We start from the raw sequence: 57,671 nt of genomic DNA, 5'->3' as shown, positions 1-57,671 counted from the left end.
GTCACGGGGTCGGCATCGTGTCGTGTCAGGACGCGTCGGTGACGGTGACCATCGCGGTCCGCAACAGGCGCTCGCCGAGGCGATAGCCCTGGCGGTACACCTGCCCGATGACCGGCTCGGCACCCTCGCCGTCGTGCTGGACGGCCTCATGCAGCGCCGGGTCGAACGCGTCGCCCTCGGCGCCGAAGGCGGTGAGGCCCTGGCCCTTCAGGGTGTCGGCGATCTTGTCGGCCACACCCTTCAGCGGTCCGGCCTCGAGGTCGCCGTGCGCACGGGCCCGGTCGAGGTCGTCGAGGACGGGGAGCAGGGCGTTCATCAGGTTCGCCTTGCCCGTCTCGACGGCACCCTGCCGCTCGCGGTCGGCGCGACGCCGGTAGTTGGCGTACTCGGCCTGCAGTCGCTGCAGGTCGGCCAACAGCTCGGCCTCCTTCTCCGACTGCGCGGCGGCAGGATCCGGCGCAGCCTCGGCGGCGGGATCCGCCTGTGCCGCCCCGTCGGTGTCGAGACCGTCGGGATCGACGGTCACGTCACCGTCGGCGACGTCCGCGGCCTGATCCGGGTCCACGTCCGACGCGGTGTCGGTGGTGGCCGACTCGGCCCGCACCTCCCCCGTCTCGGGATCGATGCGGCGCCGATCGGTCACGGTCACCGGCTCCTCGGGCGTGCCCGGTCCCTGTGCGGTCACTTCTTCTCACCGGAGTCGTCGGTCTCGTCGACGACCTCGGCATCGACGACGTCGTCGGCACCGCCGGCACTCGGGCCACCCTGCGCCGCATCGGCATCCGCCGACGCGTTCGCGTAGATCGCCTGGCCGAGGGCCTGCGACTCGGTGGACAGCTTCTCCACCGCCGACTTGATGGCGGCGAGGTCGGTGCCCTTGAGCGCCTCGTTCGCCTCGGAGATGGCGGACTCCACCTTCTCCTTCGCCTCCGCCGGGACCTTGTCCTCGTTCTCCTTGAGGAACTTCTCCGTCTGGTTGACCAGCGACTCCGCCTGGTTGCGGGTCTCGGCCTCCTCGCGGCGCTTGCGGTCCTCGTCGGCGTGGGCCTCGGCGTCCTTGACCATCCGGTCGATCTCGTCCTTGCTCAGGCCCGAACCGTCCTGGATGCGGATGGTGTTCTCCTTGCCGGTGCCCTTGTCCTTCGCGGTGACGTGCACGATGCCGTTGGCGTCGATGTCGAACGTCACCTCGATCTGCGGGACACCCTGCGGCGCAGGGGCGATGCCGGCCAGCTCGAACGAACCGAGCAGCTTGTTGTGCGAGGCGATCTCGCGCTCACCCTGATAGACCTGGATCTGCACCGACGGCTGGTTGTCCTCGGCCGTCGTGTAGGTCTCGCTGCGCTTGGTCGGGATCGTCGTGTTGCGCTCGATCAGCTTGTGCATCACGCCGCCCTTGGTCTCGATGCCCAGGCTCAGCGGGGTCACGTCGAGCAGGAGCACGTCCTTGACCTCGCCGCGCAGGACACCGGCCTGCAGGGCCGCGCCGACCGCGACGACCTCGTCGGGGTTCACGCCCTTGTTGGGCTCGCGACCACCGGTCAGCTCCTTCACCAGGTCGGAGACGGCCGGCATACGGGTCGAACCACCGACGAGAACCACGTGGTCGATGTCGCCGACGGAGATGCCGGCGTCCTTGATGACCGCCTGGAACGGCGCACGGGTGCGCTCCAGCAGATCGGAGGTGATCTTCTGGAACTCGCTGCGCGACAGCTGCTCGTCGAGGAAGAGCGGGTTCTTCTCGGAGTCGACCGTGATGTAGGGCAGGTTGATCGAAGTGCTCTGTCCGCTGGACAGCTCGATCTTCGCCTTCTCCGCGGCCTCACGCAGGCGCTGCAGGGCCATCTTGTCCTTGGTCAGGTCGATGCCGTTCTGCGCCTTGAACTTGTCGACGAGCCAGTCGACGATGCGCTGGTCCCAGTCGTCGCCACCGAGGTTGTTGTCACCCGAGGTCGCGCGGACCTCGACGACACCGTCGCCGATCTCGAGCAGCGAGACGTCGAACGTGCCGCCACCGAGGTCGAAGACGAGGATGGTCTGTTCCTTCTCGCCCTTGTCGAGCCCGTAGGCGAGCGCGGCCGCGGTCGGCTCGTTGACGATGCGCAGGACGTCGAGGCCCGCGATCTGGCCGGCCTCCTTGGTGGCCTGGCGCTGCGAGTCGTTGAAGTACGCGGGGACGGTGATGACCGCCTCGGTCACCTCGTCGCCCAGGTACGCCTCCGCGTCGCGCTTGAGCTTCATCAGCGTGCGGGCGCTGATCTCCTGCGGGGTGTACTTCTTGTCGTCGATCGATGTCGTCCAGTCGCTCTCGCCCATGTGGCGCTTGACCGAGCGGATGGTCCGGTCGACGTTGGTGACGGCCTGGTTCTTCGCGGGTTGCCCGACCAGCACCTCGCCGTTGCGGGCGAACGCCACCACCGACGGGGTGGTGCGCGAGCCCTCGGCGTTGGCGATCACGGTGGGGTCGCCGCCCTCGAGCACTGCCACCACCGAGTTCGTGGTGCCGAGGTCGATACCGACAGCACGTGCCATTCCTGTTGCCTCCTGTGTTGCGTGTCGCCGGGTCATGTCCGACGACCTGTCTGCGATGGTCGTGTGGAACCTCAGCGTGGACGACTCAAGTAGTACCCGCGGATTCGCAGGGCGTCAACTTCTCTTGAGTCTTTGTCGCTCAGGTTTCATGCTTGCCAACGGGGTCGCCCGTGGGTTTGTTCCCCGAGCTCTCGGCGGTCGGCACCCCGGCGGGTCCGCGCGTATCGTCGTCGCCGCCATGCGTCGCGTGTCCCGCTTCCTCCGTCCGGTCCTCAGATGGGGTTCCCGCCTACCCGTGGTCGCCGCCGTCGCCGGGCTCCTGGCCGTCGTGTGCGTGACGTCCGTCGTGGTCGTGGCGCTCCGTCACGGGGACTCGACGTCGCGTCCCGCCGCCCACACCGCGGTCGGCGCGACCACCGGGCCACTCCCGCCGGTGATCGTGAAGCGCTACGACTACCTCTCCGCGCCGGTGGCCGAGAGCGGCGCCGACATCCCTCGGGCGCCCGCGGACGAACCCCCTCCCCCGGACCCCCGCCAGAACTACGGGGATCTGTACCTGCCCGCGGGTGCGCACGCCCGCGACTCGCTGCCCCTGGTGGTGCTGATCCACGGCGGTGGGTGGACGTCGCGGTACAGCGCGGCCACGTTCGACCCGCTGGCGCGCGCCCTCGCCGTGAAGGGGCTCGCCGTCTTCAACATCGAGTACCGCCGTCTCGGGTCCGGCGGTGGGTGGCCGACCACCTTCACCGATGTCGCCGCGGCCACCGACTTCGTCCCCACCCTCGACCGCGAGAACCCCGACATCGACGCGTCGTCGTCGACGGTCGTCGGGCACTCCGCGGGTGCCCAGCTCGCGGTGTGGGTCGGTACGCGCGGCCGCCTGCGCACCCAGCAGGTGGGCTCCGAGCCGCTGTGGCAGCCGAACCGCATCGTCTCGCTCGCCGGGCCGCTGAACATGCGGCTGGCGGCGCAGCGCGGCGACACGCGGGTGACCCGCATCCTCGGCGGCACCCCGGCCCAGGTGCCCGACCGCTACCGCACCGTCGACCCCATCGAGAACATCGACCCGACGGTCCCCGTGCTCGTCGTGCACGGCACCGCGGACACCGTCGTCTCCCCGACGCAGTCGCTCACCTATGTCGACGCCGTGAAACGCGCCGGGGGCCACGCCACGCTGCGCCTGCTGCCCGGTCAGACGCACTCGGCCCTGGTCACGAAGGGATCCCCTGCGTTCCCGACCGTCGTCGACCTCATCGCACGGACGGCGCGCTCGACGTCCTGACCGGCGCTGCCCAGGCGGCGTCCAGGCTTCTCACAGGTTCGGGCGTCAGGGTGGCCACCATGTCCGCGTCGCCCGAGTCCCGCCGTCGTCCGGGATGCCTGTGGCGCAGGTCACGGGAATGGGTCATCGGGTCCGGCGTTGGTAGCTTCGACCGCACCCCGCCCCCGACGACGTCTCGAGCAGCACGATGACCACGGCCCTGCGCACCACCGCGCCGACCGCGACCACCGCGCCGGCGACGTCGACGCGCGCTCGACGGGCTCATCTGCACCAACTCGACCTGGTCCGGGGTTCGACGTTCCTGCTGGTGATCTTCTGTCACGTGCTGACCAACACCAACGCCACCGACGGTGTGGTCACCAACGGCCTCGGCATGGCCGGGCACTTCACCCGCAACTCGTTCTTCTTCCTCACCGGCTTCGTCCTCATGTACGGCAACTACGCCAAGGAGGACTTCTCGACCTGGCAGTTCTGGTCGCGTCGCCTGAAGCTGGTGGCGATCCCCTACCTCATCTGGTCGATCGTCTACTGGGCCTTCGGCGTGGTGCAGACCTCGGGATGGAGCGAGCTGCCGTTCTCGCTGCCGGATCTCGCGAAGGGACTGGCCTGGGGGACGTCGGGCTTCCACCTCTACTTCATCTTCGTGATCATCCAGTTCTATCTGCTCTTCCCGCTGATCCTGTGGGTCGTGCGGGCCACGCGGAACCACCATCGACTGCTGCTGGCGGCGAGTTTCGCGGTGCAGATGGGTGTCCTCCTCGCGATCCGACACCTGGCGCCGCACCTGCCGCCCGGCAGTTGGATCGCACAGAACTGGTGGCACGCCTACTCGACGTTCCTGCCGTACCAGTTCTTCGTGTTCCTGGGTGCGGTGTGCGCCGTCCACCGCGATCGGGTCGACGCGTTCCTCCGCGGCCGGGGCTGGTGGATCCTCGGGGCGCTGACCCTGTCGGCGGTGTTCGGGCTCGTCACCTACGTGATGCGTCTCGACGGTGGGGAGACCCCGGCCGACGCGAGCTTCGCGCTCCAGCCGACCCTGCAGCCGTTCATCCTGTGCGCGATCGCCGCCCTCTACGCGGCGGCCGTGTGGTGGTCCGACCGTCGCGACAGGACGCCGCGGTTCAACCGCGTGGTCGCGTACGCCTCCAACCGTTCGTTCGCGATCTTCCTGTCGCACGTGTTCGTGCTGCAGCTGCTGATCCTGCCGCGGGGCAACCCGAACACCCCGGTCGGATGGTTCGAACAGCATCTCGGGTCACCGTGGGCCACGGCCGTCGTCTACGTCCTCACGGTCTCGATCACCCTCGTCGTCGCCGAGGGTCTCCGCCGGGCACCGGGTGCGCTGTATCTCACAGGTCGTCCCCGCGTGGCGTTTCGGCGCTCTGCGCAGGCAACTTAGGCTGACCTTCACTGCGCGGTGACGCGTCCGGGTCGTACCGTTTACTGACAGGTAACCCGGGCATTCTCTCGTGAGGGGCCCAGGCCAGCGAGCCCTGACCAGAGAGGCCGACTGCCGTGAATGCCACGACAATCACCATCGGGACCGTCGCCGCCGCGCTCAGCATCGTGTGCTGGGCGTACTTCGTGCAGGGCGTGACGCACACCGTGCGTCAGATCCTGATCGGACAGAAGGCGCCGAACCGGTTCACACCTGTCGTCCCGCGCTTCCTGACGATGGTCAAGGAGTTCGCCGGGCACACCCGGATGGTGAAGTTCCGCACCGTCGGCTGGGCGCACTGGCTGGTCATGGTCGGCTTCCTGCTCGGCTCGGTCCTCTGGTTCGAGGCCTACGGGCAGACGTTCGACCCCGAGTTCCACTGGCCGGTCGTCGGCGCCTGGGACATCTACATCTTCGCCGACGAGGTGCTCGGGCTCGGCACCGTCATCGGCATCGTCGTGCTGATGGTGATCCGCCAGCTCAACCACCCGCGCCGCGCGGAGCGGCTGTCGCGGTTCTCCGGCTCCGGGTTCGGTGCCGCCTACTTCGTCGAGGCGGTCGTCCTCCTCGAGGGCCTGGGCATGATCTTCGTGAAGACCTTCAAGATCGCCTCCGGTGTCGAGGACCCGCCGATCTGGACCTCGTTCTTCACGCACTACCTCGCGATGGCCTTCCAGGGCATCGACCCGTTCTGGGTCTGCATCGCCGCCGTCATCAAGCTCATGTCCGGCATGGTGTGGCTGGCCGTCGTCGGCCGCAACATCACCTGGGGCGTCGCGTGGCACCGGTTCTCGGCGTTCTTCAACATCTACTTCAAGCGTGAGGCCGACGGCTCCGTCGCCCTGGGCGCCGCCAAGCCGATGACGTCGCGCGGCAAGGTCCTCGACATGGAGGAGGCCGACCCCGACGTCGACCTCTTCGGCGCCGGCAAGATCGAGGACTTCAGCTGGAAGGGCTGGCTGGACTTCTCCACCTGCACCGAGTGCGGTCGCTGCCAGAGCCAGTGCCCGGCCTGGAACACCGGAAAGCCGCTGTCGCCCAAGCTGCTCATCACGTCCCTGCGTGACCACGCGAACGCCAAGGCCCCGTACCTGCTGGCCGGCGGCAAGACCGACATGGGCGGCGACGAGGTCGGTCTCGTCGACGCCGACGGCAACCCCGACGAGGCGCGGATCGCGAAGATCCCCGAGAAGGCCCGTGTCGAGGCGGAACGCCCGCTCGTCGGCCCGAGCGAGGGCATCACCGGCGGCGGCGTCATCGACCCCGACACCCTGTGGAGCTGCACCAACTGCGGTGCGTGCGTGGAGCAGTGCCCGGTCGACATCGAGCACGTCGACCACATCATCGACATGCGCCGCTACCAGGTGCTCATCGAGTCCGACTTCCCCAGCGAGCTCGCCGGCCTGTTCAAGAACCTCGAGAACAAGGGCAACCCGTGGGGCCAGAACGCGTCGACCCGCAACAACTGGATCGACGAGATGGACATCGAGATCCCGGTCTTCGGTGAGACCGTCGACACCTTCGAGGGCTTCGAGTACCTCTTCTGGGTCGGCTGCGCCGGCGCGTTCGAGGACCGTGCGAAGAAGACCACCAAGGCCGTCGCCGAACTCCTCGACATCGCCGCGGTGAATTTCCTGGTCCTCGGCCAGGGCGAGACCTGCACCGGCGACTCGGCGCGCCGCGCGGGCAACGAGTTCCTGTTCCAGATGCTCGCCCAGCAGAACATCGAGACCATCGGCGAGGTGTTCGCGACCGCTCCCGAGCAGAAGCGCAAGATCGTCGTCACCTGTGCGCACTGCTTCAACGCGCTCGGCAACGAGTATCCGCAGCTCGGCGCGAAGTACGAGGTCGTGCACCACACCCAGCTGCTCAACCGGCTGGTGCGCGACAAGCGACTCATCCCGGTCGCCCCGGTCGCCGAGGACGTCACCTACCACGACCCCTGCTTCCTGGGCCGCCACAACAAGGTCTACAGCGAGCCGCGCGCCCTGATGGCCGCGTCCGGGTCCGCGTTGCGCGAGATGCCCCGTCACGGTGAGCGTTCCATGTGCTGTGGCGCCGGCGGCGCGCGCATGTGGATGGAGGAGTCCATCGGCAAGCGCATCAACCTCGACCGGGTCGACGAGGCCCTGTCGACGCTGCCCGCGAACGGTGGCGACGAGGACAAGAAGCAGAAGATCGCGACCGGCTGCCCGTTCTGCCGGGTGATGCTCAGCGACGGGACCACCGCCAAGACCAGCGGGACCGACCGCGAGGACAAGGTCGAGGTCGTCGACGTCTCGCAGCTGCTGCTCGAGTCCGTCACCCGCGGTGCCCCCGAGATCCGCCGCGGCGGACGCTATCTCGGACCGGTGGTCACCTCCGACGGCCAGGTCTCCGAGGAGACGCAGAAGGACGAGGCCGCGCATGCGGTCACCGCGACGACCACCGCGGCGGAGCCCGCGGAGGCCGCGGCCGAGGCGACCGGGACCGCCCCCGCGGCACCGAAGCCGACCGTCGGTCTCGGCATGGGCAAGGGCATGAAGCGGCCCGGACAGAAGGCCCCGGCCGGCGACGCGGAGAAGCCCGCCGGAACAGGTGGCACCCCGGCGAAGACCGCCTCGGGCGACACGGCAGACACCACCGCGACAGCCGCGGCACCGGCCGAGCCGAAGTCCGCGGGCTTCGGTATGGCCAAGGGCCTGAAGCGGCCCGGGCAGAAGGCTGCCGCACCCGCGGCCGCTCCGGCCGAGAAGGCAGAGCCCGCAGAGTCGACGGGATCCGCCGAGACCACCGCAGCCGCACCGGCACCCGAGCCGAAGGCCAAGGGCTTCGGCATGGGCGCCGCCAAACGGCCGGGGCAGAAGGCCGCCTCCGGCGACGGGCAGAAGGCCACCGCACCCGCGGCCGCTCCGGCCGAGAAGGCGGAGCCCTCGGAGCCGGAGTCCGAGCCTGCCTCACAGACCACCGATTCCGCGCAGAAGTCCGAGCCGACCGCGGAGGCGAGTTCTGAGTCGGTGGCCGAGAAGCCCGCTCCGGCAGCGAAATCGGCTGGGTTCGGCATGGGTGCCGCCAAGCGACCGGGGCAGCGATCGGCGGCGGCGTCGAACGGCACCGGGTCCGCCCCGTCGTCGAACGGCTCGTCGTCGAACGGCTCATCCGCGAACGGCTCGTCCGCGAACGGGACGTCGTCCACCGAGGACACGTCGGACGCATCCGAGTCGTCTGCACATGCGAACGGGGACAACGCCACCGAGGCCTCCGACGGCGAGACGAACGACTCCTCGGACTCGACCACGCCTGCGACGTCGAACGGCTCGGACGACGGCGACCGGGTGGTCTCCGAGACCGGGCCCGCGAAATCCGCGGGATTCGGGATCGCCGCAGGGAAGAAGCGTCCAGGCCGGGGCTGACCCGACTGTCACAGAGCACCGTCCGACACCACGTTGCGGGGCAGATGCAGGTCCACGTGGTTATGATCCACGCTGACGTACCGCCGTCGGGTCCGACGACGGGCGCAGCGACGGGAGGCGCGGGGTGGTCACTCGACCCGAGACACCGGGTTCGCTGCTCTCCGCCCTGTCCGACGCCGACGTAGCGCGGGTCGTCGGCGACATCGCCCCCGGCAAGCTCGCGGCAGTGGCCGTGAAGATGGAGGCGTCCGATCGGATCGCGGCCGCATTCGGCCGCGCCACCGGCCTCGCCGCACGGCAGGCGACACTCGTGGCCGTCGCCGACCTCGTCGGGGACCAGGGCATCGTGTTCGCGGGTGCCGCAGACCTCGGGGTGGTGGTCGTCGACGTCGACCTGGTCGACCCGCAGCGCATCGTCGCCGACGTGGCGCGCCGCCTCGCCTCCACCATCGCCGTCGACGGCGTCGACTACTTCGTGCAGACCCACATGGGCGTGGCCTTGCCGGGCGACGCCCACGGCCGCGACGTCCGCGACGTCCTGCAGGCGGCGATCGCGGCGGTCCACCACGCCACGACCTCCGGGTCCCATCTCGCCTGGGCCTCGGACATCTCCATCAGCCACCTGCGCGAGGAGATCGAACTCGCCGCCGAACTCGCCAACGCCGTCGGCGAGGCGTTCACGCTGCACTACCAACCGATTGTGCGGATGGACACGCTCGAGGTGGTCGGCTACGAGTCGCTGCTGCGCTGGACCGTCGACGATCGCGTCCGGTTGCCCGGCGAGTTCCTCGACGCCGCCGAGGAGACCTCCCTCATCGTCCCCATCGGGCGGTGGGGTGTGGTCGAGGCGATCCGTCAGCTCGGGGCGTGGCAACGGCTCGTCGGCGACGACGAGCTGTTCGTGTCGGTGAACTTCTCGTCGCAACAACTGGTCGACCACGCGCTCACGGGCCACATCGCCGACGCCCTGACCCGTGCGGGCGTCCTCGCCGCGTCTCTGTGGATCGAGGTCACCGAGCGCGACCTCATCACCTCTGATTCTCCTGCGGCACAAACGATTCGCGAGCTCGCCGACCTGGGCTGCGTCATCGCCGTCGACGACCTCGGCACCGGTTACGCCGCGCTGCGCTACATGGTCGACCAGCCCGTCAGCGTCGCCAAGATCGACCGGTCACTCATCCAGGGCGTCGACGGCGGCGTCAGCCGCAGCATCGTCGAGACCGTCTGTCGACTCGCCGACGACCTCGGCATCCGCTCGGTCGCCGAGGGCGTCGAGGACGGTGCCGTCGTCGACGTGCTCCGCGAGATCGGGTTCACCCACGCCCAGGGGTACCTGTTCGGGCGGCCCCAACCCGCGGCGGACATCGTTCCACCCGGCGCCTGAGGCGTTCCCCCGCCGCCTGACAATCCGATTGCGCACCGGTGCGATCATGGGGGACGTGAGCAGACCGCACGTGTCCCATACCTCGACACCCCTCAAGCCCCTCGAGCAGTCCGCCAAGCTGCGCGACGTGTGCTACGAGATCCGCGGGCCGGTCCACGCACACGCCGCCCGCCTGGAGGCCGAGGGCCACCGCATCCTCAAGCTCAACATCGGCAACCCCGCCCTCTTCGGGTTCGAGGCGCCCGACGTGATCATGCGCGACATGATCCACGCGCTCCCCTACTCGCAGGGCTACTCGGAGTCCGCGGGTGTGCTCTCCGCACGGCGCGCGGTGGTGACGCGCTACGAGACCATCGACTTCCCGTACTTCGACGTCGACGACGTCATCCTCGGCAACGGCGTCTCCGAGCTCATCACCATGACGATGCAGGCGCTCCTCGACGACGGCGACGAGGTCCTCATCCCCGCACCCGACTACCCGCTGTGGACGGCGATGACGGCCCTGTCCGGCGGGAAGCCGGTGCACTACCTCTGCGACGAGGACAACGACTGGAACCCGTCCATCGCGGACATCGAGTCGAAGATCACGCCGCGCACCAAGGCGATCGTCGTGATCAACCCAAACAACCCCACCGGCGCGGTCTACTCGCGCGAGGTGCTCACGCAGATCACCGATCTGGCGCGCAAGCACTCGCTGCTCATCATGGCCGACGAGATCTACGACAAGATCCTCTACGACGGCGCGCAGCACATCTCCATCGCGTCACTCGCGCCGGACCTGTTGTGCCTCACCTTCAACGGGCTGTCGAAGGCGTACCGGGTGTGCGGCTACCGGGCCGGCTGGGTCGCGATCACGGGCCCCAAGGACCACGCGCGCGGGTTCATCGAGGGCATGTCGCTGCTGGCGTCGACCCGACTCTGCTCGAATGTGCCGGGCCAGCACGCGATCCAGGTCGCTCTCGGCGGCTACCAGAGCATCGACGACCTGGTCCTGCCCGGCGGCCGCCTGCTCGAACAGCGCAACGCCGCCTGGGAGAAGCTCAACGAGATCCCCGGCGTCAGCTGCGTGAAGCCGATGGGTGCGCTGTACGCGTTCCCCAAGATCGACCTCGAGTACCACGACATCCACGACGACGAGCTGCTCGTCCAGGACTTGCTGCTGCGCGAGAAGATCCTGGTCGTCCAGGGCACCGGCTTCAACTGGCCGAGGCCCGACCACCTGCGCCTCGTCACCCTCCCGTGGACCCGCGACATCGTCGACGCCGTCGAACGGCTCGGCAACTTCCTCGCCGGCTACCGGCAGTAGCGCGACCGCCGTCGCCGAGTGGTGTCGGTGGCCGTCGATACATCGAACACATGAGCGAAACGGGGACTCTCGACACCACGGGTGTGGTGGCGTCGCTGGCCGCGGACGAGAAGCATTCCGCCGCTGAGCTGATCGAGATCCTCGCGCACTGCCGCTCGATCACCGCCTCGGCCGACTACCGGATGCTGCAGGCGGCGTCGCTCATCCACGACGAGCGGTGCGAGGACCACCTCGTCGCGGTCGCCGAACACGACTCCGGGCAACGATCCTCGGTCGACGAGATCCTTGCTGGTCAGATGGACCGGCTGGCGGGGATCGATCCCCGCGCCGAGTTCGGGCCCGACGGGCTCGAGCGGGCGACCGCCGAGATCGGTGCCGTACTCAACGTCCCAGCGGCGAAAGCCCGGGAGATCATCGTCGCCGGTGACACCGCCCGCTACCGGCTGGTGTTCACCGGCCACGCCCTCGCGGTGGGCCGTGTTGATCTGGCCGGGTTCCTGCTCATCTGCACCCGCACGAAACTCGTGATCGATCCGGATCTGGTGAAGATCCTCGACACCCACATCGCCCAAGCCCTGTTCGACCGGCCCCCGCTGTCGCGGGCCCGGCTGGTCGCGATGGTCGACGCGATCGTCGCGATGGTCGACCCCGACGCCCTGGCACGGCGGAAGGAACGCGCCGCCGCCGACCGCGACGTCACCATCCGCCCCGACCGATTCCAACCCGGCGCCTCGCGGGTGTCGGCGTCGCTGCCGATGGTCGACGCCGCCGCGATCGACGCCCGCCTGACCGCGATGGCCGGCTCGGTCCACACCGGTGACCCCCGCACCCGCGCGCAACGCCGCGCCGACGCGCTCATCGCCCTCGCGGCCGGACACGATCACCTCGTCTGTGGGTGTGAGAGCTGTACGCAGGCGGCGGACGACGTGGATGCACCTGCCACATCAGATCCCGACGAGGATGTCGACACCCCGGTGGACCCCTGCCCGGCTGACGACTCCGCCGCCACCGTCGACAACACACCTGCGCCCGCTGCGGATCCGGTCGTCCCGCAGCCGATCGCCCCGCCCGTGGGTCCGGCGCGGCCGGTGTTCCACATCGTGGCCAACCTGTCGACCCTGCTCGGCCTCGACGATCAACCCGGCTACCTCGACGGACGCGGCATCATCGACGCCGACACCATGCGCGCCCTGCTCGCCGACGCCCACCGCGAATTCCTCCGACGCGACGACCCAGCACAGGCCGCGACAGCGGCCTCGACCTACGTCCCCTCGAAGAAACTCGCCACGCTCATCCGCGGCTCGGAGATCTGCTGCACCTTCCCCGGCTGCACAGCACCCGCCTGGAACACCGACCTCGACCACACCGACCCCTTCGACCACCGCCACCCCGACCACGGCGGCCAGACACGTCGCGAGAACCTGAAACCGCTGTGCCGGTTCCACCACCGCACCAAGACCTTCAACCGCGCCTGGCGGGACTACCAATCACCCCTGGGTGAGGCGTTCTTCGAATCGCCGACCGGCCGGATGTTCCTCGGCAACGCCTACACAGCCCTGAACATCTTCCCCGCCCTCGGACCACCCGGGACACCCGAGAATCACCCCGCGAGAACGACACTCGATCAGCGCCGAGCAACAGCCCGCGCCGCACACCAGCGCGTAGTGGAGCGGCAGGAAGACGCTGACCCGCCACCGTTCTGACTCGGAGAAGACGTTCTGACTCGGACAAGACGCGACCGCCGTCAGGCCGCCGCGTCGGACGCGACGCGCGCCGGCGCAGGCGCGGGCTTCCTCGGCGGCGGGAGGAACGGCTTCTCCGCAACACGGGCGAACGCCCACGCGATCACGACGATCAGCGGGCACGCGACCAGCCAGAACAGGGCCAGTTGGGCGTCGGGTGAGACGTGCAGCGGCTCGATGACCACGAGATAGAACAGCTGCAGCAGCTGCGCGTGGATCAGGTACAAGCTGTAGGAGAACCCCGCGACCACGGCCAGCGGTGCCCACGAGAACACGCGACGAAACCGCGGTAGCCTACCGGTGGTCATCGCCGTCAGCGCCGCGACCACACCCAGCCCCAGGACCACGTCGAGCCAAGGGGTGTTCACGATGATCCATCGCGTCGAGGCGAGGCTGCACACGGCGACCACCACGACGGCCGCGGCACCGGCCGCAAGGCGCCAGGGCACCCGAGCGACCACCTCGGGCGCGCGGCGCATCGCGATCGCCGAGCCCGCGGCCAGCGCGAACACCAGGTAGTACTCGGGGAAGAACCGGCCCAGCCTGTCGTCGACGAATGCGTCGCCGAGCATCCCGATCGCGCCGCAGGCGGCGCAGGCGAACACCGCCGGCGCGAGCCCCACGAAACGCCACAGCAACACCAGCAACGGCAGCACCAGGTAGACATGCCACTCCACCGCCACCGACCAGAACGTGTACGCGGCGTCGCGGACGGGGATGACGTCCTGCATCAGGATGTAGTCCGCCGCCCAGCCTTTCGGCGTGATCGGCAGTGACAGGTCCCAGTGCGTACCGGTGCGACGTCCGAGGACGGTCACCGCGAGCAGGATCGTGAGCGTCAGGGCGATCCAGTACGGCGGGATGATGCGACGCGCGCGTCGCTTCACGAACCCCCAGAACCCGTCGGGCAGACCGCCGGCCCGACCGACAGGCATACCCAGCGAGAAGCCGGCGAGCGCGATGAACACCGTCACGCCGAAGTGCCCCCACTGCGCCCACCCGAACGCGAAGGCCTGCCATCCGTGCACCTCACCGCGGCTGTCGACGAGATGCGCGGACATGAACGCGTGATGGACGAGGACGTACAGAGCGGCGGTTGCGCGTACACCGTCGAGGTGATGCAACCGGCGCGTGCCGGCCCCCGTCCTGGTGTCAGCTCCCACGGTCCCCCCGGACATGGTCGAACTCACAGCCTCTCCCCCCAGATCGTGCTGTCGAGCCCCGACGATACGAGATACGCCACCCAGATGTGCAAGTGGCGGACCGGCATTGAATCGTTCGAGGGACAGCGCGACATCGGTTCACAGCGGTCGATCTGACACCAGCGTGAATACGTGCTTGAATGACGGCACGGATCCGCACCTGGGGAGGACTGCGGACCGTGTCCGGCCACGGGGGTTCTAGGGCCCCCTGGTGAGCACGAACCGTTCAAGGGGGGCGGTATGCGCTGTCGTCTGTGCGCATCCGAAGATCTGGTCAGCGTCGTCGATCTCGGCGCCACACCACCATGCGAGAAGTTCTTGACGGCCGAGGAGCTCGATGCTCCCGAGCCGACGTTCCCGCTGCACCTGCGGCTCTGTCAGCAGTGTCTGCTGCTGCAGATCCCGGCGCTCATCACGCCGGAGGAGACGTTCACCGAGTACGCCTACTTCTCCTCGTACTCCGACAGCTGGGTCGCCCACGCCGAGGAGTTCGTGGCGCAGGCCGTCGACCGCGTCGGACTCGACGACGACTCGTTCGTCGTCGAGGTGGCCAGCAACGACGGCTATCTGCTGCAACACGCTGTGGCACGCGGCATCCCGTGCCTGGGCATCGAGCCGTCGGTGAACGTCGGCGAGGCCGCGCGTGAGCGGGGGGTGCCGACAGAGACCGCGTTCCTCGACGAGAACCTGGCGCGCAAGGTCACCACCGCGTTCTGCCCGGCGGATCTCGTCGTGGCCAACAACGTCTACGCGCACATCCCGGACCTGCTCGGCTTCACACGGTCGCTGCGGCGGCTCGTCGCCGACGACGGCTGGGTGAGCATCGAGGTGCACCACGCGCTGAACCTGGTGACGCTCGGGCAGTTCGACACGATCTACCACGAGCACTTCCAGTACTACACGGCGCTGTCGGCGATGCGTGCCCTCGCGACAGCCGATCTGAGTGTCGTCGACATCGAGGTGCTCGGTACGCACGGCGGTTCGATCCGCCTGTGGGCCCGGCCGTCCGGCGTCGCCGGCGAGCCCAGCGCACGCGTCACCGAGGTGCTCGCCGACGAGGAGGCCGCCGGCCTGCACCACGTCGCGGGCTACGCCGGCCTCCAGGCCCGCGCCGAGGCCGTTCGCCAGGACCTCCTGCGATATCTGTTGGCCTGCAAGGCTGACGGCAAGCGAGTGGTCGGCTACGGCGCTCCCGGCAAGGGCAACACCCTGCTCAACTTCTGCGGCATCCGTCCCGACCTCCTCGAGTACACGGTCGACCGGAACCCGTACAAGCACGGGCGTTTCACTCCCGGGACCCGGATCCCGATCGTCGCGCCGTCGCGCATCGACGCCGACCGACCCGACGTGGTCCTGGTGCTGCCGTGGAACCTCGAGACCGAGCTCACCCGCCAGCTCGCGCATGTGCGCGAGTGGGGCGGCGAGATCGTCTACCCGTTGCCCCAACTGCACGCCGCCGACGTCGAATCCGTCGTCTACGAGGGGAGCCGAGCATGAAGGTCGTGCTGTTCTGCGGCGGATACGGGATGCGGATGCGCAACAGCTCCGACGACATGATCCCGAAGCCCATGCAGATGGTCGGTCCGCGGCCGCTCATCTGGCACGTGATGCGCTACTACGCCCACTTCGGCCACACCGAGTTCATCCTGTGCCTGGGCTACGGCGCGTCGCACATCAAGAACTACTTCCTGAACTACGACGAGGCCGAGTCGAACGACTTCGTCCTCCGGGGCGGTCGGGTCGACCTGCTCGGCTCGGACATCAGCGACTGGACCATCACGTTCGCCGACACCGGTCTCGAATCGCCCATCGGGGAACGACTCCGGCGCGTGCGTCCCCACCTCGGCGACGACGAGTACTTCCTCGCCAACTACGCCGACGTGCTCACCGACGCACCGCTGGACACGATGATCGACACCGTCGTCACCTCGGGTGCGGCCGCGTCGATGATGCTGGTCCCGCCGCAGTCGTCGTTCCACTGTGTCGACGTGTCCGACTCGGGCACGGTCACCGGCATCACGCCGGTGTCGGAGTTCCCGATCTGGGAGAACGGTGGCTTCTTCGTGCTCACGCAGGAGGTGTTCGACCACCTCCCGCCGGGAGGCGATCTCGTCGCCGACGCGTGTGGCGGTCTCGCGGCGCAGGGCCGCCTGTACGGCTACCGGCACAGCGGTTTCTGGAAGCCGGCCGACACGTTCAAGGAACGGGCCGACCTGGAGGCCGCCTTCCACCGCGGCGACCGGCCGTGGATGGTGTGGGATCGTCCCCGCACGCACGCGGCCACTCCCGAGGTGAAGCTGCCGGTCGGTTCGCTGTCGTGATCGAGCTGCACACCGGCGATCTCACCGAGATCGCCGTCCTCGGCGCACACTGCGACGACATCGCGATCGCCGTCGGCGGGACGCTGCTCACCCTGGCGAAGACGCATCCCGACACCCGGGTGCACGCGCTGGTCCTCGGTGGGCAGGGCACGCCGCGCGAGCAGGAGGAGCGGTCGGCACTGGCCGCATTCTGCGGGCCGATGCCGCTGCGGGTGACCGTCGGCGACATCCCCGACGGGATGGCGCCGGCGCACTGGGGCGCGGTGAAGGAGACGGTCCGGACCTTCGCCCGCACCTGTTCTCCCGATGTCGTGTTCGCACCGCAGCGCCACGACGCGCACCAGGACCACCGGCTGCTCGCCGAGATCGTCCCGACCGAGTTCCGCGACCACCTCGTGCTCGGCTACGAGATCCCGAAGTGGGAGGGCGACCTGCCCTCCCCCAGCGTGTTCCATCCGCTCGACACCGCTGTCGCGCAGGAGAAGTCGCGCCTGCTGCACGAGCACTACCCGTCCCAGGTGGGACGGGACTGGTTCGACGACGAGACCTTCCTCGGCCTGTCCCGGCTGCGCGGCGTGATGTGCCGCGCGCCGCACGCCGAGGCGTTCGTCGTCGAGAAGGCACACCTCGCCTTCGGAGCCGCACCCACCGCATCACGAACCATCGAAGGAGACCCGTCGTGAAGGTCCTCGTCACCGGCCACCAGGGGTACCTCGGCACCGTGATGGTGCCCGTCCTCGCCGCCGCAGGCCACGAGGTCGTCGGCCTCGACTCCGGGTACTTCGCGGACTGCGTGCTCGGCGACCACCCGGCCGACCCGCCGACCATCGTCCGCGACCTGCGCGACGTGACGCTCGACGACCTGCGCGGTTTCGACGCCGTCGTGCACCTCGCCGCGCTGTCGAACGACCCGCTCGGCGCGCTCGAGCCGCAGATCACCTACGACATCAACCACCACGCATCCGTGCGTCTGGCGCGCCTGGCGAAAGAGGCCGGGGTGCAGCGCTTCCTGTACGCCTCGACCTGCTCGGTGTACGGCGCAGGCGGTGACGGCCTCGTCGGCGAGGACGCCGCACTGCGGCCGCTCACCCCGTACGCCGAGAGCAAGGTCCGCGTCGAGGACGACCTCTCGGCGATGGCCGACGACCACTTCGTGCCGGTGTACCTGCGCAACGCCACCGCCTTCGGCTTCTCGCCGCGGCTGCGGGCGGACATCGTCCTGAACAACCTCGTCGGCCACGCCGTCCTCACCGGGACCGTCCGCGTCATGTCCGACGGGACCCCCTGGCGGCCGCTCGTGCACGCCCGCGACATCGCCGAGGCGTTCGCGACCTGCCTGATCGCGGACGCGGATCTCGTGCGGTCGCAGGCGTTCAACGTCGGCACCGAGTCGAACAACCTCACCGTCACCCAGATCGCGGAGTCCGTGGTGTTGGCCGTGCCCGGGTCCGAGCTGTTGATCACGGGCGAGTACGGCGGCGACCCGCGGTCGTACCGCGTCGACTTCTCCAAGGCGCGCGGTGTGCTCGGGTACGAGGCGGCGTGGTCGGTGGCCGACGGTGCCCGTGAGCTCGCGGCCCGCTACGTGACCAACGGACTCGACGCCGACGCGTTCGCCCACCGCTTCGTGCGGTTGGCCCATCTGCAGCGGTCCATCGAGGCCGGCCTGCTCGACGCGTCGATGCGTCGGGTCGTCACCGCAGCCTGAGTGCCTCCTCCGATGCACGCCACGGTGTCAGCCGCCGATCACCCCGAGCAGCGCCGCCCAGTCGCCGGCCGCGGCGTCTCGCGGGGAGACGATCGTCGGTGGCTGCGGCCAGTCGATCGCGAGCTGTTCGTCGTCCCAGCGGACGCCGATGTCCTCGGTCGGATCGTGCGGGCGGTCGATGCGGTAGCAGACGTCGGCGGTGTCCGTCAGCGCCTGGAACCCGTGCAGGAACCCCGGCGGCACATACAGGTGGCGGAAGGTCTCGTCGTCGAGGAGGAAGGCCTGCTGCGCGCCGAACGTCGCGGACCCGGGACGGATGTCGACGAGGACATCGTGCACGGCGCCGTGCGCGCAGCGCACCAGCTTCGCCTCGCCGCGGCCGAGGCGTCCGTGCATGCCGCGGATGACACCCCTACGCGACCGAGACTGCGAGTCCTGCACGAATCGTGCTGCGACACCGGGCGATCCGAGGTGGGCGTCGAACTCCTCGGCGTCGAACGTCCGCGTGAACAAGCCGCGGTCGTCGTGATGGGGCTCGGGCGTCAGCACGAGGACGTCGGCCAGGTCGGTGGTGTCGATGTGCACGCCGCGATTGTGCCGCATCAGGTGGTGCCCGCATGACCTGTCGTGCCTGCGGATCGCTGCGACTCGAGACCGTGCTCGACGTCGGCGCCGTCGCCGCCGCGGACCGCTTCCCGCCCGCGACCACGCCGGTCGCCGCGGACGAGACCGGCCACCCGCTGTCGATGGCGCTGTGTCGCACCTGCTTCCTGGCGCAGCTCGTCGACGACGACACCGTCGCCGACGAGCCACGCGGCGTGGAGCCGCAGGCCCTGAAGGACCAGGCCGCGGCGGCCCTCGCCGAGGTCGACGAGGCCGGGCTGCTCGTCGGATCGTCGGTGGCCGAGTTCGGCAGCCCACACGGGGGCACCTGGCTGCCGTTGCTGGCCGAGCGCGGGTTCACCGGCCGCCCCGCCGACGGCAAGCAGCCGTGCGACGTCGTCCTCGACTGTTTCGGGATGATGCACGAGCCCGACCAGGCAGCCGCCGTCGCGCGACGTGCCAGGGCCACCGCCCGCGACGGCGTCCTGCTGTTCCAGTTCCACTCCCTGGCGACGATCGTCCGGCAGGGCCAGTGGAACGCCCTGCGCCACGGCCACTTCGCCTACTACTCGCTCACCGCGCTGCGGTCGCTGTTCGACGCCGTCGGCATGTCGGTGACCTCGGCGTGGACCCACGACCTCTACGGCGGCACGATCCTGGTCGCCGTGCGCCACGGCGCCCACGAGCCCGACGCAACGGTCGCTGCCGTCCTCGCCGACGAGGACGCGGCCGGCATCACCGACGTCACCGCGGTGTCCGCGTTGCAGCGGGAGGCGGAGCGACAGTGGTCGGAGCTGCGCACCTGGCTCGCCGACATCGTCGCCGCGGGCGGTACCGCTTACGCCTACGCTGCCGCGTCCCGCGCCGTGGCACTGTTCGGGTGCGCCGGTGTCACCAAGGAGCTCCTGGCCGGCGTGGCCGACGCCTCGCCCGCCAAGTGGGGGCTGCGGATGCCCGGCACCGACATCCCCATCATCGACCCGGACACCCTCGTCGCCGCCGCACCGACAGCGGTGCTGGTGACGGTCCCCGACCTCGTCGACGAGGTCCGTCGGGACTTCCCCGCACTCGCCGACGCGCTCGTCACCGAGCCCGGCGTTCCGGCGCAGACCGACCCGCAGGGAGGCACCGCATGACCTCGGTCCACGAACGTCGCAGCACGCGGCGCGATTTCACGGAGTCGAACCGCCTGCAGGCGTCACTACACCGGATGGTGCCCGGGGGCGCGCACACCCACGCACGCGGGTCGGACCAGTATCCCGAGCAGATGGCACCCGTCCTCGTCCGCGGTGCCGGGGCACGGGTGTGGGACGCCGACGGCAACGAGTTCGTCGAGTACGGCATCGGGCTGCGGTCGGTGACCCTCGGACACGGACATCCCGGCGTGGTCGAGGCGGTCACGCGGACCATCGTCGACGGCGTCAACTTCTCCCGACCGACCGCGCTGGAGGAGGCCGCCGCCGAGGACTTCCTCCGCCTGGTGCCGACGGCGCAGATGGTGAAATTCGCCAAGAACGGCTCGGACGCCACCACCGCGGCCGTCCGTCTGTCGCGGGCCGCGACGGGACGCACCCTCGTCGGCGTCTGCGACCACCCGTTCTTCTCCGTCGACGACTGGTTCATCGGCACCACCGGTATGGACGCCGGGATCCCATCCGACGTCACCGCGAAGTCGATCCGGTTCCGCTTCAACGACATCGACGACACCCGCGCCATGTTCGACACGCACGGTGACGACCTCGCCTGCGTCGTGCTGGAGGCCGCGACCGCGTCGACCGAGCCGGCACCGGGCTACCTAAAGGCCGTCCGCGAGCTGTGCGACCGCCACGGTGTCGTGTTGGTCTTCGACGAGATGATCACCGGCTTCCGGTGGTCGGAGCACGGCGCGCAGTCGGTCTACGGCGTGACGCCCGACCTGTCGACGTGGGGCAAGGCGATGGGCAACGGTTTCCCCATCGCCGCGCTCGCCGGCAGGCGGGAACTGATGGAACTCGGCGGGCTGAACACCGACGCCGACCGGGTGTTCCTGCTGTCGACCACGCACGGACCGGAGACGGCGTCGCTCGCGGCGTTCCGCGCCGTCGTCGCCGTGTACGCCGACGGCGATCCGATCAGGTCCATGACCGACCACGGGACCGCGCTCGCCGCCGGGGTGAACGCCCTCGCCGCCGACGCCGGTGTCGCACCGAACGTCCGCGCTTTCGGACGTCCGGCGGCGCTGCTGTTCGGGACCGCCGACGCCGAGGGCACGCCGTCGCAGGCGTTCCGCACGCTGTTCCTGCAGGAACTCATCGATCGCGGCGTCCTGGGCCAGTCGTTCGTGCCGTCCGCTGCGCACGACGCCGCCGACCTCCGGGTGACCCTCGACGCCGTCGAGGGTGCGGTGGCGGTCTACCGCGAGGCCCTCGAGCGCGGATCCGTCGACGGCCTGCTCCGCGGACGTCCCGTCGCACCGGCCCTCCGTCGGACCGCGGCACCCCGCCGCCTCTGACGCCCCGCCGACGCCGTCGACCGTGCAGTCGATCCCGTCGAGCGTGCGGTAGATCCCGTCCACCGTGCGGCAGCTGCGAGCGGGATGACAGGACTGCACGCTCGGCGGGATCGACTGCACGATGGGCGGGATCGACTGCACGCTCGGCGCGTTGTCAGCAGCCGCCCTGCAGCCACGCGCGGACGAAGCCGGCGGTCTGGTAGACGTACGCGAACGGCCAGTAGTACCAGGAGATCTCCTGCGGACTCTGCGCCATCGCGATCTGTCCGCCGAAACACCGTTCGACGATGTAGCGGGCGCGGGAGATGTGCGGTCGGAACGTCACCACGACGACCGACCGCCATCCGCGTTGCTGGGCGATCTCGCGCAGGTGCTGGGCCTCGCCGCGCGTCGTCGACGGGTCCGGCGCGAAGCACTCGACACGCACACCGGGCAGCCGCGCCGCGCACAGACCGGTGTCGTCGAGGAAGTGCTCGGGGTTGCTCATCACCACCGTCGAGGCGTAGCCCTGCTGCGCGAGCTCGAGCCCGTAGCGATACCGGGTCTCACCACCGGCCCCGCCCAGCACGAGGATCGCGTCCGCGCGTCGCGGACCGTCGACCTGCGGGAAGACATAGACCGGCAGACCGGCCACGGCCAGGGCGGCGATCACCGCCACGACGATCCCGGCGATCGTCAGTTTCTTCCTCACCCGAGCGACAGGATCCTCTCGTAGAACGCGACCAGAGCCCGGGTCGAATTCTCCCACGACAGCTCACGTTCGACCCGCTCGCGTCCGAGGATGCCCATCTTCTCGCGACGCTCGGGGTCGTCGAGAAGGGTGACGATGCCCTGTCCGAACGCCTCGACGTCGTTGCCGGGGACGTACAGCGCCGCGTCCCCCGCCGACACCCGCGCCTCGCGGAGGTCGTACGAGACCAACGGACACCCCATGGCCATGTACTCGACGACCTTGTTCATCGTCGAGACGTCGTTGAGCGGGTTCAGCGGATCAGGCGACAGGCACACGTCGGCCGTCGACAGGCAGCGCTGGACGAACTCGTCGGGGACGCGGCCGGTGAACTCGACGACGTCGTCGATGCGCAGTTCGCGGGCCAGCTCGACGAGGCCGTCGAACTCGTCGCCGGACCCCATCACGACGGTGTGCAGGTCGTCACGACCGAGGTCGTGGCGGACGTGGGCGAGCGCGCGCAGAGCGTGGTCGACCCCGTCCTGCGGACCCATCACGCCGAGATACGCGGCGAGGTGTCGCTTGCCACGCCTGAGGGACGGATCCGGCTCCCGGGCGACGAACCGCGACAGGTCCGGCGCGCTGCGTACGACGGTGACGTCCGCGGGTGCGCAGCCGCCACGCTCGATGGCGGTGCGGCGGTAGCTCTCGTTGGTGGCGATGACCCCCGTGGCCGTGGCATAGGTCATGCGCTCGAGCAGTCGGCAGATGCCGTCGAGCACGCGGCCGGCCACCCCGCCGCCTCCGGCGAACCGGGATGCGAAGAGCTCGGGGACCAGGTCGTGCTGGTCGAAGACGAAACGCGCACCACGCAGCCGCAGCAGGAGCCCGACGACGAAGAAGAAGTCCGGCGGGTTGCAGCCGTGCACCACGTCGACCCGGGACCGCAGCGCGACGCGCAGCGCCAGACGGATCGTGTGGAACATCGCCACCGGGTACTCGCGGAGATACCCGGCCGGACCGCCGGTCGCGGCCGTCAGCGGGTAGCGCAGGATGCGGACGCCCTCGATGGTCTCCTCGCGGGCGGTGTCGGCGTGGCTGCCCGTCGGACAGATGACGGTCACGCGGTGACCTGCCGCGATCAGGGCCCGACTCTCCTGCCAGACACGCCGATCCATCGGGACCGACAGGTTCTCGACGAGGATCAGGATGTGACGGCGTCGGGTGTCCGTCCGCCCCCGCACACGTTCGACGGCCGCGGTGAGCCGGTCCTGGACGGCGTTCTTCGCCGGCCGGATCCGACGGAGCAGTCCCGGCGCGACGGTGAGTCCGACCACGAGCAGTGCCGCACGCAGCGATCGGCGGTGTCCGAGCGACCGCACCGCGGCCGCGCGTGCCGACGCCGTGTCCCCCTCGACGAGCGCCCATCGTGCGCGGCGGATCTCGCGGATCGCGCCCATGCGGTCGAGGTTCGCGCTTAGTGCGCGCTCGTCCTCCGGGTCCGACAACGGTCGGGCGGTACGGAACGACCGTTCCAGCGCGTCCTCGAATCCCTCCACCTTCGCCGCGTCGCGGGAGAGCGAGTCCTCACGGATCCGATAGCGCGCCAACACGTCCGGCAACATCCGGACGTCGTGGTCACGGGTGAGTCTCAGCCAGATCACCACCGACTCGTCGATCCCGTCGATGCCGGGGGCGTACCCGCCGACCTCGTCCCAGGCGTCCGCACGGACCGCGGCGGTGTAGTACGGGACCGTCCCGCCCAGCACATCCCGGAACCGCAGTGGCCGTGCGGGATCCGGGCGCGACACCCCCACCGATCGCAGGTAGTCCACGGGCAGGTCGTCCGCGCCCTCGGCGAAGCGGTGTGCGTCGACGCAGACCGCGGCGACATCGGGCTCGGCGGCGATGGTCTCGCCCACCCGCCGACAGAAGTCGGGCAGCAGGTGGTCGTCGCTGTCGAGGACGCACAGGAACCGGCCGCGTGCGACGGCGGCCGCAGCCATCACCCCGCCCGCGTACCCCGCGTTCTCCTGGCGCACCAGGTGTATCCGGTCGTCGTCGAGGTACTGCGCGACGACGGCTGCAATCGCGTCGGAGTTGCCGTTGTCGACGACGACCAGTTCCCAGTCGGCGCGGGTCTGGGCGAGGACGGACTCGATGGTCTCGCCGATGAGATGTTCCGTGCCGTAGGCGGTGGTCAGGAAGCTGAACGTCGGGCGCACGCCTGAACGCCCGCCCCATCGCGGGTCGTGGGACATGACCGGATCACCAACCGACGCCGAAGTAGTTGTCGCCCAGGCGCCGCAGCTCGGCACCGGGGAGGCGCACGAGGTCGATGATCACCGTGTCGGCCGGAGCCGCGTCCACCGCGGCGACGACCTCGGGATCGGACGTGGCGACGACGATCACGTCACCGTGGTCCATCACGTCGGACACCGACGAGGTGAGCAGCTCACCGATGTGCGGCAGGTGATCGGTGATGTAGTCGCGGTTGGCGCCCACGATCGACGACAGGCTGACGTTCGCGTCGTGGACGCGGATGTCGAAACCCTTACCCGCGAGCCGTTCCACGAGCTCGACGAGCGGGCTCTCCCGCAGGTCGTCGGTGCCGGACTTGAACGACAGACCGTAGAGGCCGACGCGCCGCTTGCCCGTGGACACGATCATGTCGATGACGCGACGGATCTGGGTCTCGTTGGACACCATGATGTTCGCGATGACCGGGATCTCGAGGTCGTTCTGCCGCGCGGTGTGCATGAGGGCGCGGACATCCTTGGGCAGGCAGGAGCCGCCGAAGGCGAAACCCGGTCGCAGGTAGGCGTCGCTGATGTTCAGCTTCGTGTCGGCGAAGAAGATCTCCATCACCGCGTGGGAGTCGAGACCGAGGTGGGCACAGATGGTCCCGATCTCGTTGCCGAAGGCCACTTTCAGAGCGTGGAAGCTGTTGTCCACGTACTTCGTCATCTCCGCGACCCGCAGCGGCACCCGGAAACGCTTGCCGGACAACCCCTCGTACAGGTCCATCACCATCGCACCGCTGCGGTCGTCGGTCTCGCCGACGACGGTCTTGGGCGGGGTCATGAAGTCGCGCACCGAACTCCCCTCGCGGAGGAACTCGGGGTTGACGCACACGCCGAAGTCGACGCCGACACGCTTGCCCGACGCACGCTCGAGGATCGGGATGAGCACGTCCTCGCAGGTGCCGGGCACCATGGTGCTGCGGTAGACGACGACGTGCCAGCCGTCCTTCTCGCGCAGCGCAGCACCGATCTCCTCGGTGGCGCTGCGCAGATGGACCGTCGACAGACCGCCGCCGGCCCCCGACGGGGTGCCGACGCAGACGATCGTGATGTCGCTCTCCCGCACGGCGCGACGAGCATCGTCGTCGACGTCGAGCATCCCGGACGCGACGACGCCTGCGGTCAGTTCACCGATGCGCTCCTCGACGACGGGGGCCTTGCCCTCGCGCAGGAAGCGCGTCTTGGACGGGTTGACGTCCACACCGATCACCTTGTGTCCGCGGGCGGCGAAACAGGCCGCGGACACGCACCCCACGTACCCGAGGCCGAAGACACTCAGGACCGCGGCCCGAGAGTCGTTGCCCGGGTGCGGGTTGTGCCGTGACGTCGGGTCGGCCGACGCGCGGCCACCCCCGTGATCGTCGGCGCCGTCCGTGTCGTGGACAGCCTCGTACGACGTGAGCGTGCTCATGCAGTATTCCCCCCACTGCGCGATCGATTGTTCCCCCGGGCTACAGCGCCGTCTCGATCTGCAACGACACCTGCCCGTCCCCGCGCGTGTCCACCACGCACTCCCGCTGTACCCCCTCGCACAGCAGGCGGACACGGATCGCTGATCCGTCATCCGACAGGGACAGATCGCAGCCTAGCGCAAACTTCGTTGTGACGTTGATGAAGGATGTTTGAACCAGTGGTGTGGTCCGGCCGGGGGATTGCGTCCCCACCCACCAGGCAGGCGATCTCTGTTCCAGGCGATGGCTTGACCAGCCGCGATGCGTCGTCTCGTCGCCTCGCACCGACCACAGGGACATCGGTGAGGTGCTCGCGGTGACGATCTCCGCGATGTGATCTCCCTCTCGCGACAACACGATCGCGGATTTCGAGGTGTCGATCTCGATGTCGGCCGCGAGCGGGAACGTCGTCGTCACGTCGTGCCGACCGGACCCGCTCAGACGGTCGACGATCAGCACACCCGGCAGATCGGGCGGCGAGATGACCCACCGGCGATGCACGACGCCGTCGGTCCCGTCCGCGTACCCGTCGTGCTCGGCGTCGACCACGCCGGCGTCGAGGTCGACGGCTCGGACGCGGGTGTGCGCGTGCCGCGTCCACAGGAACGGGCCGCCCATGTCGGACTGGTCCCGCCCGTCGACGCCGACCGTGGCGTGTGCAGCCGTGCCCCGCAGGACTTTCCGCCACTCGGGGTGCCCGTAGTAGCTGCCGGTGCCGGGATCCTCGACGATCTCGCCGTGGTCGTCGGCGACGGTCACGGCGAGGGCGTCGGCGTGGCCGTGCGCGGCGATCGCGAGATACCCCAGCGGGCCGACGTCGACGGTGACCCGCCGGCCGGGTCCGCGCAACACCACCAGACCGCCGTCGCGGTGGTAGGTCGATCCGTGTGCACCGCGGATCGTGCTGGTCACCGCCGTCCGCGGCCGCTGCGACCCACCCAGCGCCGCGGCGAACCACTCGCGAGCAGGGGTGGTCGCCGTCCCGGCCGGCGCCGGCCCGTCGGTGATGCCGGCGACGAGGTCGAGATGTGCCTCGACGGTGCGGACAGGTTCGTCGGACAGCCGCAGCGCGAACCCCTCGTCGTCGTCCCCGATCCGCGGGGTCGGAGTGCCCAATCCCCCCAGGAAGTCGGTCCCGCGCAGCACCGCCGCGACCAGTCGTTCCGGCGCCGACCCGTCCCGGTCGGCCACGAGCGCGGCGACCACGGCGAGCAGTTCGGCGGTGAAGATCTGATACCCGACAGCCTGTTCCGCGCCGACGCCGTCGGGCAGGATCTGCCGGTCGGCCTCGGCGTCCAGGCCCGCGAGGGCGATGTGTTCCCATCGCTGCGCGTCCTCGAGTCCGGGCATCAGCAGGGCCACCGCCGCCAGGCCGGCGAGTTCCCCGACGAGGTGGTTGTTGGCCGAGCTGTACCGGGACCGGCCGCGGACGCAGTAGCGCGCCGACGCGTCCAGCATCGCGGCGATCGCCCCGAACCGTCGGGGCGTCATCCGGGGTGCGTCCGCCAGCGCGGCCACGGCCACCGCCACGCTCAGCGCGCGGATCCCCGCCTCGAACGCACCGCGCCAGGCGATCCCGTGTCCGGGTGGGTTCGCGACCGTCCACGACTCGAGGTCGTCGAGGGCGGCGTCGGCGTATCTGTCGTCCCCGGTCACCAGCCACGCCTGCGCCAGGAGGGGCAGGTGTTGCAGTCGATTCAGTTCCCAGATCCACTTCACGTCACCGTCGATCGTGCGGTGATCGATGCGATCGGCCGGCAGATCGGGCCAGTGCAGATCCCGGATCGGGTCGTGGGACCAGTCGACCGGCCGGGTCAGCGTGACCGTCGGGTATCCGAAGAACGTGCAGCGCAGCGCGACCGCGTCGTCCGCGGCGGCGACGATCTGCTGGACCAGCTCGGGATGCCGCGCGACGATGTCGGCGGCCCGCTCCCGGGACAGCAGGGCCGGTCGACGGCCCGGGCCGCGCAGCTGCGCGAGCGCGGTCTCCGCCGTGTCGATGGTCCACCCGGACGGCAGGTCGCGCGGCGGCGTGGCACCCGAGAGGCGACGGACCCGACCCGCCACGAGGGTGCGGACCCGCCAGCCGATCTCAGCGGCCGACATCGTCGCCAAACGGCGGCGGTACCAGGTGACCTTGTGCACGTCGGTGACCCTAGCGTTCGCGATCGTCACGGGATCGGTGTCATGATCGTGGGTGGGGAGAGAAGTTTCGACACAGGGGGACACCGATGGCACCGCGGGGGGCGGGCGTCGACGTCAAACACAGGTTGCGTCGCGCACATCCATATCGATCGATCGCACGCAGGCAGCTCGCCTGGGCCGAGCAGGCCACGCCGGACGAGCTGGCCCGTCGACGGGACCGGAGGCTGCGGGCCCAGGTCCGCTGGGCGGCGCGTCGGTCGCCCTTCTACCGGGAGATGTTCGCCGAGCACGGCATCGATCCCCGAGATGTCCGCACCGCGGCCGACCTGGTGCACCTGCCGACGACCGACCGGGTGAGTGTCACCGATCGACGCACCGACTTCTGCGCCGTCCCGCAGCGCCTCATGTGGCCCGCCAGTTCGTCGGGCACGTCGGGACGTCCGGTCACCGTCATGCGCACCCCGGCCTCCTCGGTCTACGAGTTGTGCGCGCAGGAGCGGCAGTGGCGCTGGTTCGAGATGGATGCCGACACCCCACGCATCGTCCTGCGCGGCAACGACTTCGCCGCCGAAACGGAGGGCACGCCAGTCCGTCCGCTGCCGGGGAACCGCCAGCTGATGGTGTCGAGTTTCCACCTGACCACCGAGCACCTGCCCGCGATCCTCGACGCCGTCGACGAGTTCGGGCCGCAGGCGATCGAGGGCTGGCCGTCGAGCATCGCCGTCCTCGCCGGGCTGCTCTCCGACGCCGGGCGGACCCTGCCGCTGCGCGGCATCATCACCTCGTCGGAGGTGATCGGCGGGCCGGCACGCGCGTTGATGACCGCGGTGTTCGACGCGCCGATCGTCGACCACTACGGGCAGACCGAACGGGTCGTGATGACCGGGAACTGTGAACACGGCACGCACCATGTCTTCGACGACTACGGCGTCCTCGAACTCCTGCCGGTGCCGGGTGTCGTCGACCGCTGGGAGATCGTCGGCACCGGCCTGCACAACCGCGGGTTCCCGTTGCTGCGCTATCGCACCGGGGACCAGGTGGGGCCCGCGACCGACGAACCCTGTCCCTGCGGACGGCCGTTCGGACGGATCGGGACGATCGCCGGGCGGGCCGAGGACGTGTTCACCGCCGCCGACGGGCGCGCACTGCCGGTTCCGTCGACCGTCGTCGACGACCTCGTCGGGGTGCGGGGTGTGCAGATCGTGCAGCACCGCGCCGGCGAGTTCGAGGTCCGTGTGGTGCCCGGCGGCGGGTGGGACGCCGACGTCACCGATCGCCAGGTGCGGCGCAACGTCGACCGCATGTTCGGCCCGGGGCAACGGGTGACCGTCACGACGCTGGACACGCTGTCCACGCCGGACGGCGCGAAGGTCAAGTCCGCGTACGTCGTCGGCGTCTGACCGCCGCTCAGCGGCCGCGCGCCACCTCTGCGGTCAACCGTTCGTAGGCGCGGGCGGTGTCGGCGATGTCGAACGCGTGGCGCGCCCGCTCGCGGCCCGCTGCACCGAGCCGACGACGCAGGTCGGGGTCGGAGGCCAGCGCGATCAGACGGTCGGCCAGGGCGTCGTGATCGCCGACGCCCACGACGAATCCCTCGACACCGTCGGTGATCATGTCCGGCACCGACCCACATCCCGTCGCGACGACGGGTACCGCGGATGCCATCGACTCGGCGAGCACCAGGGGGACGCCCTCGTGCACCGACGACAGGCAGGAGACGTCGAGGCCCGGCAGGACGTCCGGCACGTCGTCGCGCACGCCGAGGAACCGAACCCGCTGCGCCACGCCGAGATCCGCGGCGAGGTCGCGGAGTTCCTGGTCGCGCGGTCCCGTCCCCATCAGCAGCAGCACGGCGGTCGGACAGTCGGCGAGCATCTTCGCGAACGCGGCGAACGCCACCTCATGGGCCTTCTGCGCGGACAATCGGGCGACCATGCCGACCGCGATGTCGTCGTCGGTGAGCCCCAACAGCTCCCGGGCGCGGACGCGACGGTCACGGGTCGGCGGCGGGGGCAGGACGATCCCGTTGCCGATGACCACCTCGCGGGTCCGTGACCACGGCGACGCCCCCACACCCTCTGCGCGGTGCAGGTACTCACCCTGCGCGCGAGAGAGCAGCACGAGTGCCCGGGAGGCCGCCAACGTCGCCACGGCCCAGCGCGGCAGCACCCGACCCCCGACGTCCGTGAGATCCATGTCGTGGGCGGCGACGACGCTCGGGATGCGCGCCACGGCAGCGGCCAGACGACCGACCGCCAGGGCCGCGCGGTGGTGGTGCGCGACGAGGACCACGTCGGTCCCGGTGCGACGTAGATGGGTCGCCAGAGCGCCGATCCGGCGCGGGTCGCGGCCGGACGGGCCGTCGAGGACGTCCACGGGGACGCCTCGCGCACGGAAGTCGGCGGCGAGCGGGCCCTCCTCCCGCAGGCACACGATGCGGGGTGCGATCACAGACCGGTCGAAGGCACCGCACAGGGACAGCAGCAGCCGCTCCGCGCCCCCGACGAAGGTGAGGTCCATGACGACGGTGAGCGTCAGCGGGACCGGTGTCGTGGTCGGGCCACCGGCGGCGATGTCGGTGAGGACGTCCTGTGTCGCCTGCACCATCACCGAGCGGTCGAACTGGGCGCGCGCCCGCGCGCGGGCGGCGGCACCCATGACGCGGGCGCGGTCGGGATCGGTGACGATCCCCCGGACCGCGGCGGCCAGCGCGTCGGGACGACGGACCGGCACCAGGTGACCGGTGACGCCCTCCTCGACCATCTCGCGCAGTCCCCCGATGTCGGTGCACACCGCCGGCAGGCCCGACGCCATCGCCTCCAGGAGGGCCATCGGCAGGCACTCCACGGCGTCCGACGAGAGCACGAAGACGTCCATCGCGGCGAGCATCGCGGGGACGTCGGTGGTCGCTCCGACGAAAGCCGTGCGCCCCGCGATCCCCAGCTGACGCGCGAGCGCCTGGGAGCGTTCCCGCTCCGGGCCGTCGCCGACGACGAGCACGCGCAGCTCGGGGACATCGACGGCCACCGCGGCCGCTGCCCGCAGGAAGGTCTCGTGGTCCTTCTCCGGGCGCATGGCCGACACGGTCCCCATCACCGGCCCGGTGCCGTCCACGCCCGGGACCGCGATCGGTGTGCGAGCGACGGACGACAGGTCGGTGAACGCGTCCACCTCCACCCCGTTGCGCACCACGACCACCTTGTCGGCCGGGTGACCGAGCGTCTCGGTGAGGAAGGACGTCTGCGCGTACGCGACACCCAGGTAGCGGTCCGTGCGCCCGTCGAGCAGTCGGTCGACGACGCGGCGGAGCCGGGGACGGTCGTCGACGTCGGCGACGTGGTGGATCCAGACGGCCCGATGGGGCACCCCCGCGAGGATCGCGGCCAGTCGTCCGAGGACGTCGGCGTTGTAGCCCCGCGTCAGCACGATGTCGGGCCGCTCTGTCCGCATGTGGCGCACCAGATCCCACAGAGCGCGCGGTGCGTCGCGTCGGCTGCGGCGCAGCGCGACCGCGGGCACCCCGACCAGCTCGTCGAAGAGTGCACCCGGCTCGCCGATGCAGACCACCGACGGCGCGAACCGCTCGCGGTCGAGGGCGGGCATCAGGGTCGCGACGTGTCGCTCGGCGCCGCCGATCCGCAGGTCGGGCACGACGTGCATCACCCGCAGCGGCCGGTGGGGGGCGGGGCGGTCGGTGATCTCGCGGTACAGCGCGTCGACGCGTCGCCACACGGTGTCGACGTCGAAGTCGGTCCGGAACCGCAGGTGCGCCGCCGCGGCGAGTCGTCCCCGCCGGTCGTCGTCACCCAGCACGTCGTCCAGCGCGCACCGCAGACCATCGACGTCACCGGGCGCGACGAGGACGGAACAGCTGTCGTCGAGGAGGTCGGGGACCCCGCCGACCGGGGTCGCCACGACGCACAGGCCCGCGGCCATCGCCTCGAGGACGGCCATGGGCTGTCCCTCGTCGTGGGACGGCAGAACGAGTACCTCGGACCGCCGCAGCAGGTCGTCGACGGTGTCGGCGCCGACCCACCCGCACACGTCGACCGAGTCCTCGACGCCGAGGTCGGCCACGAGCGCCCGCGCGCGGTCCACCTCGCCGTCGCCGGCGATCGTCAGATGCGATCCGCGCGCCGTCGGCGACGCCGCCCAGGCGCGGATGAGGTCGAACGCCCCCTTCCGGTCGCCGACACGGCCGAGGAACACCACCCGGGTGGGCCCGTCGGCAGGGCGCGCCGACGGTGTCCGTCCACGAACGGCGTTGGGGATCACCACGACCCGCGCGTCGGGCGCGATCGCGGAGAGTCGTCGTGCCCATCCCGGTCCGAGCGCGACCACGGCCGCGGCGTCGGTCAGGATGCGCACCAGGACCCACCGCGCCGGTCGGGGTAGGCGCGCCGCGAACAGGTGGAACTCGGCGCCGTGCACGTGCAGGACGACGGGCATGCGCAGGACGCGGGCGACGATCGCCAGCACGGCCTTGCGCGCGAAACTGCCGTAGGACGCGGTGTGCAGGTGCACGATCGACGGTCGCCGGACGACGAGTTCACCGACGAAGCGCAGTGCGCCCAGCAGGAACGTCGCGATCTTGACGGCATCCGACCCGTCGCGGTGCGTCGTGACGTGCCGGATGCGCCAGTGGTCCGACAGCTCCGTCGACAGCACCGCCGACACCGTCGAGGCCACCCCGCCCCGCGTGGACGTGCTCGTCGACGCCCACAACACCCGTGGTCCGGGCACGACCGATCGGCCCATGAGAACTTTCCCCCTCGATCGATGCCGTCCGCTGGTCGTCCTCCCCGACGACCGGTCCGATGTGGCGAACCACAGACAGCATGTGCAATCCTATACCGCGGGGAGGAAAGCTCGACGTGTCTGTTCAGAACAGCAGCGCTCGACGCGTTCTCGATCGTGACCCGACACCGGGGGGTGTCGACCAGGGTGCGGTCACGCAGGAGTCCGGACAGGTCCGGATCCTGATCGAGAACAGCGAGTATTGGCTGCGCAACAACGGTGACCTGGCCATGCTGGCCGTCACGATCCGCCGACTGCGGGAGCGGTGGCCCGACGCGCGGATCGGTGTGCTGACCGATTCGCCCGTTCTTCTCCGTGCGTATTTCCCGACGGCCGAGGGCATCACGGTCTTCGACGAGGATCCGTGGGCACCGCCGACGTGGCTCGAGCAGATCGCGGCGCGCGTCGGTCCGGCCTTCGTCGGGCCTGTGGTCCTGGCCTGGCTCCGGGCTCGGACGTGGCTGCCGCAGAAGGCCCGTGGCGCCCGACGGCGCCTCAAGAGTGCACTGACCGGGACCCAGGTGCCGCCCATCTCACCGCGTCCGAGGCCACACATCGGGTCACGCCGGGCGGTGGTGTCGTCGTCGGCGCTCGTCGTCCTCGGCGGTGGCTACCTGACGGATGCCGATGCGGCACAGTGCCGTCGGGTCTTCTCGCTCATCCGGGTCGCCGGCGACCACGACGTCCCCGTCGCGATGATCGGTCAGGGTCTCGGCCCACTCGACGACCCGACGCTGGTCGCGATGGGCCGCGAGGCGCTGGGCACCGTGGAGATGCTCGCGCTGCGGGAGCGGCGGCGGGGTCCGGCGATCGCCGACCGCCTCGGCGTCCCCGCCGGGCGGGTCCGGGTGACCGGCGACGACGCGATCGAGCTGGCGCACAGCCTGATCGACCCGACCTCCGACACGCCCCGCGGCGGCGGCGACGGGTTGGGGGCGGGGATCGGCTTCTGCCTGCGGGTCGCCGGGTACTCGCCGGTCGACGAGTCCGCACGCACAGCGGTGGGTGCGACGGTCCGCCACGCCGCCGAGCGGCTACGGGCGCCGTTGCTGCCCTTGATCATCGCCGAATACCGCGACCAGGACCGCAAGTCGACGCTGCCGCTCGTCGCAGGTGCCAATCGCGTGGTCCCACCGCTGTCGCGCTACGTCCACCCGCGTGCGGTCGCCGAGCGGGTCTCCGACTGCCGCGTCCTGGTCACCGGCGCCTACCACCTGGCGGTGTTCGCGCTTTCCCAAGGTTTCCCGGTGATCGCGCTCACCTCGTCCGAGTACTACGACGACAAGTTCCTGGGGCTCGCCGACATGTTCGGCACCGGCCTGACGATGATCGAGCTGGGCAGCCCCGACCTCGCCGAGCGACTGTCGGCCGCGATCGCGTCGGCGTGGGAGGACGCACCCGCGGTCCGTGCACCGCTGCGTGCCGCCGCGCGCCATCAGGTCGACCTGAGCCGTGCGGCGTTCGACGAGGTGTTCGCGATCGTCGAACGACCCCGCCGTCGTGGCGGGTCGAACGAGCCGGACGCGGTGGTCGACCGATGACCACCACCACCCGCACCGACGCCGCATCCCCGGACGAGGTGGGAGGTGGCCGCTCACTGCGCAACCGGATCGGTCGTGTCGCGGTCGCGTCGGCGTTCGCGCTCGTGTTCGGCGAGGTGCTCACCCTCGTCCAGACCATCGCACTCGCCCGACTGCTGTCCCCGGCCGAGGTCGGCATCTTCGTGTCCGGCACGGTCATCACCAGCTTCCTCGGGGAGTTCGTCGAGGGTGGTCTGCGCGCGGGACTCGTCCAACGGGGCGGCGACATCCGCGACGCCGCGGAGACCGTGTTCTGGGCGACCCTCGGCGGCGGCGTCCTCATGTCGCTCGGTGCGCTGGCGGCGGCGCCGGTCGTCGGTCTCGTGTTCGACAACAGCACCGCCGCGGTGATCGCGGCGGTGACGTCCGGCACGCTGCTGATCTTCTCGGTCACCAACGTGCCCGAATCCATGCTGCAGCGCGCGTTCAGCGTCAAACGCCGGCTGATCGTCGGACCGTCGGTGGCGATCGCCTACGCGGTGGTGGCGGTGTCGCTCGCCGCCCTCGGGTTCGGCGTCTGGAGCCTGGTCATCGGCATGTACGCGTCCTTCGTCGCCTGGGCCGTCAGCATCTGGGCGATCACCGACTGGCGGCCCGGTCGCGGCACCGCCTCGATCGCCCTGTGGCGCGAACTCGCCCGGTACGGGCTGCCGCTGGTCCTCGGTGGGATCGGTGCCCGCGTGCAGAACGCGATGGAGACCGTCGTCGTGGGCCGCGGTCTGACCCAGTTCGCACTCGGCAACTTCCGCTACGGACAACGGATCTCGCAGATGCCCGTCCGCGCGATCATCGAGATCGGCGCCGTCTCGCTGTTCCCGGCGTTCTCGCAGATGGCCGACGACCGGGACCGCATGAAGGCCGCCTACCTCCGCGCGCTGCGCTGGGTGACGGTGGGCGCTGCGGCGTTGTCGGGCCTGATGATCGCGCTCGGCACCCCCGCGGTCACCGTCGTCTTCGGTGAACCGTGGCACGCCGCCGGTGTCGCCGTGAGCCTCATGGCCGGCCTGGGTGTCGGCAAGGCGCTCATCAGCGTGGGCGAGGAGGTCATCAAGGCCTGTGACCGCACACCGTTGCTGAACTGGTACACCGCCGTGGAGGTGCTCCTCGGCGTCGGTGCGTTGGTGGTGTTGGTCTCCGAGTTCCGACTCCAGGGTGCGGCGCTGTCGCTGTCGGTGACGGCGATCGTCGTCGGGATCGTGGTGACGGGGTTGGCCATCCCGCTGGTCGGGGTGCGGTGGACCGAGGTGGGCCGGGCCGTCCTGCCGCCGCTCCCCGCGGCCGGTGCCGCAGCCGCGGTCGCGTGGGTCCTCGACCGACATGTCCTCTCCAGCGCCGACCGCGCACTCGTCCCTGCCGTGCTGTGTCTCATGGCCGCCGGGGTCGCCTTCGGCGTCGTCTACCTCGTCGCTCTCGCCGTCTGCGCCCCGTCGTCGGCGCGCAGCCTCCTGCGGGTCGTGGTCGGCGTCTCGCGACGACTGCTGGGCCGCGGCACCTCCCGATCCGACGACGACGACGCCCGTGCCACTTCGGTCGTCGTGGACGGAGACGGCGGTGCGCCACGCGGGTGATCGGATGACCGCCGTTGACGGCGCGACCCCACGGGGCGCGTCGCTGACGCCCGTCGTGCTGGGGCCCGTGGTCGCCGCGGGTCACACCGTCGTCGTGCGGCCGGCACGCTTCGACGACCATCCGCGATGGCGTGAGATCCGACTCCGCGACCGCGCGATGATCGAACCGTTCTGGGCACGCAGCCCCCTGACGTGGGACGCGCGGCACAGGCGCAACGAATGGGTCCGAGAGGTGCTCGCCTCGCGCCGTCACATGGCATCGGGCCGCGCCCTGCCGTGTGTCATCGAGGTCGACGGTGACCTGGTCGGCCAGTGCGCCCTGACCGCGGTCGACATTTCCACGGCCACCGCAGAACTCGGTGTCTGGATCGACTCCCGTCTCGCCCGGTCCGGGGTGGCCACCGTGGCGGTGGGGATGCTCGTCGACCACGCCTTCCGTCGGATGGGGATCCGACGGGTCGTCGCACCCGCCGCGACGGACAACGTCGCCGCGGCGCGGGCGTCCGCGCGGGCCGGTTTCCACCGTGAGGCCACCCTGGCCGGGTGGGCACCCACCGGTGGACACGACGTCGTCGCGCACGACCTGTGGGTCCTCGACCACGACGACCTCGGCCCGGGCGGACTGACGACGGTCGGACTGCGGATGACCGACCCCACCGCCGATCCCGTGGACATCGACGCCCTGACCCGACCGGCCCGCGGACTGACAGCGCTGCCACACCGTCACGACGACGCCGTCGCGGTCGCGCGCTACGCGGTGGGACGGGCCAGGACGCGCGTGCGCAGGATCGCGCCGCCGCCGATGCCGGCGGACCTCGACGTCGCGGGGACCGGCCTCCGGCTGCGCCGACGCGGCGTCCTGACACGGCCGTTGCGAGCGTGGCGCTCACCGGCTCTCGACGACCTGTGCGGGCCCATCCGGCCCGGGGCCTGGTTCGACACGGACGACGCCGACGTCGACTACGACGTCCGGGACGCACACTCGACGATCGGGCGGATCTCGCTGGTCGGCGTCAACCGCAGCCAGGGATTCGCCGAGCTCGCGGTGTACGCGGACCGTGGCACGACATCCACCTCGGACCGGTCGCTCGGTCAGGCGGCCCGCGAGGTCCTCGACCAGGCCGCGGGCACGTTGTCGCTACGCCGCATCTCCACCGCCGTCGTGTCGACCGACGTCCGCGCCGCCCGGCTCGTGCAGGCGGCAGGCATGCGGTACGAGACCTCGCTCGACGGCGCCGCGTGCGGTCGCCCGGTGGGGACGGTCGAAGTCTGGGGACTCAGTGCGACGACAGGAGACGAGAGGGTGTGACCCTCTCGGATCGTGCGACGAGCACGGCGCCGAACGCCTCGATTCCGGACTGCCGCAACAGGTCCGCGGAACGACGGCCTCGCATGGGGCTCAGGGTGTCGCGCTCGACGACGAGCAGCGTGCGGTCGGCCACGGAACACAGGAGTTGCGCCTCGGCCGCCTCGTCGACGGGCGCGCACTCCACCACGACGACGTCGAACCGCTTGCGCAACAGTCCGATCAGTTCGGCGGCGTTCTCGCGCGTCAGCACGTCGTAGGGGTCGGAGCCCCGTCCGTCGGGACCGGGCTCGCCGGCTCCGAGGACGGAGACACCCGTGCCCAGGCGGGTACTGGTGCGCAACGTCTCGTCGAGACGCGCCGCGTGGATGCCGTCGCCGTCGGGGGTGAGCAGCACATCCACCATCCCGGCGCCGGCGAACTCCCCGTCGCGCGTCGTGCGCACCAACGCGACCTCGGCACCCTGCGCGGCACGAATGCGCGCGAGGTCGTCGGCCACACCGGCCGATCCGGCACGTCCGCCGACACCGGTCACCGCGATGACCGACGGCACCGGCAGGTCGTCGAAGGCCAACGCGTTGACGACGTGTCGCATCTGGACCCGCGGATCCATCCCGTCACCGGACGCGTCGAAGGTGCGTAGGCCCGAGGCCTCCCGCACCTCGGCCGCCGTTCGGAGGCGGGGCGACAGGCTGCCGACCAGCCACGCGAGGACGAGCCCCACGAGGAGGCCGACGACCGCCGACACGGCCAGCCGGGCCGTCATCGCCGGTCGCTGCGCGGTCGGGGCGCTCGCGGCCGTCAGGTTCTGCAGCAGACCGCCGGTGTCGCTGTTGAGTCGGTCGATCGACTGCTGCAGCTGAACCCGCTCCTGCTCGAGGATCGGGTCGTTCTCCGCCTGGCGATCGGCGAGCGGCTTCTTCAGTGCATCGATCGCGGCCTGTCGGGTCCGCTGCACCCCGGCGTTGATGCTCTGACGGAACGCGTCCGCCATGGCCTGTGCGGCACGTGTGACGACCGCGCGGTCGGGGCCGTCGGCGACGACGAACATGATCGGTCCGGTCGCCACCGGCATCGCGGTCACCTGGACGTCACCGGGGATCTGTGCGCTCTGGCGCAGCGACTGCCGGCCGGCGTCGTTGTTGAACAGGTCGACGTAGCTCTGGATGAGGACGGCGTCCTGCTCCGGGGCACGATTCGCCGAATAGGTCGTCAGGGACGCCTTGCTCGTGTACGTGGTCGTCGCGCCCAGACCGGTGACGAGTGCCCCGCCGACCGCGATGAGCACGCAGAGCAGGACCACCCACCACCGTCGGCGGATGCGATCGCGGACGTCGGTCATGCGGGGATCTCCTCCCTGGAAGGGGTGGTCGTGGTGGTCGGCAGGGACGGCGCGACGACACGCTGCGGCCGTCTGGCCTGTCCGACGGCGAGTCCGGTGAGCAGCAGAGTCGCCACCACCGGCAGGTCGAACAGCCTCAGGTCGACCGTGGTCCCGGACGTCACCATGACGACGAGGGCGATGATCCCGGTGACCACCACGGCCATCCGGGTGCGTTCGTCGTCGGTCTGCGGGTCGCGGCCGACGGCACGAAAGGCGGTGACCAGCCGGGCCGACAGGCCGACGAGGACAGTCAGCCACAGCACCAGACCGACGAGGCCCAGATCGGACAGGATGCCCAGTTCGTTGAAGTGCGGGGCGATCCCGAGACCGCGGTCGAAGGGTGTCGACGTGGTCCACTGCTGGTGGTGCAGCGTGTTGACGGTGATGAACCGGCCGAGACCCCAACCGAACAAGGGCTTCTCGTCGAACGCCCAGAAGGTGGTGGCCGCCGTGTTGAGACGGTCGAAGACCTCACTCGTCGACCCGACGCCGCCGGCGTCACGGTCGGAACTGGTGAACGTCGACCAGTTCGCCAGCACGGCAGCCGCTCCCAGGGCACCGACGACGACGAACCCCGTCCGGTATCCCCGTGCGATGACGGCGCCGACGACGAGCACGACGGCGAAGGCCAGGTAGATGATCCGCGTGTGCGTCAGGAAGACGGCGTAGGACGACCCGACGATGACGAGCCCGGCGACGAGTCGCGCGGCACGATGACTGTCGGTACGTGACGCGAGGTAGATGGCGCAGGCGAATCCGATGAGGATCGTGATGCCGTTGACGACCGGCTGGTTCGGCACACCGTTGGCGCGTCCGACCCAGTTGGGGTCCTCGACGATGTAGCGCGGCCACACCAGTCCCGGTGCGTGGAACTGCAGGATGCTCACCAGCGCCGAGTAGCCGCCGAGGGCGACCATCATCCACAGGACGACCCGTGCCCGTCGGGCGTCGTCACCGATGGTGCGGCCGACGAGGAAGAGCGCGAACGGCATGAGGGTGGATGACAAGATCATCCGGAACAGGTTGATCGGTTCGACGGTCGGGATGAAGGCGCCGGCACCGTATTCGTGCGGCAGCACCACCGACAGCACGTTGTAACCGAGGTAGACGGCCATCACCAGCTCGAGCCATCCGAGACGTGGCAGGCGATCCCGGTGTGTCCACGCCCAGATCGCCGTCGACAACACCACCCCGACGAACGCGGGCAGGAACGGGTCGACGGGCAGGATCCGCGGCAACGCGAGCCGGAGGAACAGCGCGGCGAGGAACAGTCCCAAGGCCACCAGCGGATATCGCAACCCGATCCACACGGCGGCGACGGCGACGGCCGCCCCGATCGGCGCGGCGATCACCATGAGGATCGATCCCTGGGAGACGGCGCCGGCGACGGCTGCCGTCGCGATGATCAGGCCGGCGGCCGCCAGGAGCAGCCGCCGACGGGGCGGCGCGGACGCCGCCGCCCCGCGGAGGCGGGCGGTCATCCGTGTGCGTCGCTGCGTCGTTCGACGGTCCCCTCGACCACCGGGCCACCGGTGACCGTCGGCGCGGTGGTGCCGTTCACCGACGACCGGACCGCGTGCTGCGGAACGGCGTTCGGCGACGGCGGCGACGGCGGAGGCACGTCGATCCCAGCGGCGCGCTGCTGCAGCCACTGCTGCTGCTCGGCGCGGTAGCGGGACCACTGCTCCTCCAGCCAGCGCTCCTGCGCGAGGCGGTACTGCGCCCACTGATCCTGCGCCATGCGCTCCCGTGCGACCTGCTGCTGCAGGGCGAGCTCCCGCTCCGCCTGCTCACGGGCGACGCGCTCGGCCTCGAGTTGGCGCTCGATCTCGCGGCGTTCCTCCTCGAGACGCTGGGCGGCGAGGCGTTCCTCCGTGAGTCGAGCCGCGACGGCGCGCTCGACGGCGGCGCGCTCCTCGCGCTGACGCTGTTCCTCGGCCAGTCGACGCCGGGCGGCCTCGGCGCGGGCGGCGCGCTCGCGTTCGAGGTGCGCAGCTCTGGCACGCTCGATGCGCTCGAGCTGGAGGAGTTCGGCACGCTCGCGGGCGATGCGCTCGCGTTCCAGACGTTCGACGCGCTCCCGTTCGGCCAGCTCGTGTTCGCGACGGCGTGCCTCCTCGCGGGCAGCTTCCTCCCGCGCACGCTGCTGGCGGGCCAGTCGCTCCTGGATCGCCGCTCGACGTTCCAGTTCCTCCTGCGCGCGACGATCGCGGGCTTCCTGCTCACGCACCTGCTGGTCGTGCACCCACTGGCGGCGCGCGACGAGCTCACGCTCCCACCGCTGCCGCACGACCTGCTCCCGGAGGAACTCCTCGTGTGCGGCCCGCTTGGCTGCGGCATGACGCTCGAGTGCGAACGGGTCGACCTGACCGACCACCGGACCCATGGCCGGGAACTGGTCGGTCGGGACGGCGTCCTCCCCTGCCGACGCGGGCACGAGCGGCGCATCCGGCGCCTCGACGATCGGCGTCGGCAACGGCTCGGGCTCGACCTCGGAGACCGGCTCGGGCTCGACCTCGGCGACCGGCTCCGACTCGACCTGAGCGACGGGCTCCGGCTCCGGCTCGACCTCGTCGACGACCTCCGGCTCGACTTCGGCGACGGGCTCCGGCTCGACTTCCACAGTCGGTTCGGGCGTCACCTCCGCTGCGAGCTCAAGCTCGACCTCGGCGACCGGTTCGACCTCCGGCTCCGGCGTCACCTCGGCGACGGGCTCGAGCTCAGCGACGGGCTCGGACTCGACCTCGGCGGCGGGCTCGGCGTGCGACGTCGCCTCGGCGGCGGGCTCCGGCTCCACGATCGGCGCGCGCAGCGAGCGGTAAGGCAGGAACTCCTCCTCGACGTCGCCGTGCGGCTGCATGTCATCGCGCGGTGCGACGGTCGGGGCGACCTGGGGCGTGACCCGAGGCCTCGGGGTGGGCGGCGTACGCCGTGCCGCCGACTCCTGGCGCCACCGGTTCGCCCGACGGATCGCCTTGCTGATCGCCGTCTCGGCCGGCGGGGTGGTCGCCACCGACCGCAGCGCGGGACGCGGCGGCGCAGGTGGCGTAGGGACCGGATCCTGCTGCGTCACGGTCTCGGCCGCCTCGTCCATGTCCCCCGCCTCCGTGGTCGTCTCGGTCTGCGACGCGTCGCCCTCCCCGGCGTCGGTCGCGTCGAGCGCTGCGGCCTCGTCTGCCACGGCCTCGACGGTCTCGGGCTCCTCGGCCACGGCCTCGTCGATGTCATGGACCGGCTCGGCGTCCTCATGGTCTGCGTCGACCGACTGGTCCATGTCCTCGGTCTCGGCAGCGTCGTCGATCTCGGTCGCTGTGTCGCTGCGTCCGGGAACGTCTGCGGCCGTGGCGGTCTCGACCGCGTCGTCGACGACTGCGACGGAGTGGTCGGTGACCACCTCGTCGGGCTCGTGGTCGCGCGGGGTCACGTCGGTGTCCTCGATCTCGTCGGTGAGGACCTGCGTGAGTCGCGCGGGGATCACGGGTGCGCGGACGGGCGGCGCGGACATGACCACGGCCGGACCGATCTGTGCCCGAACCTCGGCCAGCAGCCGGTAGGTGTCGGAGACGTCGGACACCGTGGCGGTCGCCGGGTCGACGACGGTGATGACGACGTCGGCCTGGGCGCAGATGATCTGTGCCTCCGGGGACTCCACGATGATCGGCGCCTCGAGCAGCACGACCTCGGCCTGCTTGCGGGCGGCGTCGAGGAAGCGCGCGACGCTGGTGCGGGTGATGACACCGATGGGGTCGAGGACCCGGTTGCCGACGTCGATCGTGCAGACACCGCCGGACTCCGCGGACATCACCTCGGCGAGGTCGAGGTCGGCGTCGACGAGCGCGTCGACGAAGCCCCGCGATGCCGGCGCCCCGACCGATCGCCGCGCATCGGTACGGACGAGCAGTGCGGGCACCTCGGCGGTCCCCAGCGCGGACGCCATCGTCTCGGCGAGCTGACGCGCCGCGGCGGACGCTCCCGATTGCGCTGCGACGACGGCGATCACGTGCGGACGGCTGTCCGACCCCGACATCACGCGGTTAGACAGGTGCTGAAGATCGGCCGCCCGGGCGGAGCCGTTGCCGTCGTCGGGATCGGCCACGACCAGAGCGGTGGTGTAGGCGGTCTTGTCGGTGACGTCGAAGCCGCTGCGGACACGACGCGACGCGATGTCGACACCGAGCGCCATGAGCAGACCGACGACGAGACCGCCACCGAGCGCGGTGAGCAGCGTCGTACCCCGTTGGGGCGCCGACGCGGTCACGGCGGAGTCGAGACCGACGGAGTTGATCATCCCGTTGGTGTTCGCGTTGATCGTGTTGATCTGCTCCTGCAGATTCGCACGCTCGTCGCCGGGCACCTCGAGGCGCTGCGCGTAGCGCTCCTCGAACGGCGCCTCGACGGAGGTGATGGTCTGCTTCTTGGCGTCCTCGAGCGCACCGTTGATCTCGGTGCGGAACGTGGTCGCGAGCGCCGACGCGGCGGACCGAGCGGCCTCCGGTGTCGAGGCGGTCGCGTCGATGTAGAAGATGCTGCCCACCGTGGCCGGCTCGGCGGTGCTCGTGACCCCCGCCGGCACCTTGGCCTTCCGGTTCAGCGCGTCCTGGAATGAAGGATCGTTGAACAGGTAGATGTAGGCCAGTGCCAGCGCGTACGGCGTGTTCTCCGACGTCGGAGAACTGGCCGACAACGCAGCCTTGGCGGAGTACGTGGTGCGGTCACCGACACCGGCGACGAATGCTCCCAGGACTGTGACCAGCGTGATGGCCACCACTATGTACCAGCGGCGGCGGATGCGCAGCAACTGGTTGACGAAATAGTTCAAGGCCCCCCCTTGACGAACTGTGCGTGATGCGGAATTCCCTGCAGCGCCTACGGTTCCCAGGCCGATGACGCCATGGCGACAGGGTTTCTGTCATCACAACGAAATTGACTATACTTGACTCGTTCGTGTGCACAACTCGGGAGTCACCCTCCGAGCGGCGCAGGGGCCGGTTGGGCGGGCAGTCCGCCGCCCCCGATGTCGTCGGGTGCGTTGTCGTCGACCACCGCGAGAACCTCCTGGATGCGCTGCATGTCGCGCGTCCAGGGCGACCCCGTCGCGATCCGCTGTTCGAACGGGTAGCCGTAGTCGGCCCGGAACTGATCGGCGAATCTCCCCGAAGGTCCCTTCTCGGTCACGAACGCAAAGCACGCGCACGCCGCCGAGTCGCCGACGTAGGCGCCGTAGTTCTGCAGCGTCCACGCGATCTGTCGCCCGGGAATCGTCTGCAGCCCGAGACTGTCGATGTCGACGTCGAGCGGGATGGCCAGGAGTGCCCCCATCCGCATCGCCGACGGCGCCGATCCCTGGCTGCCGTAGGTCTGCTCCGCGTCACTGTCCGACGCCGAGGCGGGCCACCGGAAGCAGTCCCCGCTCGCACACCGGTGCAACTGGCGGTTGGTGTCGATGTTGACCCGCAGCGCGTGCCGGGGTCCGGTCGCCGCGGTCGAGGGCGTCAGTTCCCCCAGGCGCAGCGCGCCGACGAGCCCGGACAGTCCCGACCCCCCGAGCCCGTGCGTGATGCCGTTGCCGTAGAGGTCCACCGGGTCGGAGACGTCGAGGCTCGTCGCGGGCGACCCCGGGCTGCACCGCGCGAGCGGAGCGCTCTGCATGACGGTCCGGTTCCCCGGCATGAGCCAGCTGGCGCCCTCGTTGTTGGTCGACTGCGCCACCACGTAGTCCCGTGGCATCGGGACGCGGAAGAAGGTGCGTGACGTGGCGTCGCATCGGTCCCGGCCGGTCCATCCCGCGTCGCTGTACCGCAGGTCCGTGAGCGGCGCGTCGGGCGTCTCGATGATCGACGTCTCGTCGTTCTGCGGCATGGGCGCGAACCGGTCACCGCCGGGCCGGGCGGGCATCCTCGCGTCGACGTAGTCCGCGTCGGCGCCGATCGCGGTGTTCCAGATGCTGGTGGGCGAGAACGGTTCCCGCAGCGCGTCGCGCGGCGTCCTGGTGGACGGACCCGTGGCGAACAGGAGCGTCTGCACCGTCGTCCCGCCCGGCGACGAGACCAGCGGTGCCGTCCGCTGCGACATGTCCACCACACGCCCCTCCATCGCCGAGGGGCCCGAGGACGATGCCGCCACCGACACCGCCAGACCGCGGCCGCCACCCGGGATCGGGGTGAGCGGCCCCGTCGACCGGGCGATGAGCGGGGTGGTCGCGTCGACGCCGGTCCACCGTCGGACGTCGACCCGCACGGTCGAGCCGTCGGTCACCTCGACCTCGATCGGTGCGCGATCGCCGGTGGCGATCCCGTAGATCACCTGGCTGCGCCAGCCCCCGGAGCCCGTGACGGTCACCGGCCGGTCGCCGGCGGCCCACGCCTGCACGGCGCCGCGCGCGAACACGCGACCCCGACCGTTCCACGTCACCGACGCGACGACGAGGTCCCCAGGGGCCACTGACGGCGGTACACCGACGGTCGTCGAGGCGGTCGGGCGGTCGCCCGTCACCCTCGGTTGCTCCTGCGACGAGCAGGCGGCCGCACCGGTGATCACCAGCGCGGCACACACCAGCACCGTCAGCGCACGTCCGCGCACGTCCTCCCCCTTGCTCTCCCCGGCCGCGGATCGTACCGATCGGACCTGAGAGAACCCTTGTGCCTGTGGCCGCCGCCACGTCGCCCGCGGACCGCCTCGCCGGCGACCGCTCTGTCCGAGGTGTCCGCTACGAGCCGTTCGCCGCGTCAGAGGGGTTCTGCCCCTTGCACTTACGTGTTCTTGACGCGTTCTTGCGCGGTGGCCACAGGTGGGGTTCACTGTCCCCCGCAAGGTGCCATCGTTCGCTGAGGCTCCTTCACGGAAACACGCCAGCGACCCCAAACGTCCAGAGACGCCCCGGGTCAGGACAGGTCTTCCCGGCTTAAGGGTTGACCCCGATTGGCTCCTCGACAGCTGTCGAGGTCCACGCCGTGAAGTGCCAAAGGTCTTACGAGGGGGCGATCTCCTTCCGCTCCGGCACGTGGTGCGTCCTCGACCGTCCCGGAGGTCCCGTCATGTCCACGCTCGACACCGTGCTGCGCCTGCTCTGTGGGCTCGGCCTCGGAACCGTGATCGGTTTCGAACGCCAGTACCGCGCCCGGATGGCCGGGTTGCGCACGAACGCCCTGGTCTCGACCGGCGCGACGCTCTTCGTGGTCCTGTCCGCGCACGGGTTCTCCGGCGGGACGGCGGATCCGACCCGCGTCGCGGCCCAGATCGTCTCCGGCATCGGCTTTCTCGGCGCCGGTGTCATCCTCCGCGACGGTCTGGGTGTCCGGGGGTTGAACACCGCGGCAACACTGTGGTGTTCGGCCGCCGTGGGTGCACTCGCCGGTGCGGGGCTGTACTCCGTGGCCGCGATGGGCACCGTCGCGGTGGTGACGGTCAACGTCGCCCTGCGCCGGCTCGGACGCGTGGTCGACCGGCACCCCGAGTCCGGCGACGAGACGCCAGCGACCTACACCATCACCGTCGAGACCGAGCCGGACGGCGCCCGCTCCGCGCGGTCCCTGCTCGTCGACGGCGTCTCGGGCGGTGACGCCCGCATCCGCGCCGTCGACGTCACCGAGTCCGACGGGGCGACACACCTGGTGGTGGAGGTGCACTCCGACCACCGCGACGACGACCGCATCCAGTCCGCGGTCACCCGACTGTGCGTGGAACCGACAGTGCGCTCCGTGCGCTGGGACCGCGACCTCCCGATGACTCAGGAGACGGATCGATGATCGACACCACCGCCACCCACCCCGCCGTGATCCACTTCCGCCGACTGCTCGGCAGTCCCGTCGTCGCCCGGACCGGCGACCAGGTGGGCCGCCTCGCCGACCTGATCGTCCGCCTCCGCGGTGACGCGTATCCGCTCGTCACCGGCGTCGTCGTCGACGTCGCCGGCCGACGGATCTTCGTGGCCTGGGAGCACGTCGACGCACTCGAACAGGAGCGCGCCCGCCTGTCCCAGAACACCGTCGACGTCCGCGGGTTCGAACGTCGCGCCGGTGAGGTCCTGCTCGACGACGATCTGCTCGACCACCGGCTGATCGACGTCTCTTCGGCGGAGCTGGTCCACGCCTTCGACATCGAACTGGTGCCCGGCGCCGGCGAACCCGGCACCTGGGTGCTCGCCCGACTCGACACGCGGCGCCCGGCGCGGATGTCCGGACTGATCCGACGCGGGACGGGTCACGCCCGGCGCGACTGGAAGTCGTTCGAGCCGTTGATCGGTCATGGTGGCTCGATCGCCGCGCGCAGCGCCGACGACCCGATGCGCCGGCTCCGCCCCGCCGAGCTCGCCGACCTCATCGAGGACGCGAACCGCACCGAGAGCGGCGAGATCCTCGACCGGGTGCACGGCGACCCCGAGCTCGAGGCCGACGTGTTCTCCGAACTCGACAGCGAGACCGCGGCCCGGCTCCTCGAGGCACGTAGCGACGCCGACGTCGCCGAACTGCTGACGCGGATGCGAGCGGACGATGCCGCCGACACCGTCGCGGATCTCAAGCAGTCCCGGCGCCGGCGTGTGCTCGACGCGATGCCCGACGGCGCCCGGGCGAAGGTGATCACGCTCCTCGGCTTCAACCCCGACAGCGCCGGGGGCCTGATGAACGTCGACGTCCTCACCCGCCCGGCGGCGGACACCGCACGGCGCGCCCTCGACGCGATCGCCGCGGCCGGGTCGCTGCAGCCGGAGGCACTGCTCAAGGTGCAGGTGCTCGACGACGACGGTCGTCTCGCGGGCGTGGTGTCGGTGATCCGACTCCTGCAGTCCGATCCGGGGGCGACGCTGCGGGCGCTCATGGACGACGACCCCGTCCGCGTCGAGACCACCGCCGACGTCGCCGACATCGCGCTGCTGATGTCGGACTACAACCTCGCCACCATCCCCGTCGTCGACGACGACGACCGCGTGCTCGGCGTGGTCACCGTCGACGACGTCCTCGAGGTGACGATCCCCGACGACTGGCGACGGCGCGAACCCGCGCCACGCCCGGTCCGGGGTGTCGGACCCGAGACGAACGGAGACCTCCGATGAGCGACCGGCTGCACGACGGCCTGGACGCCGCCGAGATCACCCGCCGCTCAGCCCATCTCGACTCCGCCCACGTCGGGGACATCACGGGCGCGCTCGGCAGCATCTCGCTGTCGGACACCCAGACCACACGGACCGTCACGACCCGCCTGCTGACGATGCTGGCCATCCTCGGCCCCGGGCTGATCGTGATGGTCGGCGACAACGACGCCGGTGGCGTCGCGACCTACGCCCAGGCCGGACAGAGCTACGGCTACTCGCTCATGTGGGTGCTGCTCCTGCTGATCCCGGTGCTCATCGTCAACCAGGAGATGGTGGTGCGGCTCGGAGCCGTCACCGGCGTCGGCCACGCGCGGCTCATCAACGAGCGGTTCGGGCGCGGCTGGGGATGGTTCTCCGTCGGGGACCTGTTCGTCCTGAACTTCCTCACCCTGGTGACCGAGTTCATCGGGATCAGCCTCGCTGCATCGTATTTCGGGATCTCGCAGTACGTCGTCGTGCCGACCGCGGCCATCGCGCTGGTGGTGATCATCGCGACCGGCAGCTTCCGACGCTGGGAGCGGGCGATGTTCGTCTTCATCGCGATCACGCTGCTGCAGATCCCGATGCTGCTGATGAGTCACCCGGACTGGGGTCGGGCGGCGACGAGCTTCGTCGTCCCCGGCATCCGGGGCGGGGTCTCCGCCGACGCGGTGTTGCTGATCATCGCGATGGTCGGTACCACCGTCGCACCGTGGCAGCTGTTCTTCCAGCAGTCGAACATCATCGACAAGCGCATCACGCCCCGGTTCATCGGGTACGAGCGCGTGGACACCACGATCGGGGCGTTCGTCGTGGTGATCGGCGCGGCCGCCCTCGTCGCGACCGCGGACTTCGCGGCCCGGTCCACCGGCTCGGGGATGTGGACCGACAGCAGTGACGCGAGCGACATCGCGCACATGCTGTCGCAGCACAGCCACGTGCTGGGGACGATCTTCGCGATCGTGCTGCTCGACGCCTCGATCGTCGGCGCCGCCGCCGTGACCCTCTCGACGAGCTACGCGTTCGGTGACGTCTTCTCGATGAAGCACTCGCTGCACCGCGGGTTCCGCGAAGCGAAGAAGTTCTACCTCTCGTACACGGCGATGGTGGTGCTCGCGGCGGCGATCGTCCTCATCCCGGACGCCCCGTTGGGGCTGATCACCACGGCCGTACAGGCGTTGGCCGGGTTGTTGCTGCCGAGCGCCAGCGTGTTCCTGCTGCTGCTCTGCAACGACCGCCAGGTCCTGGGCCCGTGGGTCAACAAGCGATGGCTGAACGTCCTGGCGGTCGCGATCGTCGCGATGCTGATCCTGCTGTCGGCGATCCTCATGACCACGACGCTCTTCCCCGACGCCGACGTCGTCTCCCTGAGCATCTGGCTGGCGGTGGGGATCGCGGTGGCGGGGCTGATCGCCGTGGTGGCGCTACGGGCGACCGAGCGCCGACGGGCACGGACCACCGAGGTCGGCGACCACTGGGCCGGAGTCGACAAGGAGCAGTGGCGCATGCCGCCGCTGGCCCTGCTGGAGCCGGTGCGATGGTCGACCGGCACGAAACTCGGCATGCTGGCCCTGCGGGGATATCTCGTGGTCGGAGCGGTGTTGCTCGTCGTGAAAGCCGTCCAGCTCGGTCGGTGAGTGCCAGGACTTCCGCTGTACGTGTGACAGTTGGTAACGTCTACTTCTGTGACCGACCGAACACCCGTGGACTGGCGTCCGCGCACCGTGCGGAACGGCGACGTGACGCTCGCCGTCGTCGAGGCCGGCGTCCCGGATGCCCCGACCGTCGTGCTGGTGCACGGCTGGCCGGACACGCACCACCTCTGGGACCAGGTCGCGCCGCTGCTCACGAGCCGTTTCCACGTCGTCGCCTACGACACCCGCGGCTACGGACAGAGCGACGCCCCCGCCGGGGACGCGCCGTATGCCCTGCCCGAGCTCGCGCAGGATCTCTTCGCGGTCATCGACGCCGTCACCGACGGCCCCGCCCACGTCGTCGCCCACGACTGGGGCTCGGTGCAGACCTGGGAGGCGGCGACGACGCCCGGCGCCGCGGACCGCATCGCGTCGTTCGTGTCGATCTCCGGCCCCAACCTCGACCACCTCGGCACCTGGGCGCGCGAGAAGCTGTCGCGACCCACCCCGTCGAACGTGGCCCAGGCGCTGTCGCAGGTCGCGTCGTCGGCCTACACGGTGATGTTCCAGATGCCGGTCGTACCGAAGGTGTTCTTCGGCGTGCTCGGCTGGGCGCCGGTGTGGCGCCGGTTCCTGCAGGCCGTCGAGGGGACGTCGCCGGCGGCGATCACGGTCGCACCGACCCTGCACCGCGACATGATCTCCGGTCTGCGCTACTACCGCGCGAACATCCGCCCACGCCTGTTCCACCCGACGCCGGGCTCGACCGACATCCCGGTGCTCGAACTCGTGAACACGCGCGACATCGCGCTGCGTGCGGCCATCTTCGACAACACCCCGCGATACGCACCGCGCCTCTGGCGTCGGGACCTCCCCACCGGCCACTGGTTGCCCTACTCCCGACCGCGCCTCGTAGCCGACCGCGCGACCGAGTTCATCGAGGCCATCGAGTCGGGCGCGGGCGGATCGGGCTCGGCGCCGTCCTCGCTCGATCGTCTCGCCGTGACCGGCCCTCGCGGTCCCCTCGCGGGCCGACTCGCGGTGATCACCGGCGCCGGCAGCGGGATCGGACGCGAGACGGCGATCCTGTTCGCCCGCACCGGGGCCGAGGTCGTCTGCAGCGACATCGACCTCGACGGCGCCCGCACCACCGTCGAGGCGATCGCCACACTCGGGGGCACCGCGCACGCCTACCCGCTCGACGTCTCCGACGACGCGGCGTTCGCGTCGTTCACCGAGGAGGTCGCGAAGGCGCACGGCGTCCCCGACATCGTCGTCAACAACGCCGGGATCGGCCTCGCGGGATCGCTGCTCGACGCCACCGACGCGCAGATCCGACGCCTCGTCGACATCAACCTCATCGGGGTCGCCACCGGCAGCCGGTACTTCGGCCGGCAGATGGTGCAGCGCGGCGAGGGCGGACACATCGTCAACCTCGCGTCCGCGGCGGCGTTCACACCCCAGCGGGGGCTCGGCGCGTACGCGGCCACGAAGGCCGGGGTCCTACTGCTCAGCGAGTCGCTCAGAGCCGAACTCGCCGACGCGCACATCGGCGTCTCCGCGATCTGTCCGGGAATCGTCGACACCAAGATCGTCTCGACCACCGAGTTCGCCGGATCCACCGGTGACGAACAGAGACGACGCCAGGACCGCATGGACGCGGCCTACCGCCGCCGCGGCTACACCCCCGACAGGGTGGCCCGCCGGATCCTCGACGCCGTGCTGCGGAACCGCGCGGTCGTCCCCGTCACCCCCGAGGCCGCGGTCGGGTACCGCGTCTACCGCTTCGTCCCGGCGCTCTCGCGCCGCATGGCCCGTACGTCCCTGGTGTGAGGAGCACGCACATGTCCCGACCGCAGACTTTTGCCACCCCCGAGATCGCCGATCCCGGACCGGTCCACCTGCAGGCCCGCAACGTGGCGTTCGACCTCGAACACACGCCGCTGCACTGGATCCCGGGCCACCCGATCGCGTCGAACGTCATCAGTGTGCTGAACCTGCTGCTCCCCGAGGGCGAGCGCTGGTTCGTCACCACCTACAACGAGGCACTGCCGCTCGTCGCCGACGAGGAGCTCGCCGCGACCATGCGCGGGTTCGTCGGCCAGGAGGCGATGCACGCCGAGGCACACGACAAGGCGCTGTGGGAGTTCCTCGACCGCGAGGGCGTCGATCCCCGGCCGTTCGAGCGCCAGATGCGGTGGCTGTTCCGCAAGGCGTTGGCACCCAAGGACAACTGGGAGCCCGAGGCCCGCCGCAAGGACCTCGTCGAGCGCCTGTGGCTCATCGCCGCGATCGAGCACTACACCGCGATCCTCGGTGACTTCGCCCTGAACAACACCTGGCGTGAGCACGGCGCCGACCCCGCCATGACCGACCTGTTCACCTGGCACGGCGCCGAGGAAGTGGAACACCGCAGTGTCGCCCACGACGTCGCCACCTACTTCGGCGACGGCTACATCCGCCGCGCCCGCGCGATGGGTGTGGCCCTGTTCGGCCTGCTGATGCTGCTGCACCGCGGGAGCCGGTTCATCGCCAAGAGCGACCCGTACCGCAAGTACTCGTACTTCTCCATGTGGACCGAGTACCGTCGCGGCGCCAAGGCCGGCGTGCTGCCCACACTGCGGTCGATCGTCCTCGCCACCTTCTCCTACTTCAAGCCGTCGTTCCGCCCGGAGGAGATCGGTTCCACCGCACAGGCGGTCGCCTATCTCGCGTCGTCGCCGGCCACCCGCGCGGTCGGGCGATGACGACGACCGGCCCGTCACGCTCGGACCGGGGACGGGCGGACCTGGAGACCCTCGACCTCGAGACGGCACCGCCCCATCTCTACGGACGCTTCCGCCGCGACCCCGTCATGCGTGTCGTCGGTGCGGCGTTCTCACACCTGTACCCGCGGGTGGTCCGACGCCTGCACGTCGCGTCCGACCACGCGGTGAACACCGGTGTCACACAGGTACGTCTGGTCGACCGGACGGTCGTGGCCGAGGACGAGAACGTCGTCGCGCTGCGGTTCGAGGCACCCGACGGCGGCCAGCTCCCGCCCTGGTACGCCGGCGCCCACCTCGACCTGATCCTCCCGTCGGGACGCATGCGCGAGTACTCGCTCTGTGGCGACCCCACCGACCGCACCTACTACCGGATCGCGGTCCGTCGTATCCCCGACGGCGGTGGCGGGTCGGTCGAGGTCCACGACGACCTCCGTGTCGGCGACACGCTGTCGATCAAGGGGCCCCGCAACGCCTTCCCGCTCGCCGTCCCGGGTCTCGGGTCGCGCGCCGAGCACCTGCGGTTCGTCGCCGGCGGGATCGGCATCACGCCGATCCTCCCGATGATCCAGCTCGCCGACCGCCTCGAACTCGACTGGTCCATGGTCTACACGGGCCGCAGCCGCGACTCGCTGCCGTTCGTCGACGAGGTGCTGTCCCATGGTGACCGGGTGACGGTCCGGACCGACGACGACGGCGGGATCCCCACGGCCGACGAACTCATCGGACCCGACATCTCGCCGCGGACCGCGGTGTACAGCTGCGGCCCCATCCCCATGCTGGACGCGTTGGTGGCGCGACTGCGTGACGTGCGGGATGTCGAGCTGCACCACGAGCGGTTCGCGCCGCCGCCGGTCGTCGACGGACACCCGTTCACGGTGACACTCGCCTCGACGGGGACGGCCGTCCCCGTCGGCGCCGACGAGACCACCCTCGCCGCGCTCCGTCGGGAGCGGCCGTCCGTCCCGTACTCGTGCCGCCAGGGGTTCTGCGGGACCTGCCGGACCCGCGTCCTCGACGGCGCGGTCGATCACCGGGACACGTTGCTCACCACCGCCGAACGGGACGCCGGCTGGATGCTGTCCTGCGTGTCGAGGGCGGCCGGGGACTCGCTGACCGTCGACATCTGATCGTCGGTGGTCGCACCGCGCAGACCCCACCACGCTGCGGGGGCGGCGACGGCTGCGACCACCACGGCCACCCACACCGACTGGTGCAGGCCGTCGACGAACGTGGTCCGCACGGCGTCGAGCACCGGCCCCGTGAACTGGGCGGGCACCCGCTGCGCGACCTCCACACCGGCCATCACCGAGGACCCCGCGACCTCCCGGGCGTCCTGCGGGAGCCGTTGCAGCACCGACGAATCCGCCACGCCCGACGAGTAGACCGAGCTCAGCACCGACCCGAGGACGGCGACACCCAGCGCACCACCGAACTCGCGCGTGGTGTCGTTGACCGCGGCACCGGCACCCGCCTTGTCGGCGGGGAGGCAGTTCATCACGACGTGCGTGCACGGTCCGGAGATCAGGGCGAGGCCGGCGGCCATGGACGACATCGACCACACGATGAGGCCCCAGTACGACGCGTCGACACCCGCGATCTCGACGAGCGCGAATCCGCCTGCCATCAGCAGTGATCCGGTGGCCGCGACGGTCGCCACACCGACCATCCGCCCGGCCTGCATCGCCAGCGGCGAGATCGCCGCCATCACCACCGCGAACGGCAACGTGTGCAGTCCGGCCGAGAGGGTGCCGTAGCCCTTCACCGCCTGGAAGTACTGCGTGATGAGGAAGATGAAGCCGAACAATCCGAAGAACGCCAGCGCGATGAGACCGGACGCGGCCGCGAATCGGCGGTCGGCGAACACTCGCACGTCGAGCACCGGATGGGCCGAGCGCAGCTGCCCCCGGACGAACACGGCGAGAAGGGCGGCGGAGACGACGAACCCGCCGATGGTGCGGATGTCGGTCCACCCGTGGCGCGGGCCCTCGATGACCGAGTAGATCAACAGTCCCATCGCGGCGACGCTCAGGACGAGTCCGAGTACGTCGACCCGGCCGGCCGGCGCCGGGCGGGGCGCGGGGACGACGGCGAGGACCACGATCGTCACCACCGCGGCGAACGGCAGGTTGACCCAGAACACCGATGCCCACGAGCTGTGCTCGATGAGCCACCCGCCGAGCACCGGCCCGATAGCGACCGCGACGCCCGCGGTCGCCGCCCAGATGCCGAACGCCGCCGCGCGCTCGCGGGCGACTGTGAAGACCGACGTCAGCAGCGCGAGTGTCGCCGGGAACACGAGCGCCGCGAACACACCGAGCCCGACACGGGCCGCGATGAGAGTCGCGGTGGAGGTCGCCAGTGCGGCGGGCACCGACATCACGGCGAACCCGGCGACGCCCACCAGCAGCATCCGCCGCCGACCGATCCGGTCACCGAGGTGCCCGCCGGTGATGAGCAGTCCGGCGAAGGCGAGCGTGTAGGCGTCGACCACCCACTGCAGGTCCGACATCGATGCCGACAGGTCGCGGCTGATGCTCGGGAGGGCGACGTTGACGATCGTGTTGTCGACCATCACGAGCAGGGTGGCCAGGCACAGACCCGCGAGGGCGGACCAGCGGCGGATGGGGCTCATGGGATCTCCTCGGGCGAGAGAACGTCGTGCCATTGTTGTAGAACAGTGTTCTCTTTTAGAAGAACACTGTTCCAGTACGGTGTCAACCGTGGTCACCAGGAGGACTCCCGCGGCAGAGGTCCGCGATGCGCTGATCGCCGCCGGGCATCGGGTGCTCGCGGCGCACGGGACGAAAGGCCTGACCGTCCGCGCGGTCGCGACCGAGGCGGGCGTCGCCCCGATGGGCGTCTACAACCATCTCGACGGCAAGGACGGGCTGATGGCGGTCCTGGTGGCGGACGGCTTCAGCCGTCTCCACGCCGCGACCGTCGAATCCCCCGACACCGACCCCGTGGTCCGCCTCCGGACTGCGGGCCGCAACTACCGCGCGTTCGCGCTCGCCAACCCGACGCTGTATCGACTGATGTTCTCGGGCGAATGCGACCCCGGCGAGGCGGGTGTGGCGGCACTGGGTGCGTTGACCGAACTGATCCGCTACGGCCAGGCAGCCGGGATCGTGCGCGGCGACGATCCCGTCGAACTGACGATGGTGGTGTGGTCGTCGGTCCACGGCGCGGTCAGCCTGGAACTGGACGCCTCGGTGCCCGAGACGGTGACCGTCGGCGGCGAGCAGGTGTTCGAGGCCGTGCTCGACATGATCGAACGCGGCTGCGCCGCAGTCTGATCGGCGCCCGTCAGGGCAGGACGATCGGCGGCAGGCCGGGGATCGGGTTCGGGATGGTGCGGCGGCGAGGGATGACCGGCAGGGGCAGGCCACGCCGGGGCCGAGCCGGCGAGACATACGACGGCGCCTGCTGCTGCGGGGCCGGCGGCGCCGTGTACTGGACCGCGGGGACCTGCGCGGGCCGCGTGTCGATCGGCGCGCGGGCATCCGTCGTCGGCGCCGTGGTCGTCGGTGCCGCACCCGTGGGGGACGGCGGGGCCGTCGACGCCTGCGGTGCCGCTGTCGGCGAGGTGAAACCGACCACGGACGCGGCAGGGCGACTCGTGTCGGACCCGTGCAGCCACGGCACGGCAAGGATCACGCCGCCGAGGGCCACGGCACCTCCGACGGCCACGGCGCCGACGGCCAGACGGCGTCGGCCACCGTTGTCCACCGCGCGGCCCGAACGGCCGGCGGGCGGGGCGTAGGTGCGCGGTCCGGCGCCGGTCATCGGTTCCTCGGCGCTCTGCTCGCCGCGCACCACGTCGTGATCGCCGGTGGCGGCGAGACCCGTGTCGCGGGCCCGAGGCGTACCGGGGTTGCGTGCACCGCCCTGTTCTACCCCATGGTCGGGGTGCTCTGCCGTTCGTACGACCGAGATGGGCTGTGTGACGTCCGGTGCCCCCACGAACACGGGTGCGGCGTCCGGTACCGAGGCGTCGCCGGCGGTCGCCGTGGCGGCCTGGCGTGGTGCCTCGACGGTGTCGAGCGCGGCATCGGGTTCGTCGACCACCTGCTCGTCGACCGCTTGCTGGTCGGCAGCGGCCGCAGGCGCGGCGGGCTCGGGGTCGTGGTGGTCACCGAGATCGACCGGGACGGCCGCGTCGGTGTGCCGACCGCCCTCGACGCCGTCGTCGTCCTCCCCGTCGAGAGCGACGACCGGCAGCGACAACCGTTCCGCGAGCTCGCCGAGCAGTCCGGGCCACGACTCGTGGTCGGGCATGGCGACGACGGCGCCCACGTCGACGCCGGCCTCGCCGACCGTGCGCGAGATGATGCTCGCCGCGTCGGCCAGCTCCGTCGACAGCGCGGTGACGCAGTCGTTGCGAGACATCCGGAACATCGCGACGCGCTCGCTGCCCATCGCGAACGCGCCGTCGACGGCGGCGAGCCGCTCGCGGACCTGCGGCATCAGCTCGATGAGTTCGGCGGCCCACTTCGTGGACTCGGGTCGCGTGACGCGGCCCATCCGGACGAGGTGGTCGGCGAGGGTGAGGTCGAGCATGTGGGGGCAGAGACGGCCGTTGCCATGTTCGACGAGACTGGCGCCGGTCGTGGCGTCGACGACGGACGCGCGCAGGCCCGTCTCACCGAGTTCGACGAGAACGAACGCGGTACCCGGCGCGACATCGGCGGCGTGCAACGCCCGCCGGATGTCTCGCTGCAACGATTCCTCGAGCATGACCGCGCCGGAACGCGGCCGCCTCAACGCGCTGGACATGTCCCCCCTGGCAGCGGTGCCCGCCATCCCCCCGGCGGACGCCCGACGTCAAGGTAACACGACGATCACAGGGGCTCATCCGCTCGCCGCGACCGACACCTCCCGACGTGCGACGGCGGCGAAATCGCGACGGAGATCGACCGACCTCATCTGCGCCACATACTGACTGGCGAATCCGGGATACATTGTGGCGTTGAATCCGTCCTCGGTCAGGTACCAGCTCCGGCACCCCGAATTCCACGTCGTGCGCTGCAGTCGCCGCTGGATCGTCTCGTTGTATCGGTCCTGGGCGCCCTGCTCGACATCGAGCACCGCGAGGTCCCTGTCCACGATGGTGCGGACCGCCGTGACGATCGCGTCGATCTGCGCCTCCATGTAGACCAGCGCCGAGCTGTGGCCGGGCCCCGAGTTCGGCCCGAAGGTGATGTAGAGGTTGGGATACCCCGACACCGCGAAGCTCTTGTACGCGTACGCACCGCGTCGCCACTCCTCGCCCAGCAGCCTGCCGCCACGGCCGGTGATCGGCAGCGGCGACCCCTGCTTGGACACCTCGAAACCCGTTGCGAACACGAGGCAGTCGAAGCGGTGCTCGATGCCCTCGACGGTCCGTACTCCCTGCTCGACGATCTTGGCGATCGGCCACGTGATGAGGGTGCAGTTGTCCGCCTGCAGCGCCGGGTAGTACTTGCTCGTCATCAGCAGACGTTTGCAGCCGGCGCGGAAGTCGGGCGTCAGCTGGCGCCGCATCCACGGGTCGCGCACCTGCAGCCGCATGTTCAGCTTCGACACGGCCTCGACGACGCGCGTGGCCGGCGACTTCC

Annotated in this window: 39 protein-coding genes and 1 riboswitch (1 of these 40 cut by a window edge); of the genes, 23 read left to right on the top strand and 16 right to left on the bottom strand. The window is 70.5% G+C overall.

Annotated features, from left to right (window positions below; all coding sequences use genetic code 11):
* Positions 1–25: 25 nt before the first annotated feature.
* Together grpE and dnaK are read right to left on the bottom strand one after the other, a co-directional pair.
* A complete protein-coding gene (gene grpE, locus Q1A98_RS04565) occupies positions 26–685 on the bottom strand; it encodes a nucleotide exchange factor GrpE (protein ID WP_299570227.1) in 660 nt (219 codons plus the stop codon).
* Positions 682–2,532 carry a molecular chaperone DnaK gene (gene dnaK, locus Q1A98_RS04560; RefSeq protein ID WP_299570226.1) on the bottom strand — a complete coding sequence of 617 codons (1,851 nt, stop codon included), beginning with the start codon at positions 2,530–2,532 and terminating at the stop codon, positions 682–684. The genes grpE and dnaK overlap by 4 nt, the downstream gene beginning before the upstream one ends.
* Before the next feature lie 238 nt (positions 2,533–2,770).
* Between dnaK and Q1A98_RS04555 the strand changes: the two genes are divergently transcribed.
* The 6 genes from Q1A98_RS04555 to Q1A98_RS04530 all read left to right on the top strand — a co-directional run bounded on the left by Q1A98_RS04555 (position 2,771) and on the right by Q1A98_RS04530 (position 13,037).
* A complete protein-coding gene (locus Q1A98_RS04555; RefSeq protein ID WP_299570224.1) occupies positions 2,771–3,814 on the top strand; it encodes an alpha/beta hydrolase fold domain-containing protein in 1,044 nt (347 codons plus the stop codon).
* Between the two features lie 187 nt (positions 3,815–4,001).
* Positions 4,002–5,213 (top strand): acyltransferase, encoded by a 1,212-nt coding sequence (locus Q1A98_RS04550; RefSeq protein ID WP_299570222.1) that lies wholly within the window; start codon positions 4,002–4,004, stop codon positions 5,211–5,213.
* 116 nt (positions 5,214–5,329) lie between these two features.
* Positions 5,330–8,644, top strand: a complete 3,315-nt coding sequence (locus tag Q1A98_RS04545) for a (Fe-S)-binding protein (protein WP_299570220.1) — start codon at positions 5,330–5,332, stop codon at positions 8,642–8,644.
* A gap of 124 nt (positions 8,645–8,768) precedes the next feature.
* On the top strand, positions 8,769–10,028 hold the full coding sequence (locus Q1A98_RS04540; RefSeq protein WP_299570218.1) for an EAL domain-containing protein: 1,260 nt from the start codon (positions 8,769–8,771) through the stop codon (positions 10,026–10,028).
* 55 nt (positions 10,029–10,083) lie between these two features.
* Entirely contained in the window at positions 10,084–11,334 is a 1,251-nt protein-coding gene (locus Q1A98_RS04535; protein ID WP_299570217.1) for a pyridoxal phosphate-dependent aminotransferase, read from the top strand.
* Between the two features lie 50 nt (positions 11,335–11,384).
* A complete protein-coding gene (locus Q1A98_RS04530; RefSeq protein WP_299570216.1) occupies positions 11,385–13,037 on the top strand; it encodes a DUF222 domain-containing protein in 1,653 nt (550 codons plus the stop codon).
* 41 nt (positions 13,038–13,078) lie between these two features.
* Here Q1A98_RS04530 and Q1A98_RS04525 read toward each other — a convergent pair whose 3' ends face one another.
* Positions 13,079–14,266, bottom strand: coding sequence for an acyltransferase (locus Q1A98_RS04525; protein WP_299570214.1), 1,188 nt, complete (start codon positions 14,264–14,266; stop codon positions 13,079–13,081).
* Between the two features lie 252 nt (positions 14,267–14,518).
* Between Q1A98_RS04525 and Q1A98_RS04520 the strand changes: the two genes are divergently transcribed.
* The 4 genes from Q1A98_RS04520 to Q1A98_RS04505 are packed head-to-tail and all read left to right on the top strand — an operon-like array spanning position 14,519 to position 18,307.
* On the top strand, positions 14,519–15,775 hold the full coding sequence (locus Q1A98_RS04520) for a class I SAM-dependent methyltransferase (RefSeq protein WP_299570213.1): 1,257 nt from the start codon (positions 14,519–14,521) through the stop codon (positions 15,773–15,775).
* The gene (locus tag Q1A98_RS04515; RefSeq protein WP_299570212.1) at positions 15,772–16,599 is read left to right on the top strand and encodes a glucose-1-phosphate cytidylyltransferase; all 828 of its coding nucleotides are present in this window, start codon (positions 15,772–15,774) and stop codon (positions 16,597–16,599) included. The genes Q1A98_RS04520 and Q1A98_RS04515 overlap by 4 nt, the downstream gene beginning before the upstream one ends.
* Positions 16,596–17,282 carry a PIG-L family deacetylase gene (locus Q1A98_RS04510; protein WP_299570211.1) on the top strand — a complete coding sequence of 229 codons (687 nt, stop codon included), beginning with the start codon at positions 16,596–16,598 and terminating at the stop codon, positions 17,280–17,282. Before Q1A98_RS04515 ends, Q1A98_RS04510 begins: the two co-directional genes overlap by 4 nt.
* On the top strand, positions 17,279–18,307 hold the full coding sequence (locus tag Q1A98_RS04505; RefSeq protein WP_299570210.1) for an NAD(P)-dependent oxidoreductase: 1,029 nt from the start codon (positions 17,279–17,281) through the stop codon (positions 18,305–18,307). Before Q1A98_RS04510 ends, Q1A98_RS04505 begins: the two co-directional genes overlap by 4 nt.
* Positions 18,308–18,334: 27 nt before the next feature.
* On the opposite strand, the gene rfbC is transcribed toward Q1A98_RS04505, so the two are convergent.
* Complete coding sequence (gene rfbC, locus Q1A98_RS04500) at positions 18,335–18,892, bottom strand: dTDP-4-dehydrorhamnose 3,5-epimerase (protein WP_299570209.1); 558 nt, start codon at positions 18,890–18,892, stop codon at positions 18,335–18,337.
* Positions 18,893–18,924: 32 nt separating this feature from the next.
* On the opposite strand from rfbC, the gene Q1A98_RS04495 reads away from it, so the two are divergent.
* Entirely contained in the window at positions 18,925–20,046 is a 1,122-nt protein-coding gene (locus tag Q1A98_RS04495; protein ID WP_299570207.1) for a transferase, read from the top strand.
* Complete coding sequence (locus Q1A98_RS04490; protein WP_299570206.1) at positions 20,043–21,401, top strand: glutamate-1-semialdehyde 2,1-aminomutase; 1,359 nt, start codon at positions 20,043–20,045, stop codon at positions 21,399–21,401. Before Q1A98_RS04495 ends, Q1A98_RS04490 begins: the two co-directional genes overlap by 4 nt.
* Positions 21,402–21,555: 154 nt before the next feature.
* On the opposite strand, the gene Q1A98_RS04485 is transcribed toward Q1A98_RS04490, so the two are convergent.
* The 4 genes from Q1A98_RS04485 to Q1A98_RS04470 are packed head-to-tail and all read right to left on the bottom strand — an operon-like array spanning position 21,556 to position 27,970.
* Positions 21,556–22,092: a YdcF family protein gene (locus Q1A98_RS04485; protein ID WP_299570205.1), complete on the bottom strand. Its 537-nt coding sequence runs from the start codon at positions 22,090–22,092 to the stop codon at positions 21,556–21,558.
* Entirely contained in the window at positions 22,089–24,296 is a 2,208-nt protein-coding gene (locus tag Q1A98_RS04480) for a glycosyltransferase (protein ID WP_299570204.1), read from the bottom strand. Before Q1A98_RS04480 ends, Q1A98_RS04485 begins: the two co-directional genes overlap by 4 nt.
* Positions 24,297–24,339: 43 nt before the next feature.
* Positions 24,340–25,785 carry a nucleotide sugar dehydrogenase gene (locus Q1A98_RS04475; RefSeq protein WP_299570203.1) on the bottom strand — a complete coding sequence of 482 codons (1,446 nt, stop codon included), beginning with the start codon at positions 25,783–25,785 and terminating at the stop codon, positions 24,340–24,342.
* A gap of 40 nt (positions 25,786–25,825) precedes the next feature.
* The gene (locus Q1A98_RS04470; protein WP_299570202.1) at positions 25,826–27,970 is read right to left on the bottom strand and encodes an alginate lyase family protein; all 2,145 of its coding nucleotides are present in this window, start codon (positions 27,968–27,970) and stop codon (positions 25,826–25,828) included.
* 86 nt (positions 27,971–28,056) lie between these two features.
* Between Q1A98_RS04470 and Q1A98_RS04465 the strand changes: the two genes are divergently transcribed.
* Positions 28,057–29,370, top strand: coding sequence for a phenylacetate--CoA ligase family protein (locus Q1A98_RS04465; protein WP_299570201.1), 1,314 nt, complete (start codon positions 28,057–28,059; stop codon positions 29,368–29,370).
* A 7-nt stretch (positions 29,371–29,377) separates the two neighbouring features.
* Here the strand turns inward: Q1A98_RS04465 and Q1A98_RS04460 are convergent, their stop codons facing one another.
* Entirely contained in the window at positions 29,378–32,728 is a 3,351-nt protein-coding gene (locus tag Q1A98_RS04460) for a glycosyltransferase (RefSeq protein WP_299570200.1), read from the bottom strand.
* A 116-nt stretch (positions 32,729–32,844) separates the two neighbouring features.
* On the opposite strand from Q1A98_RS04460, the gene Q1A98_RS04455 reads away from it, so the two are divergent.
* Genes Q1A98_RS04455 through Q1A98_RS04445 form a run of 3 tightly spaced genes read left to right on the top strand, consistent with a single transcriptional unit; the run spans position 32,845 to position 37,224 of the window.
* Positions 32,845–34,308 (top strand): polysaccharide pyruvyl transferase family protein, encoded by a 1,464-nt coding sequence (locus Q1A98_RS04455; RefSeq protein ID WP_299570198.1) that lies wholly within the window; start codon positions 32,845–32,847, stop codon positions 34,306–34,308.
* Positions 34,305–35,915 (top strand): oligosaccharide flippase family protein, encoded by a 1,611-nt coding sequence (locus Q1A98_RS04450; RefSeq protein ID WP_299570196.1) that lies wholly within the window; start codon positions 34,305–34,307, stop codon positions 35,913–35,915. Before Q1A98_RS04455 ends, Q1A98_RS04450 begins: the two co-directional genes overlap by 4 nt.
* 4 nt (positions 35,916–35,919) lie before the next feature.
* On the top strand, positions 35,920–37,224 hold the full coding sequence (locus tag Q1A98_RS04445; RefSeq protein ID WP_299570195.1) for a GNAT family protein: 1,305 nt from the start codon (positions 35,920–35,922) through the stop codon (positions 37,222–37,224).
* Here Q1A98_RS04445 and Q1A98_RS04440 read toward each other — a convergent pair.
* The 4 genes from Q1A98_RS04440 to Q1A98_RS04425 form a co-directional block, all read right to left on the bottom strand.
* A complete protein-coding gene (locus Q1A98_RS04440) occupies positions 37,193–38,563 on the bottom strand; it encodes a hypothetical protein (RefSeq protein ID WP_299570193.1) in 1,371 nt (456 codons plus the stop codon). The genes Q1A98_RS04445 and Q1A98_RS04440 overlap by 32 nt on opposite strands.
* Positions 38,560–40,086 carry an O-antigen ligase family protein gene (locus tag Q1A98_RS04435; RefSeq protein WP_299570191.1) on the bottom strand — a complete coding sequence of 509 codons (1,527 nt, stop codon included), beginning with the start codon at positions 40,084–40,086 and terminating at the stop codon, positions 38,560–38,562. The genes Q1A98_RS04440 and Q1A98_RS04435 overlap by 4 nt, the downstream gene beginning before the upstream one ends.
* The gene (locus Q1A98_RS04430; RefSeq protein ID WP_299570189.1) at positions 40,083–43,424 is read right to left on the bottom strand and encodes a hypothetical protein; all 3,342 of its coding nucleotides are present in this window, start codon (positions 43,422–43,424) and stop codon (positions 40,083–40,085) included. The genes Q1A98_RS04435 and Q1A98_RS04430 overlap by 4 nt, the downstream gene beginning before the upstream one ends.
* A gap of 143 nt (positions 43,425–43,567) precedes the next feature.
* The gene (locus tag Q1A98_RS04425; protein ID WP_299570187.1) at positions 43,568–45,184 is read right to left on the bottom strand and encodes a hypothetical protein; all 1,617 of its coding nucleotides are present in this window, start codon (positions 45,182–45,184) and stop codon (positions 43,568–43,570) included.
* A gap of 230 nt (positions 45,185–45,414) precedes the next feature.
* Positions 45,415–45,588, top strand: a riboswitch (M-box (ykoK) riboswitch).
* A 51-nt stretch (positions 45,589–45,639) separates the two neighbouring features.
* Here Q1A98_RS04425 and Q1A98_RS04420 point away from each other — a divergent pair.
* Genes Q1A98_RS04420 through Q1A98_RS04395 form a run of 6 tightly spaced genes read left to right on the top strand, consistent with a single transcriptional unit; the run spans position 45,640 to position 53,201 of the window.
* On the top strand, positions 45,640–46,350 hold the full coding sequence (locus tag Q1A98_RS04420) for an MgtC/SapB family protein (protein ID WP_299570185.1): 711 nt from the start codon (positions 45,640–45,642) through the stop codon (positions 46,348–46,350).
* Positions 46,347–47,654, top strand: a complete 1,308-nt coding sequence (locus Q1A98_RS04415) for a CBS domain-containing protein (RefSeq protein ID WP_299570183.1) — start codon at positions 46,347–46,349, stop codon at positions 47,652–47,654. The genes Q1A98_RS04420 and Q1A98_RS04415 overlap by 4 nt, the downstream gene beginning before the upstream one ends.
* Positions 47,651–49,309, top strand: coding sequence for an NRAMP family divalent metal transporter (locus Q1A98_RS04410; RefSeq protein WP_299570182.1), 1,659 nt, complete (start codon positions 47,651–47,653; stop codon positions 49,307–49,309). The genes Q1A98_RS04415 and Q1A98_RS04410 overlap by 4 nt, the downstream gene beginning before the upstream one ends.
* A 48-nt stretch (positions 49,310–49,357) precedes the next feature.
* Positions 49,358–51,139 (top strand): SDR family oxidoreductase, encoded by a 1,782-nt coding sequence (locus tag Q1A98_RS04405; RefSeq protein WP_299570180.1) that lies wholly within the window; start codon positions 49,358–49,360, stop codon positions 51,137–51,139.
* A gap of 11 nt (positions 51,140–51,150) precedes the next feature.
* On the top strand, positions 51,151–52,053 hold the full coding sequence (locus tag Q1A98_RS04400; protein WP_299570178.1) for a metal-dependent hydrolase: 903 nt from the start codon (positions 51,151–51,153) through the stop codon (positions 52,051–52,053).
* Entirely contained in the window at positions 52,050–53,201 is a 1,152-nt protein-coding gene (locus Q1A98_RS04395; protein ID WP_299570176.1) for a PDR/VanB family oxidoreductase, read from the top strand. The genes Q1A98_RS04400 and Q1A98_RS04395 overlap by 4 nt, the downstream gene beginning before the upstream one ends.
* Here Q1A98_RS04395 and Q1A98_RS04390 read toward each other — a convergent pair.
* The gene (locus tag Q1A98_RS04390; RefSeq protein ID WP_299570174.1) at positions 53,102–54,706 is read right to left on the bottom strand and encodes a DHA2 family efflux MFS transporter permease subunit; all 1,605 of its coding nucleotides are present in this window, start codon (positions 54,704–54,706) and stop codon (positions 53,102–53,104) included. The genes Q1A98_RS04395 and Q1A98_RS04390 overlap by 100 nt on opposite strands.
* A gap of 88 nt (positions 54,707–54,794) precedes the next feature.
* Here Q1A98_RS04390 and Q1A98_RS04385 point away from each other — a divergent pair, with 88 nt between their 5' ends.
* Positions 54,795–55,370, top strand: a complete 576-nt coding sequence (locus Q1A98_RS04385) for a TetR/AcrR family transcriptional regulator (protein WP_299570172.1) — start codon at positions 54,795–54,797, stop codon at positions 55,368–55,370.
* 10 nt (positions 55,371–55,380) lie between these two features.
* On the opposite strand, the gene Q1A98_RS04380 is transcribed toward Q1A98_RS04385, so the two are convergent.
* Together Q1A98_RS04380 and Q1A98_RS04375 are read right to left on the bottom strand one after the other, a co-directional pair.
* Positions 55,381–56,811 (bottom strand): hypothetical protein, encoded by a 1,431-nt coding sequence (locus Q1A98_RS04380; RefSeq protein ID WP_299570170.1) that lies wholly within the window; start codon positions 56,809–56,811, stop codon positions 55,381–55,383.
* A 114-nt stretch (positions 56,812–56,925) separates the two neighbouring features.
* Positions 56,926–57,671 carry the 3' end of an NAD(P)/FAD-dependent oxidoreductase gene (locus Q1A98_RS04375; protein WP_299570167.1) on the bottom strand. 748 nt of this gene lie beyond the right edge of the window, so the window shows 746 of its 1,494 coding nt (coding positions 749–1,494); the start codon falls outside the window, past its right edge; its stop codon occupies positions 56,926–56,928.

This window comes from uncultured Williamsia sp. (assembly GCF_947494875.1).
Classification (GTDB): domain Bacteria; phylum Actinomycetota; class Actinomycetes; order Mycobacteriales; family Mycobacteriaceae; genus Williamsia_A.
Note: the sequence above shows the minus strand (reverse complement) of the source record. Positions and strands in the feature narration are given on the sequence as shown.

Excerpts from the sequence above, each read along its gene's own strand:
- dnaK (WP_299570226.1), bottom strand. The coding sequence starts at position 2,532 with ATGGCACGTGCTGTCGGTATCGACCTCGGCACCACGAACTCGGTGGTG.
- Q1A98_RS04555 (WP_299570224.1), top strand. The coding sequence starts at position 2,771 with ATGCGTCGCGTGTCCCGCTTCCTCCGTCCGGTCCTCAGATGGGGTTCC.
- Q1A98_RS04550 (WP_299570222.1), top strand. The coding sequence starts at position 4,002 with ATGACCACGGCCCTGCGCACCACCGCGCCGACCGCGACCACCGCGCCG.
- Q1A98_RS04530 (WP_299570216.1), top strand. The coding sequence starts at position 11,385 with ATGAGCGAAACGGGGACTCTCGACACCACGGGTGTGGTGGCGTCGCTG.
- Q1A98_RS04520 (WP_299570213.1), top strand. The coding sequence starts at position 14,519 with ATGCGCTGTCGTCTGTGCGCATCCGAAGATCTGGTCAGCGTCGTCGAT.
- Q1A98_RS04515 (WP_299570212.1), top strand. The coding sequence starts at position 15,772 with ATGAAGGTCGTGCTGTTCTGCGGCGGATACGGGATGCGGATGCGCAAC.
- Q1A98_RS04495 (WP_299570207.1), top strand. The coding sequence starts at position 18,925 with ATGACCTGTCGTGCCTGCGGATCGCTGCGACTCGAGACCGTGCTCGAC.
- Q1A98_RS04490 (WP_299570206.1), top strand. The coding sequence starts at position 20,043 with ATGACCTCGGTCCACGAACGTCGCAGCACGCGGCGCGATTTCACGGAG.
- Q1A98_RS04475 (WP_299570203.1), bottom strand. The coding sequence starts at position 25,785 with ATGAGCACGCTCACGTCGTACGAGGCTGTCCACGACACGGACGGCGCC.
- Q1A98_RS04465 (WP_299570201.1), top strand. The coding sequence starts at position 28,057 with ATGGCACCGCGGGGGGCGGGCGTCGACGTCAAACACAGGTTGCGTCGC.
- Q1A98_RS04460 (WP_299570200.1), bottom strand. The coding sequence starts at position 32,728 with ATGGGCCGATCGGTCGTGCCCGGACCACGGGTGTTGTGGGCGTCGACG.
- Q1A98_RS04450 (WP_299570196.1), top strand. The coding sequence starts at position 34,305 with ATGACCACCACCACCCGCACCGACGCCGCATCCCCGGACGAGGTGGGA.
- Q1A98_RS04445 (WP_299570195.1), top strand. The coding sequence starts at position 35,920 with ATGACCGCCGTTGACGGCGCGACCCCACGGGGCGCGTCGCTGACGCCC.
- Q1A98_RS04440 (WP_299570193.1), bottom strand. The coding sequence starts at position 38,563 with ATGACCGACGTCCGCGATCGCATCCGCCGACGGTGGTGGGTGGTCCTG.
- Q1A98_RS04435 (WP_299570191.1), bottom strand. The coding sequence starts at position 40,086 with ATGACCGCCCGCCTCCGCGGGGCGGCGGCGTCCGCGCCGCCCCGTCGG.
- Q1A98_RS04420 (WP_299570185.1), top strand. The coding sequence starts at position 45,640 with ATGTCCACGCTCGACACCGTGCTGCGCCTGCTCTGTGGGCTCGGCCTC.
- Q1A98_RS04415 (WP_299570183.1), top strand. The coding sequence starts at position 46,347 with ATGATCGACACCACCGCCACCCACCCCGCCGTGATCCACTTCCGCCGA.
- Q1A98_RS04410 (WP_299570182.1), top strand. The coding sequence starts at position 47,651 with ATGAGCGACCGGCTGCACGACGGCCTGGACGCCGCCGAGATCACCCGC.
- Q1A98_RS04400 (WP_299570178.1), top strand. The coding sequence starts at position 51,151 with ATGTCCCGACCGCAGACTTTTGCCACCCCCGAGATCGCCGATCCCGGA.
- Q1A98_RS04395 (WP_299570176.1), top strand. The coding sequence starts at position 52,050 with ATGACGACGACCGGCCCGTCACGCTCGGACCGGGGACGGGCGGACCTG.
- Q1A98_RS04390 (WP_299570174.1), bottom strand. The coding sequence starts at position 54,706 with ATGAGCCCCATCCGCCGCTGGTCCGCCCTCGCGGGTCTGTGCCTGGCC.
- Q1A98_RS04380 (WP_299570170.1), bottom strand. The coding sequence starts at position 56,811 with ATGCTCGAGGAATCGTTGCAGCGAGACATCCGGCGGGCGTTGCACGCC.